Origin of the sequence: Pseudoalteromonas sp. 5Ae-yellow, from assembly GCF_014077565.1 — a bacterium.
Taxonomy (GTDB): Bacteria; Pseudomonadota; Gammaproteobacteria; order Enterobacterales; family Alteromonadaceae; genus Pseudoalteromonas.
Genome location: NZ_JACGWD010000021.1, coordinates 1 through 54,539, shown reverse-complemented (window position 1 = coordinate 54,539; position 54,539 = coordinate 1). Strand labels below are relative to the sequence as shown.

The 54,539-nt window shown below is 40.0% G+C and carries 43 protein-coding genes and 1 other RNA gene; 13 read left to right on the top strand and 31 right to left on the bottom strand.

Annotated elements, in window-relative coordinates; translation table 11 throughout:
* Window positions 1-375: 375 nt before the first annotated feature.
* Window positions 376-969, bottom strand: a complete 594-nt coding sequence (locus H4J63_RS07990; RefSeq protein ID WP_139047174.1) for a hypothetical protein — start codon at window positions 967-969, stop codon at window positions 376-378.
* Window positions 970-1,032: 63 nt separating this feature from the next.
* The gene (locus H4J63_RS07985) at window positions 1,033-1,524 is read right to left on the bottom strand and encodes a hypothetical protein (RefSeq protein ID WP_007581840.1); all 492 of its coding nucleotides are present in this window, start codon (window positions 1,522-1,524) and stop codon (window positions 1,033-1,035) included.
* 1,164 nt (window positions 1,525-2,688) lie between these two features.
* Between H4J63_RS07985 and H4J63_RS07980 the strand changes: the two genes are divergently transcribed.
* Window positions 2,689-5,487 (top strand): hypothetical protein, encoded by a 2,799-nt coding sequence (locus H4J63_RS07980; RefSeq protein ID WP_182195871.1) that lies wholly within the window; start codon window positions 2,689-2,691, stop codon window positions 5,485-5,487.
* A gap of 267 nt (window positions 5,488-5,754) precedes the next feature.
* Here H4J63_RS07980 and H4J63_RS07975 read toward each other — a convergent pair whose 3' ends face one another.
* On the bottom strand, window positions 5,755-6,060 hold the full coding sequence (locus H4J63_RS07975; protein ID WP_182195869.1) for a helix-turn-helix domain-containing protein: 306 nt from the start codon (window positions 6,058-6,060) through the stop codon (window positions 5,755-5,757).
* Between the two features lie 141 nt (window positions 6,061-6,201).
* On the opposite strand from H4J63_RS07975, the gene H4J63_RS07970 reads away from it, so the two are divergent.
* Entirely contained in the window at window positions 6,202-7,791 is a 1,590-nt protein-coding gene (locus H4J63_RS07970; protein ID WP_182195866.1) for a hypothetical protein, read from the top strand.
* 1 nt (window position 7,792) lies between these two features.
* Here H4J63_RS07970 and H4J63_RS07965 read toward each other — a convergent pair whose 3' ends face one another.
* The 6 genes from H4J63_RS07965 to H4J63_RS07940 all read right to left on the bottom strand — a co-directional run bounded on the left by H4J63_RS07965 (window position 7,793) and on the right by H4J63_RS07940 (window position 13,896).
* Window positions 7,793-9,133, bottom strand: a complete 1,341-nt coding sequence (locus tag H4J63_RS07965) for a P-loop NTPase fold protein (protein ID WP_182195863.1) — start codon at window positions 9,131-9,133, stop codon at window positions 7,793-7,795.
* 68 nt (window positions 9,134-9,201) lie between these two features.
* Window positions 9,202-10,203 carry a TniB family NTP-binding protein gene (locus H4J63_RS07960; protein WP_182195861.1) on the bottom strand — a complete coding sequence of 334 codons (1,002 nt, stop codon included), beginning with the start codon at window positions 10,201-10,203 and terminating at the stop codon, window positions 9,202-9,204.
* A gap of 2 nt (window positions 10,204-10,205) precedes the next feature.
* Window positions 10,206-12,029, bottom strand: coding sequence for a Mu transposase C-terminal domain-containing protein (locus H4J63_RS07955; protein WP_182195858.1), 1,824 nt, complete (start codon window positions 12,027-12,029; stop codon window positions 10,206-10,208).
* Complete coding sequence (locus H4J63_RS07950) at window positions 12,022-12,651, bottom strand: TnsA endonuclease N-terminal domain-containing protein (RefSeq protein WP_182195855.1); 630 nt, start codon at window positions 12,649-12,651, stop codon at window positions 12,022-12,024. The genes H4J63_RS07955 and H4J63_RS07950 overlap by 8 nt, the downstream gene beginning before the upstream one ends.
* 133 nt (window positions 12,652-12,784) lie before the next feature.
* Window positions 12,785-12,881: signal recognition particle sRNA small type (gene ffs / locus H4J63_RS07945), an RNA gene on the bottom strand.
* Between the two features lie 139 nt (window positions 12,882-13,020).
* A complete protein-coding gene (locus tag H4J63_RS07940; RefSeq protein ID WP_182195853.1) occupies window positions 13,021-13,896 on the bottom strand; it encodes a DUF3014 domain-containing protein in 876 nt (291 codons plus the stop codon).
* Between the two features lie 219 nt (window positions 13,897-14,115).
* On the opposite strand from H4J63_RS07940, the gene H4J63_RS07935 reads away from it, so the two are divergent.
* On the top strand, window positions 14,116-15,261 hold the full coding sequence (locus H4J63_RS07935) for a patatin-like phospholipase family protein (protein WP_182195850.1): 1,146 nt from the start codon (window positions 14,116-14,118) through the stop codon (window positions 15,259-15,261).
* Between the two features lie 15 nt (window positions 15,262-15,276).
* Here H4J63_RS07935 and H4J63_RS07930 read toward each other — a convergent pair whose 3' ends face one another.
* Window positions 15,277-17,250, bottom strand: coding sequence for a monovalent cation:proton antiporter-2 (CPA2) family protein (locus tag H4J63_RS07930; protein WP_182195847.1), 1,974 nt, complete (start codon window positions 17,248-17,250; stop codon window positions 15,277-15,279).
* 133 nt (window positions 17,251-17,383) lie between these two features.
* Between H4J63_RS07930 and H4J63_RS07925 the strand changes: the two genes are divergently transcribed.
* Complete coding sequence (locus H4J63_RS07925) at window positions 17,384-18,280, top strand: GGDEF domain-containing protein (protein WP_182195845.1); 897 nt, start codon at window positions 17,384-17,386, stop codon at window positions 18,278-18,280.
* 30 nt (window positions 18,281-18,310) lie between these two features.
* Here H4J63_RS07925 and H4J63_RS07920 read toward each other — a convergent pair whose 3' ends face one another.
* The 6 genes from H4J63_RS07920 to lpxB form a co-directional block, all read right to left on the bottom strand.
* Window positions 18,311-18,664, bottom strand: a complete 354-nt coding sequence (locus tag H4J63_RS07920; RefSeq protein ID WP_182195842.1) for a hypothetical protein — start codon at window positions 18,662-18,664, stop codon at window positions 18,311-18,313.
* Window positions 18,665-19,969 carry a tRNA lysidine(34) synthetase TilS gene (gene tilS / locus H4J63_RS07915; protein WP_182195840.1) on the bottom strand — a complete coding sequence of 435 codons (1,305 nt, stop codon included), beginning with the start codon at window positions 19,967-19,969 and terminating at the stop codon, window positions 18,665-18,667. It abuts the gene before it with no gap.
* Window positions 19,970-20,051: 82 nt separating this feature from the next.
* Window positions 20,052-21,008 carry an acetyl-CoA carboxylase carboxyl transferase subunit alpha gene (accA, locus tag H4J63_RS07910; RefSeq protein WP_002958297.1) on the bottom strand — a complete coding sequence of 319 codons (957 nt, stop codon included), beginning with the start codon at window positions 21,006-21,008 and terminating at the stop codon, window positions 20,052-20,054.
* Between the two features lie 16 nt (window positions 21,009-21,024).
* A complete protein-coding gene (gene dnaE, locus H4J63_RS07905) occupies window positions 21,025-24,516 on the bottom strand; it encodes a DNA polymerase III subunit alpha (protein WP_138488763.1) in 3,492 nt (1,163 codons plus the stop codon).
* Window positions 24,517-24,518: 2 nt separating this feature from the next.
* Window positions 24,519-25,121, bottom strand: a complete 603-nt coding sequence (gene rnhB / locus H4J63_RS07900) for a ribonuclease HII (protein WP_165742995.1) — start codon at window positions 25,119-25,121, stop codon at window positions 24,519-24,521.
* On the bottom strand, window positions 25,111-26,268 hold the full coding sequence (gene lpxB, locus H4J63_RS07895; protein WP_182195837.1) for a lipid-A-disaccharide synthase: 1,158 nt from the start codon (window positions 26,266-26,268) through the stop codon (window positions 25,111-25,113). The genes rnhB and lpxB overlap by 11 nt, the downstream gene beginning before the upstream one ends.
* Window positions 26,269-26,569: 301 nt before the next feature.
* Between lpxB and H4J63_RS07890 the strand changes: the two genes are divergently transcribed.
* Genes H4J63_RS07890 through cydC form a run of 5 tightly spaced genes read left to right on the top strand, consistent with a single transcriptional unit; the run spans window position 26,570 to window position 32,987 of the window.
* Window positions 26,570-28,153, top strand: coding sequence for a cytochrome ubiquinol oxidase subunit I (locus H4J63_RS07890; RefSeq protein WP_182195834.1), 1,584 nt, complete (start codon window positions 26,570-26,572; stop codon window positions 28,151-28,153).
* A complete protein-coding gene (cydB, locus tag H4J63_RS07885; RefSeq protein WP_220467181.1) occupies window positions 28,150-29,289 on the top strand; it encodes a cytochrome d ubiquinol oxidase subunit II in 1,140 nt (379 codons plus the stop codon). The genes H4J63_RS07890 and cydB overlap by 4 nt, the downstream gene beginning before the upstream one ends.
* A 12-nt stretch (window positions 29,290-29,301) precedes the next feature.
* Window positions 29,302-29,466 (top strand): cytochrome bd-I oxidase subunit CydX, encoded by a 165-nt coding sequence (gene cydX, locus H4J63_RS07880; protein ID WP_182195831.1) that lies wholly within the window; start codon window positions 29,302-29,304, stop codon window positions 29,464-29,466.
* Window positions 29,456-31,249, top strand: a complete 1,794-nt coding sequence (cydD, locus tag H4J63_RS07875; RefSeq protein ID WP_182195829.1) for a thiol reductant ABC exporter subunit CydD — start codon at window positions 29,456-29,458, stop codon at window positions 31,247-31,249. Before cydX ends, cydD begins: the two co-directional genes overlap by 11 nt.
* Window positions 31,242-32,987 (top strand): thiol reductant ABC exporter subunit CydC, encoded by a 1,746-nt coding sequence (gene cydC / locus H4J63_RS07870; RefSeq protein ID WP_182195826.1) that lies wholly within the window; start codon window positions 31,242-31,244, stop codon window positions 32,985-32,987. The genes cydD and cydC overlap by 8 nt, the downstream gene beginning before the upstream one ends.
* On the opposite strand, the gene H4J63_RS07865 is transcribed toward cydC, so the two are convergent.
* From H4J63_RS07865 to rpsB, 14 genes are all read right to left on the bottom strand, one after another.
* On the bottom strand, window positions 32,970-33,362 hold the full coding sequence (locus H4J63_RS07865; RefSeq protein ID WP_182195823.1) for a septal ring lytic transglycosylase RlpA family protein: 393 nt from the start codon (window positions 33,360-33,362) through the stop codon (window positions 32,970-32,972). The two genes, cydC and H4J63_RS07865, sit on opposite strands and share 18 nt — an antisense overlap.
* 146 nt (window positions 33,363-33,508) lie before the next feature.
* A complete protein-coding gene (gene lpxA, locus H4J63_RS07860; RefSeq protein WP_007580998.1) occupies window positions 33,509-34,279 on the bottom strand; it encodes an acyl-ACP--UDP-N-acetylglucosamine O-acyltransferase in 771 nt (256 codons plus the stop codon).
* Window positions 34,280-34,281: 2 nt separating this feature from the next.
* Entirely contained in the window at window positions 34,282-34,734 is a 453-nt protein-coding gene (gene fabZ, locus H4J63_RS07855) for a 3-hydroxyacyl-ACP dehydratase FabZ (protein ID WP_007580997.1), read from the bottom strand.
* A 26-nt stretch (window positions 34,735-34,760) separates the two neighbouring features.
* The gene (gene lpxD / locus H4J63_RS07850; protein WP_024606272.1) at window positions 34,761-35,783 is read right to left on the bottom strand and encodes a UDP-3-O-(3-hydroxymyristoyl)glucosamine N-acyltransferase; all 1,023 of its coding nucleotides are present in this window, start codon (window positions 35,781-35,783) and stop codon (window positions 34,761-34,763) included.
* Window positions 35,784-35,790: 7 nt separating this feature from the next.
* Window positions 35,791-36,309 carry an OmpH family outer membrane protein gene (locus H4J63_RS07845; RefSeq protein ID WP_165742987.1) on the bottom strand — a complete coding sequence of 173 codons (519 nt, stop codon included), beginning with the start codon at window positions 36,307-36,309 and terminating at the stop codon, window positions 35,791-35,793.
* Window positions 36,310-36,320: 11 nt separating this feature from the next.
* Window positions 36,321-38,792, bottom strand: coding sequence for an outer membrane protein assembly factor BamA (bamA, locus tag H4J63_RS07840; RefSeq protein WP_024606270.1), 2,472 nt, complete (start codon window positions 38,790-38,792; stop codon window positions 36,321-36,323).
* A gap of 100 nt (window positions 38,793-38,892) precedes the next feature.
* Window positions 38,893-40,245, bottom strand: a complete 1,353-nt coding sequence (gene rseP, locus H4J63_RS07835) for a sigma E protease regulator RseP (RefSeq protein WP_182195821.1) — start codon at window positions 40,243-40,245, stop codon at window positions 38,893-38,895.
* A 1-nt stretch (window position 40,246) separates the two neighbouring features.
* Window positions 40,247-41,452, bottom strand: a complete 1,206-nt coding sequence (gene ispC, locus H4J63_RS07830) for a 1-deoxy-D-xylulose-5-phosphate reductoisomerase (RefSeq protein ID WP_182195817.1) — start codon at window positions 41,450-41,452, stop codon at window positions 40,247-40,249.
* Window positions 41,449-42,315, bottom strand: coding sequence for a phosphatidate cytidylyltransferase (locus H4J63_RS07825; protein WP_024606268.1), 867 nt, complete (start codon window positions 42,313-42,315; stop codon window positions 41,449-41,451). The genes ispC and H4J63_RS07825 overlap by 4 nt, the downstream gene beginning before the upstream one ends.
* Before the next feature lie 19 nt (window positions 42,316-42,334).
* On the bottom strand, window positions 42,335-43,114 hold the full coding sequence (locus H4J63_RS07820) for an isoprenyl transferase (protein WP_024596497.1): 780 nt from the start codon (window positions 43,112-43,114) through the stop codon (window positions 42,335-42,337).
* Between the two features lie 243 nt (window positions 43,115-43,357).
* Window positions 43,358-43,879: a ribosome recycling factor gene (gene frr, locus H4J63_RS07815; RefSeq protein ID WP_206013162.1), complete on the bottom strand. Its 522-nt coding sequence runs from the start codon at window positions 43,877-43,879 to the stop codon at window positions 43,358-43,360.
* A 49-nt stretch (window positions 43,880-43,928) separates the two neighbouring features.
* Complete coding sequence (pyrH, locus tag H4J63_RS07810) at window positions 43,929-44,678, bottom strand: UMP kinase (protein ID WP_024596498.1); 750 nt, start codon at window positions 44,676-44,678, stop codon at window positions 43,929-43,931.
* A gap of 158 nt (window positions 44,679-44,836) precedes the next feature.
* Window positions 44,837-45,688 (bottom strand): translation elongation factor Ts, encoded by an 852-nt coding sequence (gene tsf / locus H4J63_RS07805; RefSeq protein ID WP_002958320.1) that lies wholly within the window; start codon window positions 45,686-45,688, stop codon window positions 44,837-44,839.
* A gap of 104 nt (window positions 45,689-45,792) precedes the next feature.
* Entirely contained in the window at window positions 45,793-46,521 is a 729-nt protein-coding gene (gene rpsB / locus H4J63_RS07800; protein ID WP_024596499.1) for a 30S ribosomal protein S2, read from the bottom strand.
* Between the two features lie 271 nt (window positions 46,522-46,792).
* Between rpsB and map the strand changes: the two genes are divergently transcribed.
* The 3 genes from map to dapD are packed head-to-tail and all read left to right on the top strand — an operon-like array spanning window position 46,793 to window position 51,064.
* Complete coding sequence (gene map / locus H4J63_RS07795; protein WP_002958322.1) at window positions 46,793-47,578, top strand: type I methionyl aminopeptidase; 786 nt, start codon at window positions 46,793-46,795, stop codon at window positions 47,576-47,578.
* 30 nt (window positions 47,579-47,608) lie between these two features.
* Window positions 47,609-50,227 (top strand): [protein-PII] uridylyltransferase, encoded by a 2,619-nt coding sequence (gene glnD, locus H4J63_RS07790; protein ID WP_002958323.1) that lies wholly within the window; start codon window positions 47,609-47,611, stop codon window positions 50,225-50,227.
* Window positions 50,228-50,236: 9 nt separating this feature from the next.
* Window positions 50,237-51,064 (top strand): 2,3,4,5-tetrahydropyridine-2,6-dicarboxylate N-succinyltransferase, encoded by an 828-nt coding sequence (dapD, locus tag H4J63_RS07785; protein WP_002958324.1) that lies wholly within the window; start codon window positions 50,237-50,239, stop codon window positions 51,062-51,064.
* 110 nt (window positions 51,065-51,174) lie between these two features.
* Here dapD and H4J63_RS07780 read toward each other — a convergent pair whose 3' ends face one another.
* Window positions 51,175-52,173: a DUF2971 domain-containing protein gene (locus H4J63_RS07780; RefSeq protein WP_024596500.1), complete on the bottom strand. Its 999-nt coding sequence runs from the start codon at window positions 52,171-52,173 to the stop codon at window positions 51,175-51,177.
* 161 nt (window positions 52,174-52,334) lie between these two features.
* On the opposite strand from H4J63_RS07780, the gene H4J63_RS07775 reads away from it, so the two are divergent.
* Complete coding sequence (locus H4J63_RS07775) at window positions 52,335-54,365, top strand: BCCT family transporter (RefSeq protein WP_024606267.1); 2,031 nt, start codon at window positions 52,335-52,337, stop codon at window positions 54,363-54,365.
* The last annotated feature ends 174 nt before the right edge of the window (window positions 54,366-54,539 follow it).

Sequence of the window (54,539 nt, the reverse complement as noted above, 5' to 3'; positions counted from 1 at the left end):
GTAAAAGAAATGGTCGAGTTGGCGTAAAAGCACTCTGGAAGGGGTGGTTGAAATTAGCAGAAATGGTCGAATCTGCCGAATTGTTAATATCAATTCAGCAGACAGAAAAGTTGTGATCAAGAGACAGGGCTACAGCGCCATAGGTGGAGTGTAACTTGGCATAAAATTGAAGTGTATAATGGCATAAAGTTACCAAATATAGGCTTTATGAGGTCAACCCCATAAAAATACTGCTAAGTTTAGTTGGCTGCTATGTGCCATGAGCGGTCATTGATAGCGCTTACCTAACAGGCGCAAAATAGCTGGCTAAACTTAGCAATGAAGGAGCGCAGCCTTCTGTTTTGCGTCCCTTGGTTTAGGCACTTGTTATAAACCTTAGTGCTCTACACCTACCCGCAGTTTTGCAATTTCGAAAGAAAGTACAAAACCAAATGTGGCAAGAAGACCTAAACACTTTCCTCTGTCATCTTCACAGTCTTTAAACTTGTCATGCATGTCAGGTCGTCGTTTTTTTACGTACAATTCAGTTTGTATTAGTTCTCGATACTCAAATCTGGGTTTAGTGACATCGTGAGCCAATGAATTTCTTAACTTCTTTATCTCATTCAAAGGCTGGATTAACTTCCGATAATCTTCAAGATCCTCACCCTCTTCAGGTCTGTAGACTTTTAAAAAATCCTTAAAAACATCTATTTTAGAACCCAACATCTTATTTTCGATATCGTCATCAATGACTCTGAGGAGATTGACCAACTTATGCTCAATTAGCAGCACAATAGTAAAAAACATACCAACCAGTTCATAATCTTCTTTTTTTCGCTCTCTCGCCCATTTATTCCCTTCAACCATGAGCTCTTTTAATTTTTCACCAATATCAATTGGTTCGTCTGATTGAATATAACGAATTGGTTTGTATTCTTTTTTCTTTTTACGTTTGTAATAACCAAACATGTTTAAAAGCTTTTCCACGATTCCTCCAAAGGCAACGCAGTTGTAACAGCCAACAGTTTTTTGTCCGCGTTTACGACTTTATTATGCATTTTTTAAGCTAGAAATTGCCATCTTGATCGGTTCTAATCTTATTTGATGCATCTCAGCTATAACTTTTCTTTTATCTGTTTTAACGATAACGAAACCCTCTTTAGAATCATCAGCATATAGTTGAAAGAAATAAGGCAACTCTTTTATGAGTAAGTATGCCTTTATTACTGCTGATACCTGGTCGTCATTTAGCAAACCGACCTGATTTAATAAGGTATCATAAACATCAGTAAAAAGAGTTTTTGGAATATGAGCATTAGAATTTATCGGCTGGCTCAATTGTTCAATTCGTGTCTCAAATGATGATTGGTTTATTTCCAATTCAGAGAGAATAGCAATCCTTACGCTGTCTATTTTCGAATTAAGCTCACGTTTATGCTGTTGCCTTGAAAAAAAACCATTTGCCAAGATTGTCACAACAACCCCTGAAAAACCTAAGAATCCAGCAATTAAAATTTGATATTTTTGTAATAAATCACACATGCAAACTCGACTTTAATCCATAACATTTTAGTATTTATGCGACACGCAGTTTGTGTTGCATAATCGCTTGTTGGACTGAGGCGCTACCTGCTCGGTGTGTCAGAGTTGGTGTTATTTATGCTATGGGAATTTGCTTTTTATGACCTAAGCGATATCAAGCCAGCTTTACTGGCGTGTCTATCGTATCTAAGCTATCCCTGCGTTACTCAGCGTTTATTATCCACCTATTAAACCTAATGTTTCGCCGTTAAGCAATGATCTTTTTCTCACGCACAATCGCGACTAGCCTGAGTAGTTAAGCAGGTTAACTCATTGATTTAATGCAGCAAGCAAGGCTGCTAACTCGTTCGCGCTATTTTATTTGTCGCCACATCTAAATTCATCACACCAACTAAACCGCGAGATGCCATTCAACAGTGAGGGCTATGGATAAATCAAAGATGATGTAATGCTTAATCGCTTTTGACTGGCCGGTTATCGCTCAAATAAGACTCTGAAAAATTGCTCATATAGCTATCTAGGTTAACAACGCTATCAAAAAACAGAAGTATATTTCCGATAACTACCTTCAAAGCCCTAGAAACGGAAGTTTACTTCCGGAATATGGCAATATAGGCTTGAAATCGGAAGTCTACTTCCGTTTTGTACTTTAAGATTATAAGCCGGTGTCTAGTGAAAGCTGGGGAATCCAAACTCGTTTCTGCCCCATTACGAGTTAACTCAAATACTCTAAAGATCTGCTTTGAGAGATAGCCAGACATTAAGGTTAGCTTAAAATAAGAGTTAAGTGATTTCCAAATTATGTTTTTCGCGCATATATTAAATAAAATGAACGTCGATAGAATTTTCTTTTTTCTGAATATCTTTAGTACCAATAAAAAATTTATAGTTGGCAACGAATTACGTTATTTGTTAAAAGTAGATTTATTAAATACATGAATGTGATATCAGCAGAAAGATGTGCGCGTCGCGCACTATAAAATTGGTTAGCGCAAAAAAGAGTAGAATTAAAAGCAAGTTCAAATAGTTAGCGAAAGTCTATGATGTCAATATCCAGTATTTTGCGCAATTCACTACAAGCAGTTGTGAACGTCTATATAACTGGTTAGCATTTCATTTTGTGTTTCAAGGGAGAACAATATGTGTTCAGTGAGGATGCAGTGAGTGCCTGCAAGTAAACAATTCAAGCCTAAATTGGTAACGGATATGCCTCAGGCATATATCGACAAGTATGTTCCTAGCGACGGATATCCAATCACTCAAAATAACAAAGAAAAAATAATTTGGGTGTGCCAATGCTGTAATAGCCCATTTAGTTGCAGCTTTGATAATTTAACCAATATTCCTGACCCTGTTTCTCCCCCTGAGCGATGCCCAGTTTGTCGTATTGCTCAACGGCTCTGTGCGCGCTTCGTTCAATCTCAGCATGCGACTAATTGGGAGATATTGAGTCATGAGGAGGACGGTACTAACGAACCTGATGCAAAGGGTCGCGCTCCGATTTATCTTTTTCGGCATTTAGCCTGTGGTGAAAGCAAACGAATCAAACACAGTTCAATAAAAGCCCTTCTGGCACCATCGCAATCCGTTACTGGCACTAGTTTACTCGATTGCGAGTTTTGCGCGGCTAAAGCTCAAGAGTATGAGACAGAGCAACTTAAACTTGAATCTGGTCACACCGCAGCTGAACTGGAGGCGCTTTCCCGCGAGGTTTGGGGGCAAAGAGCATCTGTGCGTCCATCCAGTGAGAACGGGCAATTTCACATCACGGTGAACGTAGTTGAGGGTGAGCGCCTTGATCGCATTGCTTATACCAATGTCATTATGCCCACAGGAAGGCTAAAAGGGCCACTCAATGACGTGATGAGTGAGGCACAACTCAGATCTCTTATCAAGGACGATCTACGTACGAAGGAAATGGTAGCTGAAGTTGCGGAGGACGCATCTAACTTTGGTGCAGTATTGAAGTATGTTGCCTATCAAGGGCGCGAAAATCAACTATACAAGGGAAGCGGAGATTTCGATGGCTTACCTGTTAAGAGCGAGGTTTACTTTTGTTATACAAAAGCGACCGGGCATCTTTCTAACTGGCAATCTTACCATCGCCTAAAAGAAACAAACTATACATTAACTACACAGAAGCGGAGCCAACTATTAACATTAGTGGTGCTCAAGCATATGTTTCCAGCCGATGCTTCGGGTGAAGTCTTCGAATGGCGCCAGGATATGCGTGGTTTAATGGATATGTTTGACCAAGCACTCATCGGCCGGGAAATTGATATTGTAAGCGAGCGTATTTTATTACCCAATGGCCAATACACACAAATTTGGGCTGAATATCAAGGCGTTCAAACTCACAACGATTGTGAAGAAACAAAGAAGATAGACCGATTAAAAAAAGAAGCTTGTTCTGCCGCCGGACAACCATTGCTAGTAGTTTCAAAAATGAAGGCATTGAGCGCAAACCAGGCTATTCTTGTGTGTAAAAAAGCTCTAGTGAGTTGGGAAGCAAATCATCCTGAACTTGCCGACCAATTAAGGCCGCTTTACAGAAGCCCAAACATTGCCGACGTTGGGGATGATTTTCGTAATGCTGATCGCATACAGACACAAGAACTAACCCGTCGATTGCATAAGGTTATGGCGGGTAATGGACGTTCCTTAGTTAACGAGCAAGAGGGCCGTCTATTTTTGCAAACCGACACGATCAAGTTCATTTGCCATCGTTGCGAGAAGGAAAGTGAAACCTCAGTTAAAAACATGCTATCGCTCGAGTCTCGGAAAACTGAGGGGTGCGAAAAGTGTCGTGGAATTACGACTCAAGTGCGTGCGACAACCGCGCGAGAAGAAAAATATCAGCAGTTTTTGTCGCCTGAACTGCTTGCAAGAATACACCCAGTTGTTTTGAGGCAGTTGTCACAGGGGACAATCAAAGAGAATATATGCTGTCCTCGCTGTGACAAAACAAGCGAAACACCATCGACGTTCAGTAGTGTGATTGAGCGGCTTGAGTCAGAGAAAGGGTTCATTTGTGGTTATTGTCTGACTAGGATTGAGCCCAACACGCCTCGCATATCGCCCGGTGAGTTCATTTCTGAACAAAACGTTTTGACCAGTGCACGTCAATGGCAAGGACCTATTAGGGAAATAATTAATTCAGTGGAGTGGTGTGAGCCAGACCTCTGGTATCAGTTTGTAAGGCGTGATACTGCAAACACCAAAAATTCAAACTTACTTCTAGAGTTAACATGTGAGCACGGTCATGTTCAGATAGACAGTCTTGAAGGTTGGCGCAGGCGCACTGATGCAATAGCAATCAAGCATCATAGAAGTGCTTGCCGTGTTTGCAGTCCGGAGACGCAAACACGCGCTGATTTTAAAGCTCAGGTTGCACGAGATAGCCGAATAGAACGTTTGCGTGCTATCCATCCACAACTCAAGATGATTTCTGCCTCTGATAATGAGCTGACAGTGAACTGCGGGCAAATAAGTCAAATTGGGCGTTTCCAAATTCCACACCCAGATTTTTTGGTTTATGAAACCAAGATCAACAATTACTTGGATCAACACGCCAAACATGATCGATGTCGATGTTTAATATGTGCTGCAGCACATGGAAGAAAACTACCTGATACCAAAAAAAACCTGCCCAGCTTGGATGCTCGACTTAAATTACGCGCTGCTTGGGTAGCCGATTTCTTAGGCCATTCATCTATTGATTCAGCGCGAGCCTATGCGGCTACCGATGTTCCACCCTCGATGAAAATAAAAAGTGGGGAGAGAATTTATTTCCAGTGTCATAATCCAGAGCACAAACCGGTGTTCACTGGAGCAGGCAATTTTTTCAATCCGAAACGAATAGGATATTGCCCTAAGTGTATGAGGAATGTAAAAACTAAACTAAAAACTGATGGTGTAAGTCATGAGCCCAAAACATGGGAGTCGTTCTGCCCTCTGCTTTAGCACTACTGCGCTAGAGGCGTCTCTACGCCTTTAGCCTGTATCGCAATGCTTGAGAATCTGTGAAATACTAAAATACTAAAATTGCTGACTCATTTTTGTCCAAATCCTAATCAGTAATACATCCACTATCCTCATATTGACTTTTAAATAAGAGGTCACTATGAAACCAGAACTAAACCACAATGCTACTGGTGTGAAACGCCCTTTCAAGCTTGAAGAGATTTGGCGTATTCGCACTCGATTTGTGTTGATACCCATATTATTCCACTAATCCTGTTTCTCAGCTAAAATCCCTAGTAATTTTTTTTGCTGTTTTTCTGTAAGCGTACCGAGCACACATATAAGCTCTGCTAAAGTATCTTCTTCACAATAAAAATAAGCAACTGGCACATCTAGCTCTTTAGCAATGCGTTTCATAGTTAAAAAATCAGGGGCATGTTTGCCTTTTTCATATTGGTTCATGCGAGCACTAGCCGTGTTTGGCTCCATTCCTAATGCCATACCTAGCTGTTGCTGAGTAAGGCCTGCTGCTTTTCTAGCAGATTTTAGGCGTGAAGGTGTTGGAGTTTCCATGTGAACCTTAGCTATAAAACATATCTTGCTAAGATTCTCTTAGTATCTAACCCATAAGTGTACTAAGGATATTTTAGTTTTTAAATATACACTTAATTAGTAATGTCTTAAACTATACATTTATGAGTTAAAAGGGATTTTATGCTTGTTTTTGCTAGCGATGCTTCGGGTAAGATTGTTTCAATAAATAATGTCAAAAATGGTAAAGCATGTAATTGCTTTTGTATCGCATGTAATGACCCTTTAGTCGCACGCAATGGCGGCAAAATAAAAGCTCACTCATTTGCTCATACTACTAAAGAAGAGTCTAGAACATGCTTAATGACCGCTTTGCATCGGTACGCTCAAGAATATTTTTTAACGGCTAAAGCAATAAACCTCCCTGCAATTACTATTTATCATAAAGGTTACAGCAAAACTGAACCTAGTAGAAAAGCCTTTATTAACTCTGCAAAACTTGAATATAGCATTCATAACAAATACATCGCCGATGTGAAGTTAGAAACTGATATCGGTAATTTATTAGTTGAAATCAAGGTAACATCGCCTTGCTCCGCAGAAAAAATCAACTTTTACCGTGACGAAAAAATCGCTTCCTTAGAGTATGATTTATCTGCTTATATTGATTCTGATTATACCGATGTAAATTGTGCGCTTAAGCATAATGATGATACGTCTAATTGGTTATTTGGTTGGTGTGAGGATCAATTAAGAGAAGAGATTAATCAAAAAGTTGAACTCAACCAAATAGAAATGAATAAAAAAATTAGACAACAAATTGAAGAGTCAAGAAAACAAGCACTACGTAAATTTGATAACTTAAAAAAGCGACAACGACTAAAAATACCCAGCCACAACATTGGATTTAACCATAATATTAAAGGTAAAAATTACGATTTATCTGCCCAAATAGTAAAAAGTAAAAGTATAAATTTTAAAGAAGTTTTACTTGAAGCAGAGCATGAACATTTTTTACTATTGAAGTGCGTAGCTCTTAATAATTCTAACCAAGAACGAGTGTTAAATGTTGCCCTTTTATTTCAACATGATACCCCCGATATCCTCAAAAAAGACTCAGGCCAAATCATCGTAGGTCGAATAAAAAAATCAAAACGATTTAAGTTCGAATGGCTTAACTTTACACCACCAGATTCGGCTTTAGAAAGAGCCAAATTTATAGCAATTGCTGAAAAAGAAGAACAACTAGAAAAATATAAGTTTATAGATCATGTAACAAACTATGCTGAAGTTTATACATTAGAACAAGATAGGTATTTTTCAATTGATTACCCAAAATGGAAAATTTGGCTTGCTTCACAAAGCGATATGGCTTCAAACGAAAATTTTAATGTTAAAAACCCCAAGTATCCAACTTTATTAAAAACAAATAACACACACCCTCAACTTTGGATGTTTGATCGCTGGTATATATTAATATTTAGCAAATTAGCAGAGTTTATTGACAGCTACCCAATAGGTACACCCATAGATACAAAATACATATTTGAGCTATTAAAAAACGAATTTCCACTTTCCCATAATTACAACCTCTTTGTCGAGCAAGCAGAAAAAATGAATGTTTCAGGTAAATTAGAGCACTTACTAAAGCCTGAAAGCATTATAAATACTTGCTTATCATTTTTTGAGGAGACACTTGCTGTTGAAAACATCTCTGGTGTTTTTTTTAGAAATTACAACTTGAGATTACAAATGTCTCCCGCAATCAAATAAATTAAGTACCCCAAGGTTGCAGCCCTAATACTTCGAATGTATTTTTAAGCTCTAGAATGGCGTAGCCAGGGTCTATACCGTAATTAAAAAAGCCGCCATTTATTATTTTGTCCCAACTATCTTGATCTTCTTTTGGAATAAATTCAGCGGTATTAACATCACAATCTCTAGCTAAAACGACCATAAGAACTTCATGAACAGAAGGTCTGTTATGGCCTTCAGGATATGGATTAACTTTCTTTATTCCTAAGATATTGGCAATCTCTTTAGCATCATACTTAGAGTTACTTATTTCATTGGCTAAATCGGGCTTGAAACAATAAATGATAACTGCCAATGTTTTTAATAGTGTATACCCTAAATAGCCACCTGCTGGAAATGCATTTTTGTCTGTTAAAACTTGTAAAACCTCTAAATACCTAACAAGCGTTTCGACTTCTCGTAAGGACAATTCTAAATTAATAATTATAGATCTAATAAATTGTTTTGATACAGAGGAGTAAGTATCACTTCGTATATTCTGATTCCTTTGTATCAATTGCTCAAATAGAGACATTGAAGCAAAAATAGGTTCAAATCTATTTGGCATTGTTTTATTGCTAAGTTTAATAGTGAATTTTAAAAATTTATCTAAATACCTTTGAGAGTCAACATCAACACCATAGCAATGATTTATTGATGCTCTCAGTTGTTGAGAGTTAGAAATCAATACAAATTGAACATTGTCGATATCAAATACGTGCTTAATAAGCTCTAGAACATCTACAGCAAAGCTAGGCTTACACCGATCCAGCTCATCAACAAAAAATACTATAGCTTTTTCTTCTGCTACTTTGGATATCGCATCTTTAAGGGAAGTTAAATTTTTTTCAGCTTGTACCTGATCTTTTATAATTGACTCAACAGTAGCATCAATGGCTTTATCTGCGGCTTTTTGAATATCTTTGTCATAATCATCGGCGACACTAGCAAAATCTTGCCTAAGAATATGTCCAACAAAAGCTTTTCCTCCTGTTTTAAGTCCAAACTTTGTAGCTGGTATAATTTTTTTAATAAAGCCTGGCTGCTCTTTTTCTGGCAGTAACTTAATTATCTCTGATAGAAGCGTGACAAGTGGTTCACCTACATGATCAGCTTTAAATGCATCTACATAGATTAAATGGTGAGTGTCCTTTAATTTGAATAAATTAATTGTTTTTTGACAAAATTCAGATTTCCCCGTTCCCCAACTGCCATCAAGCATCATAGGAGATACATCCAAAGATGAACTCAAAAGTTTAATCATGTTTTCTGCTACAGGCTTACGATGAAACTCATCACGACTTTCAAATGTGTTATTCATATTTTCCCTAATAATTTAATTTTTAAATATTCGAATAATAGTAATCTAGATTCATGACTCCGTATAACCTATTTCCTCAACAACTGACTAATCGGCATCCGGTCAGTAAACTTGGTCGCTATAAACGGATCTTCATCTAGGGCGCTTTCAGGTTTGTATAGTGAATAGCGCTCAACTTCAGTTGCTGTAATTTCTGAAACGGGCAAGGTAAATAGGTTTGGTACGTCAGGAAACAGTACCTCAAATGCTTTAACTAAGTGCTTGGTTGTGAGTGTTTTTGCGCTGTCTATTAATGCATAAAGTACGGCATCATCTAAAAAGTATTTTAATGTTCTGAAACAACCTTTTGATAGTGAGAACAAAGCAAATACTGTTGCTTGCTCACTTAAGTTTGGCTTTTCGGTAAATGGTATACGGTTGGCTAGGCCAATTATTAGTTGTACAAAATGCTTTGGATTTTCTGATAATTTAAAATATGGCAGCTGCCGCCTTACTAATAAACGCGATGACCATTGAGGTTCGTCTGCTATTTTTTCTGCCCACGGCATTCCTACCAATACAATTGATACACCCGCTTCGTCGTTAATATACTTTAATCGGTTAGCAATCTCGCGGCGCTTTTTACCTTGGTTGTGCTCAATTAGCTCTTGGAACTCATCAATAATTATAAGCTCAGTACCACACGTTTTTAAATTTTCAATTAATGATGTCGTTAACCGAGTACCGTTTACTCGCAATTTGCGCTTTGTGCTACCTACTTGTCCTAAGTCTTTAAGAAGTTCAGCTAAGGTAGACTCTAATGTGGGGTTGCTGGGAATACGGCTTACTAATACAGGGTGATTCATCACTCCATTAATAAATTGCGGTAAATGGCGTTCTTTATACTGTTTTATTAGTGCTGTTTTACCTGTGCCTGTATCGCCGCTTAAAAGCATACAAGGCTTTTCGCCCGCTAACCCTTTACCAAGTCTTAATCTGTCAAAGTCGTTAAATACCGTGCTTATTATTGGGTATTCAATAAATACATCGCGAAATTCATTTAGTTTTTCTTTTTGTTTATCGGTCAGCATAATTAAAATCCATCTAGATCTGAGATAAAGTCATCCCAGCTATCTGTTGGTTGCTCTTTAGGGGTGACCTTTTTGGGCTCTATGGGTTTGCACTGAGTTATTGATTTTTGTGAATCACTATTTACATTTTGATGCTTAGCTAACGCTTTACCCCCTTTTACCTTTGAGTTTTTTGGCGCATTTTTTAACTCTTCAAACTCGTTTTGAATTTTATTATGAATAAACATACGCGCTTTTGCTAAGCCTACATTATCGATAGAGCCCGAAATAAAATCGCGATGAATACGTATATTTATTTTGTGCTGATTCAAACTTAAATTTTGGGTGTAACCGTTTGGATCTATGCATGGCACTTTTATGTAATGCTCTAGCTTATCAAGGTAAACATATATATAAGAAATATCATCGGAGTTTAATTTAATTAAAACTTCTTGAGATACTTTATGGCTAAATTGCTTTCTATAATTTGCTAGTTCAGTACTGTCGTAGCTTAAGTTTTCTAGCCGTATTCCACCTTTTCGAAGTACCCGATGATTTGAAATACTGAGCACAACATCTAGTTGTTGAAGGTCATCATTACTCAGCATTGTTGGTGGTAACGTATTAAAGCCTTGATCCCATTGTTGGCTTGGTATGTACTTAAAGCGGCTGTCTGCATCTTGATGGAAAACGTCTACTACCCATTTATGAAATAACTGCATAAAGGTCGTAAAGCGCATGATTGCATCTTTTTTGGGATTGTATTCATGCTTTTGTAAAATGTTAGAAAAGGTTTTACCAGGAACAGGGTCTAATAATTCAGTGTTAATTGTGCCAAACATACGTTCTACAAAGGGTTTTAACCAAGGCTTTGCGACAGGGTTATATTGAGTATTAATGCCTATTTCTTCACAAGCAAGTTCAAGGCTGTTACTCCAAAATTCAGCGCCATTATCAACAACGAGTGTTTCAATTTTGCCAGCACACTTCCACTCATTAATCGTATCGGGGTATAGTTTTGCCACTTCATTTTTAGGTTTCATGGCATTTAGCATTGCTCGCCTCACTGCATCATAGCTAGGCTCACTGAAGCTAAAGTAATAGCCAACAATACAATGGCTATACACATCGACTAACATGGTGAGTGTTGGCCGACCAAGTGGGATATGCAGCTCATCATCTAATAGAATAAGATCAAGGGGTGTATGATCAATTTCAACTTTTTCGAGTACACGAGTAGGCCGTGTATGCCCTTCTACTTTATTAAACGCAATATCAGCAAGGCGCTTACCATAACGAGCAATCATCACGTCGTATTGCGGTAAGTTATCTATTCTGTTTTTAAACGCTTTGTATGTTATAGGCTTTAAATCACTGCCAACAACACTATCGTTTTCAATAATAACTAAATCTGCATAATACTTATAAGCCGAAGCCACTGATGGTTTTTCTTTTACTAAGTAACGCTCAAGTGCCTTTTCAAAAAACTTATCAGTTGCTGTCTCGCGCTCCCTGTTCCCCTTTTTTTGGTGGCTTGGAATTAGCGCCATGATATTTTTATCTGCATTGGTATAAGCGCTATACCATCGTGCAGCGGTTCTCCAGCTAGGCTTCTTTTCTCCCTCAACTTCGGGCATTACTTTTAATAAAGGCTCAAGGTTTTTTTGAGTCCAACCGCCTTGAATATTAGCCTCAAGCCATTGAATATATTTAAGCTTAGCAAATGTTGTAGTTTTAATTTTTTCAGGAAGGGCTTGTAAATCTTTGGCGTAATTTTGAGGTAGTTTGGTTTCTGCTTTTGGTAATGGCTGGTTAAATTCATCATCAAACAAACCGTCATTAAACATTGTTAGACCAAATTGCTGTTTCTATTGATATTTCATTTGTAGTTAAGTCGGCAAATAACTGCCCTAGTGATAATAAGCGTAGCACCGTAGCAAGTAGCTCACCGGCAGTTACTTTTAAAAAGTTAACTAACTGGCCCACTTTAATAGAGCCGTATTGCTTAACAAGTTCTAGCACCGATGCTTGCAGCTCTGTTAAAGACTGAAAACCAGAGTAGCGATGTAAAAGCTTTAAATTATTGAGTGTTGGGTATACACGGATTTGTTTGTCTGTAACCAGTATTAAGTCGCGTCCATCTTGCTTAGCTATGGTTTGCTTTTCAATAAAACGTGCACGAAAGTCTTCATCGGCAATTTTGCTTTGCGGTTTTACTTCGATAAGTTTTTGCGTGCCGTCTGTGTGAGTAAGTAAAAAGTCAGGTGTGTAGCGACAAGTACGGTTATCAAACTCATATTCATAACCTAGTGGTTGTGCTTCAAATGCGGCTATTGATGGTGAAAACTCAAAATGGAAACAAGCATCAAACTCTAAAGAGGATTCGACTAAACAGGTAGATTTATTTTTTTGACTAGCAAATTTATGGAGGTTTTTAACACGGGAGTGTTTGAGTTTTCTTTTGTACATATGAGTCAACCATCTAACCATTTGGTTAAATACTAGACTATGCCACCTTATACTTCCAATTTATGCCATCTTTTAGTACAAATATGTCAACTTATACTTCAAACAACACCCAAATGAGGAATTTGGGTGGCAGTCTTACCAGCCACATCTCGGCACACACGTCACAAACTGTGGCTGCTCCCTTCCGGGCCTGACCAGGTTCGCCTGCTAGTGTTGCGAGAGGACCAATAAGACTACCATTGAGGGCCTTGGTTGGCGCGGGAAGGATTATCTCTACTTTTGCTCTGTTATTCAAGGGATAATCTAAAAAGAAAGTGCGATTGCATACTTCATATACAATCGCGGTGCATTTAGCTGTTTTAGTGCGTATTAATTGTTCTCTAACTGCGCTTTTATATTACGAAGTGCTGCTTTTACTTTTTTCATGTTTTCTGGACCCATACGTAAAAGCTGTTTTTGTGCCGCAGGTAATTGCTCCCACTCCGAAAACGCATACTGGTACGTTACTGAATCACGTAGTAACGGCAAATCACCTTCTGGTTCTGGCGTATCGAGTAATAAATCGATAGCATCTTCCAGCGTTTGATTAAACTCATCATCACCGTAGCCAATTTCACTGTATGCATTATTAATAAGTGGCTTGTACTCTTCGTACATACGAACGGCTTGCGCTGCACTCATACTAGTAAATATTTTTACGTACGGTGTGTAACGCTCGTAGCTGTTAGGGTTAATCGTTAGGATGTCAGCTTCATTTACGCTAAATTTCTCTTCTGGCTGTACAACAGGCGTGTGCTTTTTAGCTACTTTACCTTTAGCTAGGTTATCTACAAATACAACACCACGGCGAATTACATCGTCGGTTACCATTAAGCTCATTACTGAGTCGCTTAGGTATTCGTCGATTTTTGCAACAACAACCGCATCACTTTCGTTAAGCGTTGGTAATGGTTTTACTTCAGGCACCGGCTCACTTGGGCTTTGTGCTGGCACCTCAAGCTCTGCTGGCTTTTCTGGCATAACTGATGGTGCGTCAACTACGGGATCGTTTTCAGGTTTAAGCTCCATCATTGGTTGCTCTTTTGGCGCTTGCTCTACCTCTGTGCGTGTTTGTGGCTCATCACTTGGCTTTAATAGTACAAACGCGGCTGCGCACACAACTATTATTAAAATAATAACGGCGAAAAGAAAATTGTTATTAGGCGGACGTTTTTGAACATCTGACGCTTCTGGTTTATCTGACATACAAACTCCATAAAAATTAAAAGTGCGTTATCACTCAGAGTACTCTGAATGGAAAAAATTCATTATGAGTAGTAACTATAAATACATAACTATTTTAGCTTACAAATATAAACATAAGCTTACTGTACTTACTATTACTCAGTTATCCTTTGATTCTTCTAGCTTAAAGACTTACAGTTAATAAATAAAGTAAAGACGTTGAACAGTTTAAACACCAATATGAAAATCAAGCAAGTCGATCCAGAAAAACCAAAAATTGCACTATTATTAACGGGCGGTGGCGCACGAGCTGCTTATCAAGTGGGTGTACTTAAAGCGCTCGCTCATAGCATGCCGCGTACAGCTCCATTACCGTTTAGAGTAATAAATGGCACCTCTGCTGGGGCTATTAACTCTGCGGCTTTAGCATGTTACGCCTCTTGTGCACATTTAGCTGTACGAAAACTTGAATCAGTTTGGAAAAACTTTTCGACCTCGATGGTTTATAAAAGTGACTTCTTAAGCGTATTTGGTCATATTGCGCGTAATATTTTAACTAGCTTTCAGTCAGAGCATATTAATCACCCACCAGCGAGTTTGCTAAATAATCGCCCTCTACGTGGTTTGCTCAATGAAATTTTAGACTTGCACCGGATAGAGCGTAACTTACACCGTAATTATTTAGATGCGCTGTCTATTACAGCTTCTAGTTATACGACGGGCGACTCTGTTGCGTTTTTTCAATCAAATACACAAACACCATGGCAACGCGCTAAACGCGAAGGCCAAGCCACGCGTATTAACGTTGAGCATTTAATGGCGTCGAGTGCCATTCCTATGGTGTTTCCAAGTGTAAATATTTATAACCATTACTTTGGTGATGGCTCTATACATCAGCTTTCTCCCTTGAGTCCATCGATTCATTTAGGTGCTGAAAAAATATTTATTATTGGGGTCGACCAGCCTAAAGAGCTTCACCCACCGGGTTATTCGCCGCATTACCCTGGCTTATCAGCTGTTGCAGGGCATTTACTCGATAGCGTATTTACCGACACTATGCAGTCGGATTTAGAGCGACTGGAACGCGTTAACCGCACTTTAGGATTACTCCCCGCTCGTGATAAACATCAAGAACTTAAGCAAATTGATACCTTTGTTATTAACCCTTCGCAAAACTTTAACGCCATTGCCGCGCAGTATTACGACGATATGCCGTGGGCGATTAAAGTATTACTGCGTACGATCGGTGTTAAAAAACATTCGCAATCGAGTTTGACCAGTTACCTATTGTTTGAAAAACGCTATACCCAACATTTAATGCAAATTGGCTATGAAGATGGCATGGCGCAATTGCCTAAAATGCGTAAGTTTTTAGAGTTAGATTAAGTCCAAACAAGCACATTATTCTATCCCGTCGAGCAGGTAGTGCTCTACCCGCTCAACACGCCTTGGTTTACCTTGTAGTACTAAAACGTCGTTAGGTAACAAGGTTGTTTTCGCTGATGGCGTGTCTATTTCGGACCCTTCTCTGCGAAGTGCTTTTACGAGTACTCGCCGCTTTTCTAAATTTAGATCTTCAATTGTTTTACTCACGGCATAAGCTTGCTTGGGCAATGCTACAACGTGTAAATATTCTAATCGGTCGGTTGAGGCATCTTCGCTATCTTTAAAATACCCTGCGTAAAAACTTTGCATTAATGGATAACGATTACGTCGCTCTTTACTTACTCGGCGAACAATACGTGTCATGGGTACGCCCGACATAGACAACACATGCGACACGAGCATTAAGCTCGCCTCTAACGACTCGGGCACCACTTCGGTTACACCTAGCGCTTTTAAATAATCGAGCTGGCTGTCGTCACGAGTCCTAATAAGTATTTTAACGTTAGGTGCTATTTGCTTTATGGCATCAATAACAACTTGCGCGTGATCAAACTCAGTAAAAGTAATAATCACCAACCGAGCTCGCTCTACTCCTGCGCATTTTAAAATATCTTTTTGCTTAACATAACCAAATATTACAGGCTCGCCAGCCGCTTTGCCTTCTTGTACAAGTATTGGGTTACTTTCGATGGCAACGTAGTCTATTGCTTCGGGCTTTAAAAAACGCGCTATAGTTTGTCCAACACGCGAAAAACCACAAATAACAACATGATCGCTATAAAGTGTACTACTTTGTGGCTCACTCTCCAGCGCTAAACTTGGGCGATCGAGTATGCCTAAACGATTTAAAATGAATGGCGTTTTATCAATCAAAAATGGTGTAAATGCCATTGAAAGCACACCCAATGCAATTAAAAATGAAGCTTGCTCTGAGTTTAATAACTGATGCTGGCCAGCAAGTGCGATAAGTACAAAACCAAACTCTCCCATTTGCCACAACATAATGCCACAGGCGAGTGAATCTTGGTTTCGTTCATGCATTAGCCGCGCACTAAGTGCTACTACTGTAATTTTTAATATGAGTAACCCAAGCAATGCACCAATAATTATTACTATGTGCGCCAGTACAAATAAAATATCTAGCTGCATACCCACAGTTACAAAAAACAGCCCCATTAATATATCGCGAAATGGACGTATGTCGGCCTCTAACTGATGCCTATAATGGCTCTCACCTAACATCATTCCCGCTAAAAATGCGCCCAATGCCATAGACAAGCCAAACATATACGTTAAAAAGCCTGCAAATAAAGCGACTAATATGGTGGTAAGCACAAATAACTCATCGGTTCGTACTTGCGCTATTTCTTTAAATACAATGGGCAATACCCATTTACCAATTGCCCAAAGAAGCACACATACAAATGCGCCTTTACTTAGGGCAAATGCTAAAGCCCAGCCAATACTTTGAGAGTCACTTGATGCAAATAAAGGAAGTATTATTAATAGAGGAACGACAGCAATATCTTGAAAAAGTAGAACACCAACAGCCAATTGCCCACGGCGCTGATTAAGCTCACCCGTTTCTTTTAATAGCTTAACAACCACAGCAGTTGAAGAAAGCGCCATAATTGTGCCAATGGTAAAGCTGGTGAGTAATGAAAAGTTTAAGCAATATAGAATAATAATGAAGAGTAAACTGGTTATACCTACTTGTAATGAGCCCAAACCAAATACTAGATTTCGCATTGCCATTAGCCGAGAAATAGAAAATTCTAGCCCTAAACTAAATAACAAAAATACAATGCCCAATTCAGCCACAAACTCTATTTCGTGAGATTGTGTAAGCCAACCAATACCATGACTACCAGCTAAAACCCCAGTTGCTAGGTACGCTAAAATAGGCGGCAAGCCAATGCGCTTAAAAAACCACACAAAAAGAACTGCCGCGACTAATAAGCCAAAAATTTGAGCATTAATACTTTGCAAATGCAGCCTCGCGTTTAAATTAAACTAGTCGCTTGTAAGTAAATATAACAACCATATGTTTTTCATGCAATTTTAAAATATGGCACAAAAATAGCTTAGTTATTGCAAAGTAACACCCTCGGGGGAGAATTTAATGGAAAACGTCCATATTTTGACGCAGCGTGTGTCTGGTCGCGGTGATTTTTTGCCGTTTTCGGCTGAACACTCACCTACAAATGAAATAACAGAAACGCACGAACTCGTTGCAGAGCTACAAACAAGCTTAGTAATCGAGGATGTGCTTGCTATTTATGCTAAATTTGCAAAACAATTGCTCAATTTTTCTGGATTGCAATTTCAGTCTACCTTAGGTACTGCTCAAACATCACAGAGTGATACAAATAGTACACCCTATATTTTTGATTTGACGATCGGCAAAGAACACCTAGGACAGCTAATTTACTTTAGTAGATTCCCGCTTGGTCACGCAATTGAGAAAAAGTTACATACATTACATACTGCGCTGGTTTATCCACTTCGTAATGCGATGATGTATAGCCGCGTACTAAAGCTTGCTACAAAGGATGCGTTAACCGGTTTAAATAATCGTAGTCAATTTAATGACTTTTTGCTTCAAAAGCTCGAAAACTGTCGCCGTTACCAACGTCCATTTAGTTTAATGTTGCTTGATTTAGATAACTTTAAACAAGTTAACGACAATTTCGGTCATAAAATTGGTGACGATACACTTAAAGAGTTTTCAAAAGTACTGTGTAGCAGCATACGCGGCACTGATTCGGTATTTAGATTTGGTGGTGATGAGTTTGCTTTACTTATTGAAGACCCAGAGTTTACTACTAATAAAGTAATTGCTGAGCGAATAATGTGCCTAGTAAGAAAATCGCCATTAATGTCTAAATATAAAGTAACAACCAGTATTGGTTTTACTTTAGCTAACAGCCAAGATTGCGAAACTGAGATATTTGCTCGAGCCGATAAAGGTTTATACAAAGCAAAGGCATCAGGTAGAAACTGCGCAAAAGCATATTAGCCTTTAGTTAACTGCATTAAATAAAAAAGCCTAGCTTCCCCCGCTAGGCTTTGCACTTACCAATTTATAAATAAACAACGCAGCACAGAATCCAAAAAAGAATCCGCTAATTAAATTAAGTAATGCAGTAATAGTAGCAAGCGGTGTAAATAATACTAAAAGCAGTGGCAGGCTCACGCCTGAAATAAAAAATAATCCACCTTTACCTAACCAATAAGCTAATAAAAGTACTGCAGATGCAATCCCACCAGCGACCGCATAACCTAACGTGACTATATTTAACTCAAGTAAAACATTAGCGATAACAGCAATAAGCGCTGTTATTAGCATACCCATTGGTGCTTTTGTTACTAACGATAAGCCAACATGCGGCTGTTTACTCATTTATTTACACTCCCAAAAAATACCATTTTCATCAACATGCTTAGCGCTTATAAAACAACCAACCACTTGAACTAATTCATCATTATAAAAAATAAGTGGCACACTGGCGCGTAGCCACGGCGCTATTTTTGCATCTTTAAACCAATGCTTAACTGTATTACTACCAGGCTTTTTAAATGGTTTAATACGTGCGCTATTGCAATTAAAGCGCACTATTACTTGCTCATTTGAGTGTGGAGGCCTTACTCCAAAACCAATGCTTTTAATTAATAAGCGCCCGTCAGCAAGTTTTAGCTGTGAATGATTCAGCTCACTATCTGTTAATACTTCACTTGGTATTACAAAATACAAATAACCTTGATGGCGACGTATTTGCCCATCGAGCAAATCAATACGCATTTGTGTATCGTTTTTTGCGTGCATTGCTTGATTAATAATTTGCTCAAGCTGCTTTAGCGATGGCATGACTTGTGTAAATAATGCAAGCCACGCACGTACTATATTTGCAATACGCGCTGCACTGTATTCGCTTATTTGGCTAATGCACAGTGCTTGGTGCTCGTTAATACACTTATTTAAATCAAGCTGTGTATATTCATCGAGCAATGTTTGCTGTTGTTGTAGCAGCTCAATACTTCGTGCTGTACATTGTTCAAACCCAGCAAATCGCTCGGCTAACACAGGTACTATTTTTGAGCGTAAAAAGTTACGGTCAAAACTTTCATCTGTATTTGAGTCATCAGTTATGTGGTTAATACTAAAGCGCGCCGCAAACGCTTCTATATCGCTTCGCTTGACGTTTAACAATGGCCTAAAACATACACGGCCACTTTGCAGCAAACGCACTTGTTGCATGGCGCCAAGCCCTTTTAAACCCGAACCTCGCTTTAAGCGCAGTAAAAACGTTTCTACTTGGTCGTTTAAATGTTGGCCCAGTAAAATAATGCTGCCTTGTGGGCTTAGCTCATCAAGTGCTTTATAACGTGCATCGCGAGCTTGGGCTTCAAGGCTCGTACGCGACTGCTGCTCAATTACAACTTTTGCGGCTTTAAAAGGCACATCAAGATCAATACACACATTTTTACAAAAGCGTTGCCAGTCATCGCCATACTGGCTCAAGCCATGGTGAACATAAATAGCCGATACATCAATTGCAGGGTTATCAGCTCTTAAAGTACGCATTAAATGCAGCAACACCACAGAATCAACGCCACCAGAAAGCGCCACTGTAAAAACAGTGTTACCTTGCTCAATATAGCTATTTAGTGATTTTTTTAACTGCTGATAAATTACTGATGTATGCATATGGACGCACTTTTATATAAAAACTCTGAACATTTTAAAGCAAAAAAGCCGCATAAGCGGCTTTTTTTAACAATTAATGTGTTTAGCAATAACCAAACGACATTAAACGTTTGTAACGTTGATCAAGCATTTCTTCAAGCGTAAGCGCTTGTAAGTCTGCTAGGTCACGCTTAAGGCGTACTTTTAAGTTACGTGCCATAGCATCGTAATTACGATGTGCACCACCTAGTGGCTCATCAACTAAGTTGTTGATTAAGTCTAGCTCTTTAACGCGCTCTGCAGTTACACCCATTGCTTCTGCTGCAAGCGGTGCTTTGTCAGCGCTTTTCCAAAGAATAGACGCACAACCTTCAGGCGAAATTACAGAATAAGTGCTGTACTGCAACATGTTAACTCTGTCGCCAACACCAATCGCTAATGCACCACCTGAACCGCCTTCACCAATAACCGTACATATTGTCGGCACTTTAAGTGACGCCATTACTTTTAAGTTACGTGCGATTGCTTCAGATTGACCACGTTCTTCAGCGCCAACACCTGGGTATGCACCTGGTGTGTCAATAAAGGTCATGATTGGCATTTTAAAACGCTCAGCCATTTCCATTAAGCGTAATGCTTTACGGTAACCTTCTGGCTTTGGCATACCAAAGTTACGTTTAATTTTTTCAGCAGTATCACGACCTTTTTGTTGGCCAATAACCATTACTGGCTCGCCATCTAAACGCGCAATGCCACCTAAAATAGCTGGATCGTTAGCAAAAGTACGATCGCCAGCAAACTCGTCAAATTCCGTGAAAATGCGCTCGATATAATCTCGAGTGTAAGGACGCAACGGATGACGTGCTAACTGTGATACTTGCCAAGCGCCTAAATTAGAAAAAATCTCCTGTTTTTGTTTGGCACTTTTTTCTTTTAATTTGCTGACTTCCTCTTCTAACTCAAGGTCTAATTCGCCAGCGCGGCTGATACTTTGTAATTCTTCAATTTTTGCTTCTAATTCTGCAATTGGAAGCTCAAAATCAAGATAATTGAGGCTCATGCTCTAAACTACCTAATTAGTTAAATTCTAGTTCTACATCTTGCGCAGCCATTAGTGATAACTTATGGATTAAGTCGTCACTTGGCGTAACACACCATTCGATCCCAAGAGTTAATTGCGCCAACGCATCTGGACGTTGGTAATAAACCTTGATCGGACACGTTCCCATTTTATAGGGTTCGAGTACTTTTTGTAATTTATCGAAGAAACCTGCCTCGATTTGCACCATGTTCAGCGTCATTTTAATCGCTTTAATACGCTTTTCACGCGCTTGAGCAATGGTGTTTATTTCTCTGGCGGTCATTGTAATACCACCGGAGAAGTTATCAAAGCTGACCTGTCCAGATATTACCAAGATATTGTTAACTTGGAGCATATCTTGGTACTTTTCAAACTCGTCTGAATACAAGCGTACATCAATCCGTGCACTCTTGTCATCTAAAGTTACTAAGGCCCAACGATTTCCTTTTTTATTAATTAATACTCTAGAAGCAATAACTAAACCAGCTGCCGTTGCAAACACATCACGATTAGTTGGCTGTAAATCAACTATTTTTCCGCTAGTGTAATGCCTAAGCTCACGGCGGTACTGATTTATTGGATGCCCAGTTAAATAAAGGCCTAGCGTCTCTTTTTCGCCATCTAACCACTCGTTATCAGTAAGCCCTGTGGCTTTAATAAAAGCTTGTTCAACTTCATCAGGCTCAGTGGCTAATAAACCAAATAAGTCACTTTGTCCTAATTGCTCAGCTTTGTTGTGTTGATCGGCCGCACGCATAGCATCTTTTAAACTGGCTAGTAATGTAGCACGCCCAGATTGGGTTTTCTCTGGTCCTAATTGATCCAAAGCACCTGCGTAAATTAATTTTTCAGTAACACGTTTATTTAAGCGTTTTAAATCAACACGGGCACAAAAATCAAATAAATCTTTAAATGGGCCGCCTTTTGCACGCGCTTCTAAAATTGCTTCAACCGGAGCCTCACCTACGCCTTTTATCGCGCCAATGCCGTAAACAATTTCACCTTCAAGGTTTACTGTAAACTTAAACTCACCTGCATTTACGTCTGGTGGTAATAAGGTGAGCTTCATGTTTTCACATTCATCCACCAAAATAACTATTTTGTCGGTGTTATCCATATCGGCCGACATTACCGCAGCCATAAACTCTGCAGGATGATGCGTTTTCATCCACAATGTTTGATACGATACGAGTGCGTAAGCTGCTGAGTGAGATTTGTTAAAACCGTAACCTGCGAACTTTTCTACCAAGTCGAAGATTTTTATCGCAAGCTCGCCGTCAATGCCGTTATTTCTTGCGCCATCTTCAAATGTTGAACGCTGCTTTGCCATTTCTTCGGGTTTTTTCTTACCCATAGCACGACGCAGCATGTCGGCGCCACCTAGCGTGTAACCTGCCAGTACTTGCGCAATTTGCATTACTTGTTCTTGATACAAAATAATGCCGTAGGTTGGATCAAGTATTGGTTTTAAGCTTTCGTGCTGATACTGCGCATCTGGGTATGAGATTTCTTCGCGGCCCAGTTTTCGGTCGATAAAGTTATCTACCATGCCTGATTGCAGTGGACCTGGTCGGAACAAAGCCACAAGTGCAATCATATCTTCAAAGCAGTCGGGCTTAAGGCGGCGTACTAAGTCTTTCATACCACGCGACTCTAGCTGGAATACAGCGGTCGTTTCAGCGCGAAGTAACAACTCAATACTTTTTTTATCATCCAGTGGAATGGTGTTTATATCAACGGGGTCTTTACCTTGGCGCTTCATGCGCACATTGGTCATATCGACCGCCCACTGCAATATAGTCAGTGTACGTAAACCCAAGAAATCGAACTTAACTAAGCCGGCTGTTTCTACATCGTTTTTATCAAACTGTGTTACTGGAAACTTACCTTCGTCATCGCAATAAAGCGCAGCGAAGTCGGTAATAGTGGTTGGCGATATTACTACGCCACCCGCATGTTTACCGGCATTACGTGTACACCCTTCAAGGATGCGACACATGTCGATTAAGTCTTTTACCTCATTGTCGCCATCGTAAGCTTCTTGCAAGCGCGGTTCTACATCAAACGCTTTGGCAAGTGTCATCCCGGGGTCACCCGGAATCAATTTTGAAATTCGATCAACAAACCCGTAAGGATGGCCAAGCACTCGCCCTACATCGCGTATTACCGCCTTTGCAGCCATGGTACCAAAGGTAATAATTTGCGAAACCGCATCTCGACCATACAAAGCCGACACGTGATCAATTACTTCGTCTCGTCTATCCATACAAAAATCGACGTCGAAATCGGGCATTGATACACGTTCAGGGTTTAAGAATCGCTCAAAGAGTAAGTCAAACTCAAGTGGATCAAGGTCGGTAATTTTAAGCGCGTACGCAACTAACGAACCCGCACCTGAACCACGACCAGGTCCAACTGGAATATTATTATCTTTACTCCACTGAATAAACTCCATTACGATTAAGAAGTAACCTGGGAATCCCATTTGGTTGATTACACCGAGCTCAATTGCAAGACGCTCATCGTATTCAACACGTTTTACTTTTCTATCTTCTTCGTCGGGGAATAAAAACTGTAGTCGCTCTTCTAGGCCGTCTTGTGACACTTTAACTAAAAAGTCTTCAATTTTAAGCGAGCCGGTTGGGTAATCAGGTAAAAAGTAAGTACCTAATTGCACAGTTACATTACAACGCTTAGCGATTTCTACGGTATTTTGTAGGGCTTCTGGAATATCGCTAAACAACTCAGCCATTTGCTCAGGTGTTTTTAGATATTGTTCTTCAGAGAACCGTTTAGGGCGGCGCTTATCATCGAGCGTGTAACCGTCAAAAATAGCAACACGAATTTCGTGCGCTTCAAAGTTTTCTGGCTTTAAAAACACCACTTCGTTGGTCGCTACAACCGGGAGCTGCTCTTTAGCAGCAAGCTCTACCGCCATGTGTAAATAATCTTCTTCAAGCGGTCGGTTGGTGCGAACAAGCTCTAGGTAGTAGTTATCGCTAAAATGCTGCTTATAAAAACTAACAACCGATTCAATTACAGTCGGATTATTTTTTAATAACGCTTTACCTAAGTCACCGTCTTTAGCGCCTGAGAGAATAATTAAGCCTGCTTTTAGCTCAACTAACCATTCGCGGTCAATCACAGGGCGATGAAATACATGCCCACGCTGATACGCTTTAGATATCAGCAAGGTAATATTTTTATAGCCGTCGTTGTCTTTGGCTAATATGGTTAAGCGGCTTGGCTCATCAGGAAACTCTGGGCTACGAACCCAAAAGTCAGCACCCACTATAGGTTTAATACCTGCGTTATGCGTGGCGCCATAAAAACGCACTAAACCACAAAAGTTCATTTGATCAGTAATTGCAATGGCTGGCATTTGCAGCTCTTGCGCTTTTGCGACTATTGGCTTTGTTTTAGCAAGGCCATCAACCATCGAAAAGTCTGAATGAACTCTTAAATGAACAAAATCAGGAGCAGCCATGCTTAGCCCTCACCATTGGCTTGCGCCAAAACGCGCTGCACAGGTTTAAAGCTTTTACGATGCTCGTCAATTGCACCGTACTGTTCAAGCGCTGCAAAGTGCGCTTTAGTGGGATACCCTTTGTGCCCTGCAAAACCATATTCTGGGTGGCGTTTATCAAGCTCAAGCATTTCGTCATCGCGCGCTACTTTAGCTAAAATAGACGCTGCTGAAATTTCGGCCACTAAGCTATCACCTTTAACAACAGCTTGTGCTGGCATAGTGAGTTTTGGCAATCGATTACCATCTATAAATACAAATTCAGGTTGTGTGCTTAATGCCTCCACTGCGCGACTCATGGCAAGCATCGTTGCGTGCAAAATATTTAACTCATCAATTTCTGTTGGACTGCAGCGTCCATACGCGTAGCACAATGCTTTTTCTTTTATTTCAATTGCAAGTGCTTGGCGTTTTTTATCCGTTAGTTTTTTAGAATCTGCTAAGCCTGCAATTGGTTTAGTGGGATCTAAAATGACGGCGGCAGTGACTACATCACCAACAAGCGGGCCGCGCCCTACTTCATCTACACCAGCAATTAAGGATACATTGGGTCTATCAATTTGCATTTATTAACTCCGCCACAGCATTGGCTGCTTGTTCACTGGCATTTAATCTAATTTTTTCGTGAATAGCTAAAAAGCGTGCTTTTAGCTCTTTGTTATCTGTGTTGAGCATAGGGGTAAGTGCGTTTGTTAAGTTAGTCACATTACACTCGGTTTGTAAAAACTCAGGCACAAGCTCTTCGTCGGCTAATAAATTAGGCAGCGAAAAGTACTTAATATTAAACGTAAATAAAGTTTTAAAAATCCAATAGCTCAAAGGCTTTATTTTATAGCCCACAACCATTGGCTTTTTATAAAGCATGCCCTCAAGCGTGGCAGTGCCCGAGGCTAATAAAATAGCATCAGCAGCTTGCATCGCTAATTTAGATTGCCCATCAAGCAGGTTAACATTAAGTTTCGGTGCGGTAGCGTTTAATATATCACTAAACTGCGCTTTGCGTTTTACGTTAACCAACGGCACCACAACTTTAAGATTTGGGTTTTTAGCTTGCAGCTCTGCGGCTGTTTTAATGTAAGTTTCGCTTAGTAAACCAACTTCTGAGCCTCGGCTACCAGGAAGTAACGCCAGTACTTTGTCATCAAGGCTTAAGCCGAGTTCTGCACGTGCTTTAGTATCGTCGTGCTCAAGTGCAATGTCGTCAGCCAAGGTATGTCCTACAAATGTACATGGCACTTGGTGTTTATCGTAAAACTCTTTTTCAAATGGCAGTAACGCAAGCACTAAGTTAGTGGCTGCACTTATTGTATGTATACGCTTTTCGCGCCACGCCCAAACAGATGGACTTACATACTGTACTGTTTTAATGCCCGCATCTTTAAGTGGCTTTTCAACGCGTAAGTTAAAATCGGGTGCATCAATACCAATAAATACATCAGGTGGGTTATCTACAAAATGCTGCACGAGTTGTTTACGTATTTTAAGCAAACGCGGCAAACGCCCTAGCACCTCAACAAGCCCCATTACCGAAAGCTCATCCATGTCGTAAAGTGTTTTACAGCCCTGCGCTTGCATTTTAGGTCCTGCTATTCCTTCAAAAATGGCGTCCGGAAAATGTTTTTTAAGGGCTTTAATTAAACCTTCACCTAAAATATCGCCCGACAGTTCACCTGCCACAATACCAATTCGTAGTTGTTTTTTATCTTTATTCATTTGATTTTATTTCACAAGTAAACCAGGCGTTCATGCTTGTTAGTTTACCGTGTTTTACTGTTTGGTTAAACGCTTTAAATAACTGGTTTTTTATCACGTAAGTTAAGGCTTTATGTTGTTTGTTTTTAATACTGATGTAGCATAGGAAATATATATTAAGTTTTACTAATATGTATGTTGACAAAAATTGCACAAACGTAAATAATATTACAAACTTTCAGTAATTACTGAAAGTTCATTAAATATTAACTTTGCCAATTAAATATTGTCCTGTTAATCCGTCACTCTCAAGGAGCCAATAATGATAGATGAAACCTTTGTGGATCTATCGCGATTACAGTTTGCTGTTACCGCTCTCTTTCATTTCTTATTCGTACCGTTAACGATAGGTATGACCTGGATTTTAGTTATTATGGAATCGGTTTATGTTATGACCGGTCGCGAAATTTATCGTGATATGACTAAGTTTTGGGGAAAATTGTTTGGTATTAACTTTGCAATTGGTGTGGCGACAGGCCTTACCATGGAATTTGAGTTTGGTACTAACTGGTCTTATTACTCCCATTACGTAGGTGATGTTTTTGGGGCTCCCCTGGCAATTGAAGGTTTAATGGCATTCTTTTTAGAATCGACCTTTGTAGGTATGTTCTTTTTAGGCTGGGACAGACTCTCTAAACGCCAACATTTAGGTGCAACCTTTTTAATGGCCATTGGTACTAACATGTCGGCGCTGTGGATTTTGATTGCCAACGGTTGGATGCAAAACCCAGTAGGTGCTGAATTTAACTATCAAACCATGCGCATGGAAATGACCAGCTTTGCTGAGCTTGTGTTTAATCCTGTAGCACAAGTTAAGTTTATTCATACCGTATCAGCAGGTTATGTAGCTGCATCTATGTTTGTACTGGGCATAAGTAGTTGGTACATATTAAAAGGTCGTGATTTAGCGTTTGCTAAACGTTCTTTTTCGGTCGCATCGGGCTTTGGTTTAGCATCAATTTTATGTGTAATTTTACTCGGTGACGAATCAGGCTACGAAGTAGGCGAAGTCCAAAAAGTGAAACTTGCCACAATTGAAGCCGAATGGCACACAGAAGAAGCTCCGGCTGCGTTTACCGCATTTGGTTTTCCTGATTCAGAAGAGCAAGTAACACATGCGGCGGTTAAAATACCTTACGCACTTGGGTTAATTGCTACGCGCTCACTAGATGAGCAAGTAACGGGTATTAACGACCTAGAAAAACAACATGAAGTACGTATTCGCAACGGTATGATTGCTTATGAATACCTTACAAAACTCAGAAACGGTGAAGATACGCCAGATAATATTGCCAAATTTAATACTCTAAAAGATGATTTAGGGTATGGCTTGCTACTTAAGCGCTACACACCTGATGTTGTAGATGCTACCGAAGAGCACATTCAAAAAGCGGTTAAAGACTCATTCCCTAAAGTAGGCCCTATGTTTTGGTCATTTAGGATTATGGTTGCCTGTGGTGTAGCCATGTTGGGTGTATTTATATTGGCATTTTACTACAACGCACATCGCGTTATTGAGCAAAAACGCTGGTTGTTATGGGCTGCCGTATTGAGCATTCCACTACCTTGGATAGCTATTGAATTTGGCTGGATAGTTGCTGAGTATGGACGTCAACCTTGGGCAATATCTGAAATACTGCCGACCTTTTTAGCGACGTCGTCACTGACAGTAAACGATATTTTAATTAGCTTAACTGGGTTTATTGTTTTCTACACTGGTTTAGCCATAGTTGAAGGTTGGTTGATGATTCGCTTTGTTAAGCAAGGACCAAGCTCTCTACATACTGGTAAATATCATTTTGAATTACCAAACAAAGCTGAGCAAACTAAAGGAGAGCAATCATGATTTTTGATTATGAAACATTAAAAATGCTTTGGTGGTTGATCATTGGTGTGCTGCTTATTGGTTTTGCCATTACCGATGGTATGGATATGGGCGTTGCTATGTTGCTTCGCCTAGTTGGTAAAACAGATTCAGAGCGCCGCACAGTAATTAACACAATTGGCCCACATTGGGATGGTAACCAAGTATGGTTTATAACTGCGGGCGGCGCGTTATTTGCAGCGTGGCCTATGGTTTATGCAGCTGCATTTTCGGGCTTTTACTTTGCCATGATGCTAGTACTCTTTGCTTTGTTTTTTAGACCACTAGGGTTTGATTACCGCAGTAAAGTAGACTCAAAACGCTGGCGCAATAACTGGGATTGGGGCTTGCTTGCAGGCAGCGCAATTCCAGCATTAGTTTTTGGTGTTGCTTTTGGTAACTTATTTTTAGGCGTACCGTTTAATATTGATAACTTAATGCGTGTTAGCTACCAAGGTTCATTTTTTGGTTTACTTAACCCGTTTGGGTTACTTGCTGGTTTAGTCAGTATTACTATGTTAGTTGCTCATGCGGGGATGTGGTTGCAGCTTCGTACAGCTGATGCAGTAGCAGAACGCTCAGGGCAATATGGTCGTTATTCACTGATTGTGTTTATTATACTGTTTGCAGGCGCTGGTTTTTGGGTTGCTAATTTAACGGGTTACCAAATTGTATCAATGGCTGATACGCAAAGTCATGCAGACCCTTTAGCTAAAGTAGTCACTACAGCGCAAGGTGCTTGGTTAAGTAATTACAGCACACGTCCGTGGACAATGGCTTTCCCTATTTTAGCCTTTGCAATGGCATTAAGTGCACTTATGTTTTCTAAATTAAATAAACCAGCACTTGGACTTATTTCAACAAGCTTAATGTTAATTGGCGTGATTATGACGGCCGGTGTTTCACTGTTCCCATTTATTATGCCATCAAGTAATAATCCTAATATTAGCTTAACAATTTGGGATGCAGTATCGAGCCATAAAACGCTCAATGTAATGTTTGTTGCAGTGTGTATTTTTGTTCCACTTATTTTAGCTTATACCACTTGGTGTTACGTAAAAATGTGGCGCAGAGTAACGGTTGAAGAAATTGAAAACAACACTCACGGTAGCTACTAAGGAGACTAAACTATGTGGTATTTCGCTTGGATTTTAGGTGTACTTTTGGCCTGTACCTTAGGTGTAATAAATGTAATGTGGTACGAATTTCATCAAAATAAAAACAGCATTGCTGATGATGAACAAGCCATGCACGATTTATTAAACGATACTAACAACACAAAAGATGACGACTAACCCCCGACCAGATCGCGCGCAGCAGCAATCACTGCGCGCTTTTTTAAAGCGTCAAAGTAAACCCGCTGCAGTGTGGTTAAAGTTAAGCATTGCACTGGGTACTTTTAACGCATTACTGATGATTGCAGGTGCTTATTTACTTGCGCAAACTATTCACAACGTTATGTTTGAAGGTAATAATTTAGCCCAAGTTACTCATTTATTATGGCCCTTAGCAGGCATTATTTTATTGCGCGCGGTGTTTTTAGCATTAAGCGAACGCTTGAGTGCATATGCTGCACTTAAAATAAAATCGGCTATGCGCCAAACACTTCTAAATAAGCTCAGCTTACTTGGCCCAAGCTATATAGAACAACACGGCCAAGGCGCTACATTAAATACCCTACATAATGGCGTAGAAGCACTCCACGACTATTATGCTAAATACCTACCTGGTGCTGCTTACAGCGCGCTTATTCCGCTGGCAATATTAGTTGTTATTTTTCCGACAGATTATAAAGCTGGGCTGATATTTTTATTAACCGCCCCGCTCATTCCTTTTTTTATGATTTTAGTAGGCTCAAAAGCCGAAGCTTTAAACCAAAAACGCTGGAAGCAACTTGCTGTACTGGGCAATTACTTTTTTGACCGCGTACAAGGTTTAACTCAACTCAAGCTATTTAATGCAACACGTACCGAGCTTAAACAAATAGCTAAAATTTCAGATGATTTTAGACACGCTACACTCGATGTTTTAAAAATCGCGTTTTTATCATCATTTGCACTTGAGTTTTTAGCCACCATTAGCGTGGCATTAGTCGCAGTAATTATTGGTTTTAGACTGTTTTTTGGCACTCTTGATTTTGCTACTGGCTTTGTGGTGCTACTTTTAGCGCCTGAATTTTATTTACCACTGCGCCAGCTAGGTAGCCATTACCATGCACGTTTACAAGGCATTAGTGCCGCTGCCGATATGGTTGCGATTTTAAATGCACCACTGCCAAGTGACGAAAATGCGTCAGTGACTACAAGCTCGCCTGAAAACAATTTAACTTTAAATGCAATTAACTCCATAAGTATTACCGACCTCAATTTTATATACCCAGATAGTAACGAAGGCATTAAAAATATAAATTTAACACTGCCAAATAAAGGCTTAATTGCCGTTGTGGGCAGTAGTGGCTCAGGTAAAAGTACGTTGTTTGACTGCTTATTAGGGTTTCACCCTGAGGTGATTAACCACCTATCTATTAATGAGCAGAGTTTAAGTACAACCGATATTACTTATCTGCAAAATAACATTGCATGGATACCACAAAAAGCGACGCTGTTTTACGACACCATTGCTGCCAACATTAAATTGGCCAAACCAACTGCCACACAGCAAGAGCTTGAACATGCAGCAAAGCAAGCTGGTGTGCTTGAATTTATAAATACCCTACCCGATGGTTTTAACACACTGATAGGTGAGCAAGGCGAAGGGCTTTCTGGCGGACAAAAGCAACGCATCGCACTCGCACGTGCATTCATAAAACAAGCACCAGTTTTAGTGCTTGATGAGCCTACAGCGCACCTTGATAGCCAAACAGAGCAGCTTATTCAAGATGCTATTAATGAATATGCTAAAAATAACTTAGTATTAGTCATTGCTCATCGATTAAATACCGTTAAACATGCCAGCAATATCATTGTTATGCACGATGGAAAAATAGCTGAGCAAGGACACTTTGAAACACTTGCAGCGCAAAATGGTGCATTTGCTAACTTACTAAAAACGGCTAAACAAGGGGTTGCGCATGCATAATTTTATTCGCTTATTAAAGCTTTGTGCTCCTCATTATAAAGCTATGCTATTGGGTACATTTTTAGCAACGATTACGGTATTAGCTAATGTGGGCTTGTTGGCTATTTCTGGCTGGTTTTTAGCGTCAATGGCGGCTGCAGGTCTTGCGGGCGTGCAAATGAACTACTTTACTCCAGCAGGAACGATTCGGTTTTTAGCAATTGTACGAACTGCATCGCGCTATGGCGAACGCCTAGTTACTCATAACGCCACGTTTTTATTACTAAGTGAAATACGTACCAATGTATTTGCAACGTTAAGTAAGCTTAACAATGTTGATTTAGCAATGAGCCGCAGCGCTGATCTAGTTAACCGATTACAAAACGATGTAGACGCACTCGATAAATTTTATTTAAACGTTTTACTTCCTATGCTGGTCGCTCTTTTAAGTGTGCCAATCATCATGCTGTTTATGTCGGCCTATAATGGCAACGTCGCCCTTATTTGCTTTACTGGCATTATACTTATTGGTGTGGTTATACCTGCCCTACTCAGCGCAAAGCTCACTAAAAACAGCCATAAAGAAACACAACTGAGTGCACAACTTCGCTCTGAGCTTTCAGATACACTTACAGGCCTTAGAGAGCTTAGTATTTATCAAGCCCGTTCGCAGCAACTTAATAAGTGCGACGAATTAAGCGAGCAGTACAATCAGCAATTATTTATTCGCCACAAAGCACTGGCAAACTCAGATGGATTAAGCTTGTTGGTTGTTCAATTAGCCATGCTTGCTAGCATAGTAACCATTGTCCCACTGGTTTACGCAAGCAGTATGGTAAATGTAGAACTTGCTATGTTAAGTTTGTTTGTACTGGCAAGCTTTGAAAGCGTATTACTACTACCCAACGCGTTTATAGAGCTTCCAAGTGTTTTAAAAGCAGCAGAGCGATTGTTTACACTTGAAGATAAAGCAGCTAGTTCGCAAATTGAAAGTAAACATGTAGACATTGATGAAAACTTTAGCGCGCAAAATCACACGTTAGTACTTAACAATATTAGCTACCAATATGGTGAACAAACAGCGCTAACTAATATCAGTTTTGAACTAATGCCTCAGCAAAAGGTAGCAATTGTAGGTAGAAGCGGCAGCGGTAAAACGACGCTTGTAAATTTACTTACTGGTTTATGGCCTTTGCAACAAGGCAGCATAACGCTAAACAATCAAAATAGCGTTGTTGACTTACATTCGTTAAATAATGATATACGCGCAAATGTTATAAATATACTCGCCCAGCAGCACCATATTTTTGATGGCACATTAAGTGAAAACTTACGTTATGCCGCGCCAAATGCAACCAAAGAGCAAATGATTGAAGCGCTCGCATTAGCTCAATTGAGCCCATGGTTTAATGAGCTAAAAGAAGGTTTAAAAACACGATTAGGCACTGGCGGGCGTAACGTGTCGCAAGGTCAATCTAGGCGTATAGCCATTGCCCAAGCATTACTTAAAAACCCTGCTATTTTAGTACTTGATGAACCAACTGAGGGTCTTGATAATCAATCTAAGCAAGGGGTAATGCAAGCAATAATGCATGTTATGAATAACGCCAGCGTGCTGACAATTACGCACGATCCCGCTCTACTTGCTCAAATGGATAATGTTGTATGGTTAGAAGGCGGTAAAGTAGTCGCACAAGGCTCTCATAAAGAGCTCAGTAGCACTTATCCCGACTATATTGCGCTAACTACCCGGTTTTAAAACCGTTACTGATACATCAATAACGCCGACTTTAGGGTCGGCTATCTTTTTAAACATACTCTTTGATAAATCAATAATACGACCTCGCACATACGGGCCTCTATCGTTAATTCTTACCGTGACTGATTTATTATTAGCGAGGTTGGTAACAACGACCTTAGTGCCAAAGTCGAACTCTAAATGGGCTGCTGTGGCGGCTTGTTGGCTAAAGCGCTCTCCGTTGGCAGTTGTTCTCCCGTGATATTTGTCAGCATAAAAAGATGCTTTACCAACTTGAGTGATTTCTCCAGCAGATGATTTAACAATAGGTTGGCTACTACAAGCGGCTAAAACTGAAGTAATAAAAAGAGTGACTACTAACTTAGGTAAACGCATAGGACGGCTTTTATTATATAAATTACCCGCATACTAACTCAATTACCCTGAGTATTAACTGAATTAGCTTAAAGCAGGGCAATAAAAAACCACCTTCGATTTATCATCTAGGGTGGTTTTTTTAATGCTTAAAGCAAACCCGCGAATTATCTTACGATGCCGCGCTCTGAGTTTTTAACAAAATCGACCATCAGTTTCACAGCAGGATACTTTGCGGCATCCTCACTAAGCGACTCAATAGCTTCTTCAGCACCTAAGCTTTTACGATAAAATGCTTTGTATGCACGGCGTACAGCCATAATTTCATCACTTTCGAAACCACGACGCTTCATGCCTTCTTTATTGATAGCTGCAGGACCTGCAGGCATACCAATGGTAGTAACAAATGGTGGTACATCTTTGTTAACACCTGAATACATACCAATAAAGGCATGTGCACCAATTTTACAAAACTGATGAACACCCGAATTACCACCAAGGATAACCCAATCGCCTACATGTACATGGCCGGCCACACTTGCGTTGTTAGCAAAAATTACGTTATCGCCAATTACCGCGTCATGTGCAACGTGTGTATAAGCCATAAACAAATTATTACTACCAATTTTAGTAACACCTTGGTCTTGAATCGTACCACGGTGAATAGTGGCACATTCACGGATAACGTTGTTATCACCCATTATTAAAGTGGTTGGCTCGTTGTTGTATTTTTTGTCTTGGCAGGCTTCACCCACAGACGCGAACTGAAAAATATGATTGCCAGAGCCAATAGTTGACGGCCCTTTAACAACAACGTGAGACTCAATAATACAGTTATCACCGATAACAACATCATTGCCAATATAACTATACGGACCAACTGAGACATTGTTGCCTAGTTTAGCGCCAGGTTCGATTATTGCTGTAGAATGGATCACTATTAAAACTCTCTTCTCGCACACATAATTTCGGCACTACACACTATTTTGCCGTCGACTCTAGCTTCTGCAGCAAACTTCCAAATATTGCGACGTTCTTTTAAAAACTCAACATGAAGATGCATTGTATCACCAGGAATTACAGGTTGTTTAAAACGTGCGTTATCAACAGCAGCAAACAAATACAATTCGTTTTCGCTACGGTTTTCTACTGTTTTAAAACCTAATAAACCCGTTGCTTGCGCCATTGATTCTAATATTAGCACACCAGGAAAAATTGGCTGATTTGGAAAATGTCCAGTAAAAATCGGTTCATTTATAGAAACATTTTTAATAGCATGTAAAGACTTGCCAGGTGTAAAATCAATAACACGATCAATTAATAGCATCGGGTAACGGTGCGGTAATAAACTTAAAATTTCTTGAATATCAAGGCTATTTAATTCGTTTGCCAAAATAGCATCCTTATTAGTGTTCAACGTTATGACTTAGCCAATGCTTCAAGCGCTTTAAGACGAGATTTCATGTCTGAAAGGTTACGCAAGTGAGCAATAGTTTTACGCCATTCTTTGTTTGTTGTATGGGGCATACCAGATGAGTAAATACCTGGTTCGGTGATTGATTTTGTCACCATACTCATGCCGGTAATTATAACACCATCACATACAGACATGTGACCATTAATTGCAACCATGCCACCAATTTGACAGTTCTTGCCAATGGTAACGCTTCCTGCAAGAACAGTGCAGCCCGCAATTGCGGTGCCTGAATTAACTTCAACGTTGTGCGCTATTTGACACTGATTATCGATAATAACATTGCTATGAATGATGGTATTGTCCAGTGCACCACGATCAATTGTCGTACTAGCACCGATTTCAACTTTGTTGCCTATAATCACTGAACCAAGCTGAGGTATCTTAACCCACTGCCCGCGCTCATTTGCATAGCCAAACCCATCACTACCTACAACACTATTTGCTTGAAACAAACAATCTGAACCAATTTCAACATCGTGATAAATAGTCACACTAGGCCAAAGCTTAGTGCCAGAACCTATTTTAACACATTCGCCGATAAAACTGTTCGGACCAATTTGCGCGTTGTCACCAATCACTGCATTAGCTTCAATGACTGCGTTAGCACCAATAGCGGCGCTGTCACTAACAATCGCTGTTGGATGCACCGTAGCGCTTGGATGAATACCTGTAAATGCTGATCGTGGCGTCGTATCCATAAATTGCGCTAATTTTGCGTAACTTACATACGGATTAGCAACAATAACTTTGCTACCACTAAAGTACTCTGCATCAGCTTGGCTTACTATTACAGCGCTAGCTTGAGTAGTCTCAAGTTGCGAGCGATATTTTGAGTTCGCTAAAAATGCAATATGCCCAGAATGGGCATTTGCAAGTGTCGCTATTTTTTTTATTTCTAAAGCGCCATCACCCTGAAGTTCGGCGCCTAGAAGTTCCGCTATTTGCGAAAGCGTATAATTTTGCATAGAGTGATTATTTCTTACTAACTGCGGCTACAACTTTAGACGAAAGATCAGTTACTTCTTTAGGGTTAAAGTAAATTGTTGTGTCTTTTACTTTAACTTCGTCAAAGTCGCCGTCTTTAGCAATTTCTTCAATTGTTTTGATGATCACACCTTGAACTTTAGCAAGCTCTTGGTTTTGGCGCGCTTTGATTTCTTGCTCTAAAGGACGACCTTGTTCAGCAAGATTTTTTTGCATGCCCTGAATTTTTTCACGCAGAGTATCTTTTTGAGCTTGGCTCATAGTGGTACTTTCACGTTTAAATTTTTCAGCTTCAAAACGAATATCGCCTTGTAGCTTTTCAAGCTCTTGACGGCGCTCAGCAAACTCAGTTTGTAAAGACTGTTCAATTTTAGCCATTTGAGGTATTTGCTTGTAGATTTCTTGCATATCAACAATACCTACTTTATGTGCAAGTGCACTCGCAGAAGTACCCATCATTAACGTTGCTAGAACAGCTACTGCCGTTGATTTAAATAATTTAGTCATAAAAAACTCCTTTAAAAAGTGTTACTAATGTTAAAGCTGATGGTTTTCGTATCGTCATCTTCTTCTTTTTGCAATGGATACGCAAAACTGATCAGCATTGGACCCATTGGAGAGATCCACTGTAATGAAAGACCGGTTGACACCCTAAAGCGCATAGGGTCTGAATAGTCATCTAATTTAGCACGCTCATCAGGTGCTAAGTTTTGGAAACGGTCTACATTAAACTCTGTATCCCATACATTTGCTGCATCAACAAAGAAGCTCGTACGTACAGAGCTGGTATTTTCTTCATCTAAGAATGGCGTAGGAACAATTAGCTCCATACCTGCCACTGCTTTAGCATTACCACCAATACGGCCTTGCGGCACTAGAATATCAAATTCTGATGCGCCACCAATGCTACCGGTTGTAGTACCGTCTGCACCTGGCGTACCTGGAATAGACTGCGGTATACGCGATACAGCACGTGGTAATATTGTATTACGGTCAAAGCCACGAAGTTCCATTTCCGTTATACGGAAGTATTCTTGGAATGGAAGTGTTTGCTCATACCCGTTTGTAGAACCATAACCATTACCATAACCAAGTGCTGCACGGGTTGAGAATACCCAACGGTGGTCATTTGATATAGGCCAGTAAAAACGCGAATCGTAATTCAGTTTAAAGTACTGAAGATCTGAGTTAGGCGTTGTTGCTGTTAAATTTAGAGTTTGACGCGAACCCGCTGTTGGGAATAAACCACGGTTAACAGTAATACGCGACCAACCAACACTCAGCTCGTACTTAGTAAAGTCAAAGCCTGCATCTGGGTTGTCTGGATCTAAGAATGTTTCACGAAGTACACGCGTTTGCTCGTACTCTGCAATATCCGAAAGCTCTTCTTTTATCCAACGAGCGCCAAAGTTAACACGATTTACAGCATCAATTGGAAAACCAATATTTGTGCCTAAACCATAACTTTTTGATTTGTACTCAACAAGGCTAAATTTACTTGCATCGTAGTTTCTGTAAAAGATGCTACTGCCTTGCGATACACCATCTGGCGTAAAGTATGGGTCTGTGTACGATAAGCTTAAGCTTTCAGAACCTGTAGAGGTATTAAGGTTTAAACCAATTTGGTTACCTGTGCCTAAAAAGTTAGATTCTGTTACACCAATATTAAACTGCAGACCTAAGTAAGAACCATAAGCAAGACCAGCATTAAAGCTACCTGCAGATTGCTCTTTTACAGTAAAGTCTACATCTACTTGGTCATCCACACCGGGTACAGGCACTACGTTAAAATCAACAGTTTCCATGTAAGGCAAACGTTGAATTTGTAGTTTTGAACGCTCAAGGTTTTGATTAGATAACCAGGCACCTTCAAGTTGTGTCATTTCACGGCGAAGTACTTCATCAGCTGTATTTTGGTTACCACCAACAATAATACGACGAACATATACACGCTTACCTGGATTAACCGATAGTGTTAGTTGTACTTCTTGCTTTTCGTCGTCAATTTCTGGAATTGTACGCACTTCAGCATTAGCGTAACCAAAACGTGCTAAGTAGCTTTTAATAAATTCTTCTGACGAAGTAACTACAGAACCGTTATAAAGCTCACCCGCTCTAAGTGGGATAACACTTTTAATTAAGTCTTCACGGCCAAGCAAGTCACCAATAAAGTCAAAGCCTTTAACGGTATATTTTACGCCTTCAGTTAAGTTAGCTGTAACGTAAACTGATTCACGTTCAGGGCTCACTGATACTTGCGTTGAATCGATATTAAAACGTAGGTAACCACGGTCTAAATAGTAACTACGAATTTTTTCTAAATCGCCTTCAATGGTTTGCTTTTGGTAGCGATCGCTACCCATAAACTGCCACCAAGGTAAATCTTGCTGCGATTCAGCAAGTTTAAGAAGCTCTTCATTAGAAAAAAGTTCATTACCCACTAAGTTAATTTGTCGGATAGAAGCTGCATCACCTTCATCAAACTCTAATTTAAGTTTAACGCGGTTACGAGGCAACTTAGTAATACTGATATCTACTTTAGCGTTGTATTTACCAATACTGTGGAAAAACTCAACTAAACCTTTTTCGATACTATCGATAACGGTTTTATCAAGTGGTTCACCTTGGCGAATATCTTGCTGATCAAGAGACTCATTAAGCTGCTCGTCTTTAATGTCTTTATTGCCTTCAAACTCAATGAAGCTGATGGTAGGACGTTCCGTTACTTTAAAAATAACGTTGTTGCCATCACGAAGGGCTTTTATGTTATCAAAGTGCCCAGAACGATAAAGTGACTTTATTGTTTTTGAAATCGTATAGTCATCAACATTATCGCCTACGTTAATAGGAATATGTGTTAGCGCTGCACCAAGTGCTACACGCTGTAAACCTTCAACTTTCAGGTCTTCAACAATAAAGGAGTTTTGGCCTAGGGCTGCAAAACTTGCACCCAATAAACTTGTTACTGCCAAATGTTTTTTTATAGCCATTTTATTATCTTTATCCTTTACAACTGTATTACCGCATAACACCCTACTAAAGTGGTGCTTTACAATCGTGTTCTAATTAGTAATTTGCCACGCTGTAAAACTACAAACGCGATACATCATTGAACAAAGCGAAACATGTTAGAAAAATGAGCAACAAGGCGCCCACTTTAAAACCAAACTCTTGTGTCTTTTCAGAGACCGGCTTTTTACGAAAAAGTTCAATTATGTAATACATTAAGTGTCCACCATCAAGCACTGGTAAGGGTAATAAATTAAATACACCCAAGTTAATGCTTATCAAGGCTAAAAAGCTTAAAAAGGCCACTAACCCATAGCTTACGCTAGTTCCAGCGCCTACTGCAATGCCCACAGGGCCACTTAAATTCTTAACCGAAACCTGGCCTGTAATTAAATTACCAATCATGTCAAAACTGAGTGTAATTAAGCGCCACGTTTCTTTTGTGCCTCGCACGATACTATCGAGCGGGCCGTAATGTCTAGTCTCTACATAACCATCAGGCCATTGCTGTACAACAGGAGCAACGCCTAAAAAGCCTTGCTCAATACCGTTATTATCAATGCGCCCTTTAGGGGTTACTGTAATGGCTTTTATAGTATCTTGTCTTTTTACACTAAATTGTAAAGATTTGTTAGCTGATTGCGTAATAAGATTAACTAATTGCTGCCAATTGCTTATTGTTTCACCGTTTACAGCCAAAATTTTGTCATTAACTTGTAAATTAGCGTGTTCTGCAGCTGAGTCTTTAGTTACGGCGGCAATTGTTAAAGTGGCTTGAGGTCTAAACGGTACAATACCTAACGAGCTTAGTGGTGGCACGTCTTGCTGTTCTAGTTTCCACCCCTCTAAATTAAGCGTTTTAACACGTGGTTGAAGGTTTTTATCGCGCACTATCACTTCAACGCTTTCTTCACCTAAATTAGACATAAGTGCAAACGTGGCATCTTGCCATGTCGTTATATCATCATCACCAATTTTTATAATATGTTGAGAAGGCATAATGCCCGCTTGCTCTGCCCGGCTACCCTCGGTAATGCTACCTACCACAGGCTTTACCGACTGCACACCCACCATATACATTACAGCAAGAGCAAAAATGGCAAACAAAAAGTTGGCCATTGGACCCGCTGCAACTATGGCAATACGTGCTTGTACAGATTTAGCGTTAAACGACAAGTGACGTTGGTTTGCCGGCACGTCATCAACACGCTCATCAAGCATTTTTACATAACCGCCTAATGGAATAGCCGCAATCACATATTCGGTATTATATTTATCGTGCCATTTTAACAATGGCTTACCAAAGCCAATTGAAAAACGCAGCACTTTAACGCCCATTTTTCGTGCAACCCAAAAATGGCCATATTCATGTATGGCCACTAAAATACCAAGCGCTAAAATAAATGAGCCAAGATTCCAAAAAAAATCAAACATATTAATGCGCCACTTTTGTTATAAATTCTGAAGCGCTAATACGCGCTAATTTATCGCACTCTAAAATTTCATCTAAGCTTTGTACATTGGTATACGTTGCAGCTTCAAGCGTTTGTGCATTTATTTTGTATATATCAGTAAAACCAATTTTACCGTTTAAGAATGCACTTACTGCTATCTCATTTGCAGCATTAACCGTTGTAGTCGCGCCCTGCCCTGCACTACACGCATCAATCGCTAATTGTAAATTTGGATAGCGAGAAAAGTCAGGCTTGGTGAATGAGAAATCACATATATCAGAGAAGTTTAACGGTTTAACGCCTGCATTAATTCGCTCCGGGTATGCAAGTGAATGGGCAATTGGCGTGCGCATATCAGGGTTACCCATTTGCGCTAAAATAGAACCATCGTGATACTGCACCATTGAGTGAATAATACTTTGTGGATGAATCACTACGTCTATATCACTGGTGTCGCAATTGAATAACCACTTAGCTTCAATAAACTCTAAGCCTTTATTCATCATAGTGGCCGAGTCTACTGATATTTTTTTACCCATCGACCAGTTAGGATGCGCCACGGCTTCACTTACAGTTACATCTTTTAGTGTGTTTATATCGCGCGTTAAAAACGGGCCACCAGAACCGGTTAGCAAAATTTTACTTACGCCATGTTGCTGTAAATTTTGATCGCCTTTGGCATTTTGTAACGAAGAAGGTAGACATTGAAAAATAGCATTATGTTCGCTATCAATTGGCAGCAAGGTCGCTTTATGTTGTTTAACTTTATCAATAAACAACTGACCTGACATAACTAACGATTCTTTATTAGCAAGGAGTACTTTTTTACCTGCTTCTACTGCACTTAATGTTGGCAGTAAACCAGCTGCACCTACAATTGCCGACATCACGACATCAACATCTGGGTGAGCACATAAGTCGCACATTGCTTGCTCGCCGTGCATAACAAGCGTTTGGCATGGTGTATTAGCTAAATAAGCAGATAGCTGCTCAGCGGCTTGCTGGGTAGCCATAATCGCATAAAGTGGTTCGTGTTCAATACACAGCTCAGCCATTTTCTTTGCGTTTTGCCCTGCAGCTAAAACAAAAACATCAAACAAATCTTTATTGCGCGATACAACATCTAGTGTATTTAAACCAATTGAACCTGTTGCGCCTAAAATAACCAGCAATTGCTTTTGGCTCATAAACTAAGAGTCCACGCATAGCACATTACAAACATTGGAGCTGCAGCCGTTAAGCTGTCAATGCGATCTAGAATACCGCCGTGCCCTGGTAAACAACGGCCGCTATCTTTTAAACCGGCTTCACGTTTAAACATGCTTTCAAGTAAATCACCTACCGCAGAGAACAATGCAATAAATGCAGTCATTATCGCGTAGATAGGCCAAACACCTAAGTCAACATCGGTAAAGTGACAAAATGCTAAAACAAAAATGATAGAAGCGACTACACCGCCTGCTAACCCTTCAATTGTTTTATTAGGGCTCACTTTTGGCATAAGTTTATGCTTACCAAAGCTCTTACCTGAAAAATAAGCACCAACGTCTGCACTCCACACTATACCCAATACGACTAAAATAAGTACAGAGCCAAAATGTGTTGATTCAGCATATTGCGCACTGCGCAGCGTATTTAGTGCAAGCCATAACGGCACAAGTGTGAGTAGCCCTGCAATGCCGCGCATTACTAAACCTTCATTCCACGCTTTAGCCATTTCTGGATAGCGCCAAATTAAATAACTAGCAACAATCCACCAAGCAAACGAAAGCGTAAATACGTAATTTGCATCACCTACTAGCTTGCCATTTTCCCATAGTGATTCAATAGGCCAATGTAAATTAAGCAGGCCAAGTAAGGCTGCAATCAATACAACAAAAGCACCACGTTTGAGCTTATCGCATAAACCCATAAACGCAGACCATTCCCATGCGCCTAATAATACTATTGCACCGGCAAAGTAACTAAATAACGTAAGCGGTGTATAAAAAACCAAAGCTAATGCCGATGGTGCAAGCACAAGTGAGGTTAAAATTCGTTGTTTTAACAAAATGTGACCCTTATTCTATTTAGGTTTGAGCGAGTAATTGTTTTATTTGTTCGCCCGTACAACCAAAACGTCGCTCTCTGGCAACGTAACACGCTATAGCCTCAGCAAATGCTGCTTCATTAAAATCAGGCCAAAGTGTCTCGGTAAAGTAAAGTTCTGCATAAGCAACTTGCCATAGTAAAAAATTACTAATACGAACATCGCCACCAGTGCGAATAAGTAAATCAGGTTCAGCCTGATCTGCCATGCTCATATGCTGTGCTAAGCGCTCTTCTGTAATATCTTCTGCGTTGAGTGTGCCTTGCGCAACTTGCAAAGCAAGTTGTTTAGCCGCGTTAGCCATATCCCAACGACCACCGTAATTAGCTGCAACATTTAAGCGCAATCCGGTATTATTTTCAGTCAGCTTATGCGCAGCGTCTACCTTGCTACGTAATCCTTCAGAAAATCGTGATAAATCTCCAATAATGGTCAGTTTTACATTGTTTTTATGAAGCTTTTTAACTTCCTTTGTTAAAACAAATAAGAAAAGCTCCATTAAAGTGTTTACTTCGTCTTCAGGGCGGCGCCAGTTTTCACTACTAAAAGCAAATAAGGTTAACGATTGTATCCCTAATTTAGTACAAAACTGAACAGATTGACGAACTGCGTCTACGCCTTTTTTATGCCCATACACACGAGGTCTATTTCTAGCTTGTGCCCAACGTCCGTTCCCATCCATGATGATAGCAACATGTTTAGGTAAACATTGCTGTGAAATTGTGTCAGCATCTAGAACCATAAATATCGAGTATTCCATAAAAAAACGCCGCCTAGTATACCCTAGACGGCGTTTCAAAACTAATAATTTTAATAGGTCCTGTCGACCTTTCAGGATTGTAATTTATTCAATCTAGGCAGAACCCTTTGGGCAGCGCGTTTTTAGATTTTATGCATTGCTATCGCCTAATAATGGGGAATAACCTCACTACGTAGGCTCTGCCTTGCCTTAAAACCAAACACACTACTGCAAACTCTACCTTAAAAGATAAACAGGCCCTACTTAGATTTCCATTAACTCTGCTTCTTTAGCAGCTAATAGCGTATCCATTTCTTTGATAAACTTATCTGTAAGTTTTTGAATCGCATCATCTGATTGACGCGCTTCATCTTCAGATATTTCTTTATCTTTTAATAAACCTTTTACATCGCCATTAGCATCACGACGAATGTTACGAATAGCAACACGACCGCCTTCAACTTCGCCACGTACAATTTTGATTAGGTCTTTACGACGTTCTTCTGTAAGTGGAGGAAGTGGTACACGAATAACAGTACCTGCCGACATAGGGTTTAAACCTAAGTCAGACGCCATAATTGCTTTTTCAACAGCTTGCGCTAAAGACTTATCAAATACACCAATAGCAAGTGTACGAGAATCTTCAATTGTTACGTTAGCAACTTGGTTTAAAGGCGTTGGTGCACCGTAGTACGACACCATAATGCCATCTAGGATTGCAGGATGTGCACGGCCAGTACGAATTTTAGATAATTGGCTACCTAGTGCAGTTACACTTTTTTGCATGCGCGCTTGCGCGTCTTTTTGAATATCGTTAATCACGGTTTAATCCTAATTATTTGATTATTTCATCTGAGGCTTGTGAAGAAATAAGTGTTCCTTCTTCTTCACCCATAATTACGCGTTTTAGCGCGCCTGATTTATTCATATTAAATACGCTCAATGGCATATTGTGATCGCGGGCTAGAGTAAATGCCGCTAAATCCATAACTTTTAATTCTTTTTCAATGATTTCATTGTAGCTTAAGTGGCTGTAAAGCGTCGCTTCTGGGTTTTTAACAGGATCATCACTGTACACGCCATCCACTTTAGTCGCTTTAATTACTGTATCCGCTTCAATTTCGATACCGCGTAAACACGCTGCAGAATCGGTAGTAAAAAATGGGTTACCGGTGCCCGCTGCAAAAATAACAACGCGGCCAGTTTTCAATAAACTAATTGCTTCAGCCCAGTTATAAGCGTCACATACACCATTTAGCGGAATAGCCGACATTAAACGACAGTTTACAAATGCACGGTGTAGCGCATCACGCATTGCAAGGCCATTCATAACCGTTGCAAGCATACCCATGTGGTCGCCTACTACGCGGTTCATACCGGCTTCTGCAAGTGAACCACCGCGTAAAAAGTTACCTCCACCAATAACTAAACCCACTTCTACGTCAAGCTCTACTAGCTCTTTAATTTCTTGTGCCATACGGTCTAAAACTTTAGGGTCGATGCCGAAGCCTTCGTCTCCCATTAAAGCTTCACCACTTAATTTGAGAAGAACACGTCTAAAAATAGGTTTGCGATTGATAGTCATAGTATAGGGGCCAACTTTTATTGAATTATGGATAAAAAATAACCGCGCTTATGTTAAACATAAAAGCGCGGTTATTTTAAAGAATTTCTAGCTGTGAAGCAAAACCAAATAGTACTTTAATTGCATCTAATTTCCTTTTGCATCACAAATAGTTAATCTTACTGACCTTTAGCAGCTGCAATTTGAGCAGCAACTTCAGCAGCAAAATCTTCTTCTTTCTTCTCGATACCTTCACCAACTTCTACACGTACAAAGCCAGTAACTGTTGCGTTTTTCTCTTTAAGAATATCGCCAACAGATTTTTTAGGTTCCATGATGAAAGCTTGACCAGTAAGAGAAACCTCACCAGTGAATTTTTTCATGCGACCAACAACCATCTTCTCAGCGATTTCAGCAGGCTTGCCTTCATTCATAGCGATTTCGATTTGTACTTGCTTTTCTTTTTCTACAACGTCAGCTGGTACGTCAGAAGGAGTTAAGTACTCTGGACGTGAAGCAGCAACGTGCATTGCAACGTGCTTAAGTGTTTCTTCATCAGCAACACCTGCAACAACAACACCGATACGGTCGCCATGACGGTACTCAACTAGGTTTTCACCAGCGATGTACTGCAGACGACGTACGTTGATGTTTTCGCCAATTTTAGTTACTAGCTCAACACGGTCTTCTTCAAACTTAGCTTGTAAGTCTTCAATAGTAAGAGTGTCAGCAATTGCAGCTTCAGCAACTTTATCAGCAAATGCTAAAAAGCTTACGTCTTTTGCAACGAAGTCTGTTTGACAGTTAACTTCTACTAGTACTGCAACACCAGCGTTTTGCTTGATGATGATAGTACCTTCAGCAGCAATGTTACCTGCTTTTTTAGCAGCTTTAGCAGCGCCACTTTTACGCATGTTTTCAATCGCTAACTCGATGTCGCCATCAGTCTCAGTTAACGCTTTTTTACAATCCATCATGCCAGCGCCTGTGCGCTCGCGTAATTCTTTAACTAGGGCAGTAGTTACAGCCATTAGTAAATCCTCAAATCTGAAATCTGGTTTAGATAAGCGGGTTACCCGCTCTACAAGAATAACAAGTCTTCACCTTAAAAAGATGAAGACTTGATGATAGCTAATTACTCAGCTTCAACGAAATCGTCTTTCTCAGCTTGAGCAACGATGTTATTCTCGCGACCTTCAGTGATAGCAGCTGCAACAGCGCTAGTGTAAAGGCTTACAGCACGGATAGCATCATCGTTACCAGGAACGATGTAATCAACGCCGTCTGGGTTAGAGTTAGTATCAACGATTGCAACAACAGGGATACCTAGGTTGTTTGCTTCACGGATAGCAATGTGCTCGTGGTCAGCATCGATAACGAAAAGCGCGTCTGGAAGACCGCCCATGTTTTTGATACCACCAAGGCTCTTTTCAAGCTTTTCCATTTCGCGGTTAAGCATTAACGTTTCTTTCTTAGTTAATTTCTCGAAAGTACCGTCTTGGCTTTGTACTTCAAGGTCTTTAAGACGCTTGATTGATTGACGTACAGTTTTCCAGTTAGTCAACATACCACCTAACCAACGGTGATTTACGAAGAACTGATCGCTTTCTAAAGCAGCTGCTTTAACTGCGTCGCTTGCTGCGCGCTTAGTACCAACGAAAAGAACTTTACCTTTGTTAGCTGCAGCACTTGATAAAAACTTAAGTGCGTCGTTGAACATTGGTACAGTTTGCTCAAGGTTGATGATATGTACACGGTTACGTGTGCCGAAGATGAAAGGCTTCATCTTAGGGTTCCAGTAACGTGCTTGGTGACCAAAGTGAACACCAGCTTGAAGCATATCGCGCATTGAAACGTTTGCCATTTTATAGATCCTCTATAGTTGTTTAGGGTTAGGCCTCCACATATCCCATAGCACCAACACCGAAGTAATTAAACTTCAAATGCACCCAAGTGTATGTGACGATACGTGTGTGTGTTAAAATAAAATTGTGTTTGCCTTAAATACAAAAAATCATTTAAGAATTTATTTGTAAAAAGACGGCGCGCTTTATACCATATTAAAATTAAATACTCAACGTCGCGTGCAAAATTTGTTCGGCGATAAATGTTAGAAACTCAACTTTGGAGCCTCAATGAGCGCTATTATCAAGACCCCTGAAGAAATAGAGAAAATGCGCGTAGCTGGGCGCTTAGCGGCCGATGTACTTGAAATGATCGGCCCTCATGTAGTGCCGGGTGTTACCACCGATGAGCTAAATACACTTTGTCATGATTATATTGTTAATGTGCAACAAGCAATCCCTGCTCCGTTAAATTATCATGGCTTTCCAAAATCAGTTTGTACGTCAGTTAATCATGTTATTTGTCACGGAATTCCAAATGACAAAGCATTAAAAGAAGGCGACAGCGTAAATATTGACGTAACTGTCATTAAAGATGGCTACCACGGCGATACTTCTAAAATGTTCCACGTTGGTACACCAAACATCCAAGCTAAGCGTCTTGCAGAAGTAACACAAGAAAGCTTATACCTTGCTATTAAAATGGTAAAACCAGGTGTGCGCTTAGGTGATATTGGCTCTGCTATTCAAAAATATGCAGAAAGTTTTAATTACTCTATTGTTCGTGAATATTGCGGCCACGGTATTGGCGCAGGATTTCATGAAGAACCACAAGTAATGCACTACGGTAAAGCGGGTACTGGCGAAACTTTAAAAGCGGGCATGTGCTTAACAATTGAACCAATGGTTAATGCGGGTAAACGCCAATGTAAGCTACTTAAAGATGATTGGACTGTAGTAACTCGCGACCGCAGCTTGTCTGCACAGTGGGAACATACTTTATTAGTGACTGAAAATGGTGTTGAAATTTTAACGCTACGATCAGATGATACTATCGACAGGATCATAGAACACTAATAATAAATAAGAAATTAGGAGCCAGCCCACGTGGCATTACCCAACAAAGTAAAAAAGTTGCTCAGCGATGCAGAGCAACTTAGTGATTATCGCGATTGTTCTAGCTATTTTTATAAATGGTTACATAACGAATTTTCTAAACAACCGGTTGGGAATTTAATTAATGCCCGGGCTGAGTTTATTGACCGCCTACTAATTAAGCTTTTTCATGTTTACGACTTAGCGCGCGAACCTGATTTAGCACTAATAGCAGTAGGCGGATACGGACGTGGCGAGCTACATCCCTACTCCGACATCGATTTTTTATTGCTTGTAACTAAACCACCAAGCGAAGAAATATGCGAAAAAATAGGCCAGTTTGTCACCATGCTATGGGATCTCAACTTAGAGATTGGCCACAGCGTGCGCACGATAGAACAAGCCATTGAGCAAAAACGTGAAGACGTTACTTTTGCCACCAGTTTACTCGAAAGCCGCCTTATTTTTGGTAATCATATTGAGTTTGAAAAACTCAAAACGCATATTCTAGAAACCCCCGTATGGCGCTCCGGTGAGTTTTTTACTGCCAAAGTTCAAGAACAAAACTTACGTCACAAAAAGTGCCATGGCACCGCGTATAATCTTGAGCCAAACATTAAAGAAAACCCCGGTGGCCTGCGCGACTTGCAAACCATTATTTGGGTCGCAAAAAAGCACTTTAGAACCGAAACCCTGCAAGAGTTAATAAGTCACGGCTACTTAACCCATGAAGAGTTTCAAGAGCTTTCAGAGTGCCTAGAGAACCTATGGAATATTCGCTTTGCACTGCATCTAGCCGCAGGTCGGGCTGAAAACCGCTTATTGTTTGATCATCAACCACAAGCCGCCGAAATTTTAGGTTTTGGTAGCGACGGTAAAGCCTCTGTTGAGCGTATGATGAAGCGCTTATTTAGAATAATGAGCCGCGTGCGCGAACTTAACCAAATGCTACTTTCATACTTTGAGCAAAGTATCATGCCCGAAAGTAGTGAAAAAACGGTGATAGTACTCGACAGAAACTTTGAGCAAGTGGGCCATCAAATACGCGTAAAAGATCCATCTGTATTTTTTAGACGTGACCAACTTTTTGTATTGTTTGAGCACATAGCAGACAACCCTGCAATAACGCATATTTACCCAAGCACTATTCGTACAATCCGCCAAGTACGCCGCCGTTTATTGGGGGATTTACAAGATTATGCAGCCTGTCGTGAAGCTTTTTTACGCTTAGTTAAACACCCTAATGGTATGGGCCGCGCATTTACGTTAATGCACAAGCACGGCATGCTTGCCGCCTACTTACCGCAGTGGCGTAATATATTTGGACAAATGCAGTTCGATTTGTTTCACGCCTACACCGTAGATGAGCATACTCACAAATTAATCAAAAATATTTACGAATACTTTGATAAAACTGGCATTAGCGAGTTTCCTATTTGTAGTGAAATAGTCACTCGAATGGACAAACCAGAGCTACTTTATTTAGCCGGTATATTTCACGACATTGCTAAGGGACGAGGGGGAGATCACTCTGAACTTGGCGCTGTTGATGCTATAGCCTTTGCTAAACTACATGGTTTTTCATCCTCTGATGCAAAATTAGTAGCATGGCTTGTAAGTAACCATTTACTTATGTCGGTTACCGCGCAGCGTAAAGATATTAACGACCCTGCTGTAATAAAAGACTTTGCAACACGTATTAAAACAGAGCGCCAACTCGACTATTTATATTGTTTAACCGTTGCCGACATCCGTGCAACCAACGACAACTTATGGAACGATTGGAAAAACACCCTACTGCGTGAATTGTACTTGCACACGCAGCGCGCATTACGCTTAGGGCTTGAAAACCCAATGGATCAGCGCGACCAAATTCGCGATAAAAAGCACCAAGCTAAACAACGTCTACTCAACTTAGGTTACCCTGAGAATAAAATTGATTTAATTTGGAGTCGCTTTAAAGCCAACTACTTTACCGCCTTTAGCGAACAGCAAATATCGTGGCAAAGTGAGCATTTATTAACTAGCACCGATTTAAGCCAACCTAGTGTCATTGTATCTAACAAAGCAATGCATGGGGGTACACAAGTATTTGTATACAGCCCCTACTCTGGTGCGCTTTTTGCGAGATTAGTGAGTGTAATTGGCTCTAAAAAAGCACAAATACAGCACGCGCAAGTACTGACCACAAAAGATGGTTACGTCCTGTTTAGCTTTGTAATACTTGAAGTAAGTGGCGACCCTATTGCAAGTGGTCGAGCGCAATCAATTAAACGCGGGCTTGAGCAAGCACTTAGCGATCCGCGTAAAAAAATTCGCTTTAAAAAGAGCCGCTCTCAACGCTTTAAAGATTTTAATATTAAACCTAAAATTGTGTTGCGCCCACATGCACGCAAAGACCGTAGCTTAATAGAAATTCAAGCCGTCGATATACAAGGTTTACTAACCAAAATAGCCGAAGTTTTCCAAGCGCATTTACTACACATTCACGCTGCCCGTATTACAACGGTAGGTGAACGTGCAGAGGATTTCTTTGTTGTATCTAATAACGAATACCAAGCGCTGACTGATGAAGAGCAAGCAAAAATTCATCAGGCATTACGTAAAAAATTCAACGCCGAAACAGAATAGAGGACACACATGTCAGATTTAAAAACGATGATCGAAAACGCATGGGACAACCGCGATAGCATTAGCCCAAGCACAGTATCAAGCGACGTAAAACAAGCCATTATTGATGCACTTGATTTGCTTGATAGCGGCGCAGCACGCGTTGCTGAAAAAATATCAGGTGAATGGGTTGTACACCAGTGGCTTAAAAAAGCCGTTTTACTGTCGTTTCGTATTCGCGACAACCAACCAATGAACGACGGCGTAAACCAGTTTTACGACAAAGTACCACTTAAATTTAGCGACTACACGCCAGAGCAATTTCAGCAAGGTGGTATGCGCGTAGTACCAAACGCAGTAGCACGTAAAGGCAGCTTTGTAGGTAAAAACGTCGTACTTATGCCATCGTACGTAAATATTGGCGCATACGTTGACGACGGCACCATGGTTGATACATGGGCGACTGTAGGCTCATGTGCACAAATTGGTAAGAACGTACATTTATCAGGTGGCGTAGGCATAGGCGGCGTTTTAGAGCCTCTACAAGCTAATCCAACTATCATTGAAGACAACTGCTTTATTGGCGCACGTTCTGAAATTGTTGAAGGCGTAATTGTTGAAGAAGGCGCAGTAATTTCAATGGGCGTTTACATCAGCCAAAGCACTCGTATTTATGACCGCGAAACTGGCGAAATTCACTACGGCCGCGTACCAGCAGGCGCAGTAGTTGTACCAGGCGCACTACCGTCAAAAGATGGTACTCACAGCCTATACGCTGCAATCATCGTAAAAAAAGTAGATAAGCAAACACGTGAAAAAGTAGGTATAAACGCCCTACTACGCTCAATTGATGAGTAATAGTCGATTGGGTTGAGTGAAACGAAACCCAACGATACGTTGAAGTTAAGTGTTTTAGCTAAACTTTAATTATATATAGAAAGCTCTAAGCCCTTTGGTTTGGAGCTTTTTTAAATTCTTCTAAATGAAGTTTTAGTACTAGACACTTCTACATCAAAATTTAATGAACTCAAAAAAGACTTTAAGCCTTTAACAGCTAACTCATTATTTTCTGATGGTCCTATTATAATTTCATCAATTGAATTTTTAGGAAAAGGTATCGCTCTATATGGGGCTATAATGCCAGACTTTAGGGTTCTGTAGCATAAAGGAAAAAACTCTTTCACTCCATTTTCAAGCTCTATAAAATCAATATTAGAGGAGTCTATAAAATCAAAATAACCCTTTTCAGTATTTTCATTTAATGAGACTAAACCAGGGTAAAAAAGAGTAAAACGATACTCTTCTTCATATTCGAATGCTTGATCTTTTATGCTAGCAATCTTAAAAATCGCTTCATTAAAAATTTCAATTGCAGCAATAGCACATTTTTCATTTAGGTCATTTCCATTTAAATTTGGATCTAACACATAACTTAAAACCTCAGGCAGATAGTGTTCTTCAATTAAAGAATGAAGCATTTCCTCAGTTGGTTGGTAATCAACATCATCATAGCCACTCAAAAGTTTTCTTTGCCTAAAGTACTCATCATCAAATAGCTTTTCTTTATTAAACTTTATGCAATATGAAGTTTGCTCTGACCCGTAAGTTAGCCAGTGGTTTAGGCTATCACGCTTAGTTGTAAATGAAGTGGTATAAATTTCATCAATGGTATTATTATCAATTATGTTCCATAGAAAATTTAAAAAATGATTTGCGAGATGCACGTCCTTACTTCGCATTTCTTTTTGGGTAACATCTAAAGGTATATTTTTGTGTTTGGCATAAATTTCTTCGAGTTTGATTTGTGAAAACTCAGACAAACTCCCTCTGAGTGATTTTATTCTATCAATACCTTGCTTTATTTCTCTAAAATCATTTAGATACTCTGCGTTAGTAGCCCATAAACTTTTGCTCTCTAAAATTCCCTTTAAACCATCTGCAGAAGTGTAATGATAAACATATTCCATATTTAAAATCCCAAGTAATGTTAATCTTTAGTTTAACCTTGATAAGTGGCAACAATAAAATTTGATAATCTTAAACAAGAGACTGAATTAGCCAACACACCCAAGATATAATAAGGTAGTAAAGTATAATTGAAAGTTAGCAATTAATATTAAGGATTAATATGACAAAAACTGCTTTACGCTCAACTATTTTGCTACCGGTATTTTTACCTGCAGTGGTTATTATTCTGCTCTTGGTAATTGGTACAATTAGCAACCCTGAACTCGCAGGGCAAGTATTCAGCGTTACCCTCAAGTGGATAACAGAAACCTTTGGTTGGTTTTATATGTTATCAGTCGCTATTTTCTTAGTTTTCATTGTTTGTGTAGCAGCCTCCAGCTGGGGAAATATCAAGCTGGGCCCTGATCATGCGCAGCCGCAATACAGTTTCGCTGAATGGTTTGCTATGCTATTTTCGGCCGGTTACGGAGTCGCATTACTTTATTTTGGTGTAGCAGAGCCCGTGCTCCATTATGCATCTCCGCCCGCAGGCGCAGCAGAAACCGTCGACGCTGCCAAGCAAGCTATGCAAATTGCATTTTTTCATTGGGGTTTTCACATATGGGCAATCTATGGGATTGTCGGTTTAGTCCTTGCGTATTTTGCATTTCGTCATGGCCTCCCACTGTCGATTCGCTCAGCGTTGTATCCACTTATTGGTGATAAAATATATGGTCCTATTGGTCACACTGTTGATGTGTTTGCCATATTAGGCACGTTATTTGGCATTGCCACAACGTTAGGACTTTCCGTTACCCAAATTAATGCTGGGCTGCATTATTTGTGGCCAAGTATCCCTATTAATACCACAGTACAAATTACTGCTATTGCCATTATTACCGCAGCAGCTACTCTCTCAGTAGTGGCTGGGATGGATAAAGGTGTAAAGCGCTTATCTATTGTAAACATGACTCTTGCAGTGTCGTTAATGGCCTTTGTATTTTTTATTGGCCCTACTATTCATATTCTTGAATCGTTTTTACAAAATACCGGCAGCTACCTTAGCGGTATTGTTGAGCGTACTTTTAATTTACAAGCGTACAGCCGTAGTGATTGGATTGGTAACTGGACCCTATTTATATTTGGCTGGACTATTGCTTGGGCACCCTTTGTTGGCATGTTTATCGCTAAAATTAGCCGCGGCAGAACCATCAGGCAATTTGTTGTTGGCGTGATGCTAGTCCCGACTATTTTTACCTTTTTATGGTTTTCTGTGTTTGGTGATACCGCGTTAAATCTAATAATGAATGAAGGGTTCAATACTTTAATTACTGATGTTCAAGCAAACCAAGCTGTTGCATTGTTTCAGTTATTTGAGGTGTTACCGTTATCATTTATTATTTCGCTACTTACCGTTATTCTAATCATTACCTTTTTTGTTACTTCGTCTGACTCAGGATCATTAGTTATTGATTCTCTCGCCTCTGGAGGTAATATTAATACACCCGCATGGCAACGCGTGTTTTGGGCTGTGCTAGAGGGCGCGGTGGCTGCTGTTTTATTAGTGGCAGGTGGGTTAAGTGCGCTACAAACTATGACTATAGCCAGTGCCTTACCCTTTGCGATTATTATGCTTATTGCAACCGCTGGGCTTTGGCGAGCACTCACCATTGAAGGCCATCGCGATACTAGTTTACAAGCACATGCGCTTAATGGCCGTAATATTAACTTATCTCATTGGAAGCGCCGTTTAGCCGCCATGGTTAATTACCCCAATAAAGAAAAAGTACACACCTTCATTAGTAGTGTGGTAGTACAAGCAATGCAAGCCGTTCAGGCTGAATTAAAAGCGCGACAATGGCATGCAGAGGTTGATTTTGATACCGACTTAGGCCGTGCTCATTTAACTGTGCTACGCCATGAGCATGTTGATTTTGTGTATGACATTCGTCTAACCGAACACCCTATGCCAAGCTTTGCCTATTCTGAGCTGAAACCTGAGATTGATAACATCGAAATGTATTACAAGGCTGATGTTTTCTTACGCCGTGGTGGGCAATCTTACGATGTGTATGGTTACAGTGAAGATGATATTGTGAAGGATATTCTTGATCAATTTGAGAATTACTTACACTTTTTAGGTAACAGCCCAGGTGAACTACCTTGGGATATGGCCGAACACGATGACATGTTAAATAGCGATAAACCTTAAATAAGCATCGTATTTAATACACAATTATTGCAATAAAAAAGGCACTGAAAAGCTGTCTCTTGATCACAAGTCTGACTCAAGAGATTTTGCTAAATCGTAGCCTTCCAGGATGGCTTGTAACTTAAGCCATCCTTGCCATAACACTTTCACAGATGCACGCCCTGTGCGCTTGGT

Coding starts and splice junctions, on each gene's coding strand:
- H4J63_RS07985 (WP_007581840.1), bottom strand. CDS start 1,524: ATGTGTGATTTATTACAAAAATATCAAATTTTAATTGCTGGATTCTTA.
- H4J63_RS07975 (WP_182195869.1), bottom strand. CDS start 6,060: ATGGAAACTCCAACACCTTCACGCCTAAAATCTGCTAGAAAAGCAGCA.
- H4J63_RS07970 (WP_182195866.1), top strand. CDS start 6,202: ATGCTTGTTTTTGCTAGCGATGCTTCGGGTAAGATTGTTTCAATAAAT.
- H4J63_RS07965 (WP_182195863.1), bottom strand. CDS start 9,133: ATGAATAACACATTTGAAAGTCGTGATGAGTTTCATCGTAAGCCTGTA.
- H4J63_RS07960 (WP_182195861.1), bottom strand. CDS start 10,203: ATGCTGACCGATAAACAAAAAGAAAAACTAAATGAATTTCGCGATGTA.
- H4J63_RS07955 (WP_182195858.1), bottom strand. CDS start 12,029: ATGTTTAATGACGGTTTGTTTGATGATGAATTTAACCAGCCATTACCA.
- H4J63_RS07950 (WP_182195855.1), bottom strand. CDS start 12,651: ATGTACAAAAGAAAACTCAAACACTCCCGTGTTAAAAACCTCCATAAA.
- H4J63_RS07940 (WP_182195853.1), bottom strand. CDS start 13,896: ATGTCAGATAAACCAGAAGCGTCAGATGTTCAAAAACGTCCGCCTAAT.
- H4J63_RS07935 (WP_182195850.1), top strand. CDS start 14,116: ATGAAAATCAAGCAAGTCGATCCAGAAAAACCAAAAATTGCACTATTA.
- H4J63_RS07925 (WP_182195845.1), top strand. CDS start 17,384: ATGGAAAACGTCCATATTTTGACGCAGCGTGTGTCTGGTCGCGGTGAT.
- H4J63_RS07920 (WP_182195842.1), bottom strand. CDS start 18,664: ATGAGTAAACAGCCGCATGTTGGCTTATCGTTAGTAACAAAAGCACCA.
- tilS (WP_182195840.1), bottom strand. CDS start 19,969: ATGCATACATCAGTAATTTATCAGCAGTTAAAAAAATCACTAAATAGC.
- accA (WP_002958297.1), bottom strand. CDS start 21,008: ATGAGCCTCAATTATCTTGATTTTGAGCTTCCAATTGCAGAATTAGAA.
- dnaE (WP_138488763.1), bottom strand. CDS start 24,516: ATGGCTGCTCCTGATTTTGTTCATTTAAGAGTTCATTCAGACTTTTCG.
- rnhB (WP_165742995.1), bottom strand. CDS start 25,121: ATGCAAATTGATAGACCCAATGTATCCTTAATTGCTGGTGTAGATGAA.
- lpxB (WP_182195837.1), bottom strand. CDS start 26,268: ATGAATAAAGATAAAAAACAACTACGAATTGGTATTGTGGCAGGTGAA.
- H4J63_RS07890 (WP_182195834.1), top strand. CDS start 26,570: ATGATAGATGAAACCTTTGTGGATCTATCGCGATTACAGTTTGCTGTT.
- cydB (WP_220467181.1), top strand. CDS start 28,150: ATGATTTTTGATTATGAAACATTAAAAATGCTTTGGTGGTTGATCATT.
- cydX (WP_182195831.1), top strand. CDS start 29,302: ATGTGGTATTTCGCTTGGATTTTAGGTGTACTTTTGGCCTGTACCTTA.
- cydD (WP_182195829.1), top strand. CDS start 29,456: ATGACGACTAACCCCCGACCAGATCGCGCGCAGCAGCAATCACTGCGC.
- cydC (WP_182195826.1), top strand. CDS start 31,242: ATGCATAATTTTATTCGCTTATTAAAGCTTTGTGCTCCTCATTATAAA.
- H4J63_RS07865 (WP_182195823.1), bottom strand. CDS start 33,362: ATGCGTTTACCTAAGTTAGTAGTCACTCTTTTTATTACTTCAGTTTTA.
- lpxD (WP_024606272.1), bottom strand. CDS start 35,783: ATGCAAAATTATACGCTTTCGCAAATAGCGGAACTTCTAGGCGCCGAA.
- H4J63_RS07845 (WP_165742987.1), bottom strand. CDS start 36,309: ATGACTAAATTATTTAAATCAACGGCAGTAGCTGTTCTAGCAACGTTA.
- bamA (WP_024606270.1), bottom strand. CDS start 38,792: ATGGCTATAAAAAAACATTTGGCAGTAACAAGTTTATTGGGTGCAAGT.
- rseP (WP_182195821.1), bottom strand. CDS start 40,245: ATGTTTGATTTTTTTTGGAATCTTGGCTCATTTATTTTAGCGCTTGGT.
- ispC (WP_182195817.1), bottom strand. CDS start 41,452: ATGAGCCAAAAGCAATTGCTGGTTATTTTAGGCGCAACAGGTTCAATT.
- H4J63_RS07820 (WP_024596497.1), bottom strand. CDS start 43,114: ATGGAATACTCGATATTTATGGTTCTAGATGCTGACACAATTTCACAG.
- frr (WP_206013162.1), bottom strand. CDS start 43,879: ATGCAAAAAAGTGTAACTGCACTAGGTAGCCAATTATCTAAAATTCGT.
- pyrH (WP_024596498.1), bottom strand. CDS start 44,678: ATGACTATCAATCGCAAACCTATTTTTAGACGTGTTCTTCTCAAATTA.
- tsf (WP_002958320.1), bottom strand. CDS start 45,688: ATGGCTGTAACTACTGCCCTAGTTAAAGAATTACGCGAGCGCACAGGC.
- rpsB (WP_024596499.1), bottom strand. CDS start 46,521: ATGGCAAACGTTTCAATGCGCGATATGCTTCAAGCTGGTGTTCACTTT.
- map (WP_002958322.1), top strand. CDS start 46,793: ATGAGCGCTATTATCAAGACCCCTGAAGAAATAGAGAAAATGCGCGTA.
- dapD (WP_002958324.1), top strand. CDS start 50,237: ATGTCAGATTTAAAAACGATGATCGAAAACGCATGGGACAACCGCGAT.
- H4J63_RS07780 (WP_024596500.1), bottom strand. CDS start 52,173: ATGGAATATGTTTATCATTACACTTCTGCAGATGGTTTAAAGGGAATT.
- H4J63_RS07775 (WP_024606267.1), top strand. CDS start 52,335: ATGACAAAAACTGCTTTACGCTCAACTATTTTGCTACCGGTATTTTTA.